This window comes from Leptolyngbya sp. FACHB-321 (assembly GCF_014695975.1).
Classification (GTDB): Bacteria; Cyanobacteriota; Cyanobacteriia; order Leptolyngbyales; family Leptolyngbyaceae; genus Stenomitos.
The window spans coordinates 57,672-115,342 of sequence record NZ_JACJPI010000045.1 but is presented as its reverse complement, the minus strand read 5'-3'; the positions used below and the strand labels follow the sequence as shown (position 1 = coordinate 115,342).

The following is a 57,671-nucleotide window of genomic DNA, read 5'->3' as shown; positions in this document are numbered from 1 at the left end:
CGAGCGGCGATCGCTTGCTCAGAGGCAACTTGATTGTTGAATGGTGGAGTTGCCTGGACGGATAGATCTTGAGGAGCGAAGTCTTGAAGAGCCTGGTCTTGAGCAGCCAGATCTTGGAGAGCCTGAGCCGGAACGCTGGATTGCTGCGATCGCGAGCGACGATGAGCCGCACGATCCAAACGGACAAGCGGGGGCACGTTAGGGGCAGAAGGGGCTGCGCGTAATGTTTCTAGAATCGGAGCCAGTTGAGCGATCGTGGGTGTTTCAAACACGCTCTGCAACGGTAGCTCTAGCCCAAAAGCATCGCGTACACGGGAGGTCATTTGCGTAGCCAGAAGGGAATGCCCACCGAGTTCAAAAAAGTTGTCGTGAACCGTCACTTGCTTGAGCCGCAAGAGTTCTTGCCAGATGTCAATTAAAGTTGATTCTGTTTGGGTTGAGGGTGCAATGGTAGTGCTGGCGGAAAGTGCAGTGCTGGCGGAGGGGAGGGCATTACTCAGCGTTGGGAGGGCACGACGGTCTACTTTGCCATTGACAGTAAGCGGCAGCGTTTCCAACGGCACAAAGGCAGACGGCACCATGTAATCTGGCAAGGTTTGCTTGAGATGGTGCCGGAGTTCAGGAATGAGCTGACGGGCAAAGTTCGACTGAAGCGGATCATTCGTGTAAGGCTGACCGGCTTGGCTGAATGGCTGAGAGAGGGGTACGGCAAACGTCGCATCAACACCCTGCCGAGTCAGCAGCACATCATAAGCACCTGTATGGGTTTGCGTTGACCAGGTGATTTCTACGGTGTAGGGCAGCACTGTTTCTAAAGCCCACCAATCTTCAGGATCGATCGCCAAGGCAACAGCATCCTGTAACGTTTCTCGCATCCGCCCAACCGTTTTTGGCGTGTCGTTGTTGCGTAACCAGTTTGCCGCTTGAACAGCAGCCTGCACACGGCTGTTTGCAACATTCGCGATCGTGACTAGCGCTGGTTCAGTCTCACGTAGTTGTGTTTGCATCGCTTCCACTGTAATAGGCTGACGTTGCCAATCATGTTGTTGGATGGAGCGCGATTGCTCGTGAGCCGACGATCCCTGCAATGCTTGAGCGGTTGGGGATCGTAGCGGTTCTAGGTGCAGCAAAACGTTATAGCGAAACTGCGTCATTTCATTTTGGCTGCGACCACGCGAGAGACGAATTTGCACCTGTTGAATTTGGGGGAAGCGATCGCGCAAGGCATGAAAAAACGCTGGATCGATCGCTAGTTCTGGTTCTTCAAACCGCGATCGTTCCACTTGTTGCTGTAATTGGGTGCGCTCCATACCTCCATCTGCCTGACAAAATTGCACCCAGGTATGAAACGCCGTCAATAACGGCAGGCTTCGCACATCGCCCAGAAACAAAACACCTCCGGGTGCCACTGCTTGCATGGCTTTCTCCAACACCTGCATTAGATAATCCTGGCTTGGAAAATATTGCACGATCGAATTCAAAAGCACCACATCAAACGAGGCTACATCAATACCCTCAAAATCAGTTGCCATGCGGTGCAGTAGTTCGACTTGAGGAAGATTGAGGGGGTTCAATTGAGTTTGAATTGACTCCAACGCATCCTTTGAAAAGTCCGTTCCCACATATTTTCGGCAATGCGGTGCAAGTTGAAAGAGTAACAAGCCAGTACCACAACCGATTTCCAAGATTCGCTTGGGTTTAAGGGCAAGCATTTGCTGGACGCGATCGCTCACCCACTCTTGCATTTGCTCAAGGGGAATGGGCTCTCCGGTGTAGCTGCTGTTCCAACCGGTGATGTTGAATGGGGGGGTAGAGTTTCGGCGTGAGCGCTCAACTGGATGTTGTGGGGTAATGGCTGTAGGCTGTGGAGCCTGGTAGGTTTGGTTGTAAAGGGTTTGCCAGTATTGAATATGTTGAGTTTGCAGCGATTGCAGAATGGTTTGCTGAAAATGTTGGCGATCGAGGCTGAAGTAAGTGATGAGGCGCATCTCGTTTGATGGTTCGCCGGAAGGGATGACGATTGCTTCCTGAATCGCGGGATGGCGTTGCAGTGTTGCTTCAATTTCGCCTAATTCAACCCGAAACCCTCGGATTTTAATTTGGTAATCGACCCGACCGAGAAACTCAATGGTGCCGTCAGTGCGAAAGAAAGCACGATCGCCCGTTTTATAAAGCAAGGAAGTTGGGGTTGCGTCTCCCTTCTCCTGAAATGGATTAGGCACAAACCGCTCTGCTGTTAGCTCTGGACGATTGAGATAGCCACGAGCGAGTCCGGCACCGCCGATGTATAGCTCGCCTGGAATGCCTGCGGGCACAGGATTTAAGTTGGCATCCAGAATATACACCTGGGTATTGAGAATGGGGCGACCGATCGTCGATGGGTTGTCGCCTGGATGGAGTTCAGCAACGGTTGCCCAGATGGTAACTTCTGTCGGTCCATACGCGTTGAAGAAGTGCCGCCCCACTGCCCAGCGATCGACCACCTGACTGGAGCAGGCTTCTCCACCTGTAATCAATACCTGAAGGGCAGGTAGTACCGCAGGCGGCAGCACAGCTAGCACTGCTGGAGTCAGTAGGGCATGGGTAATCGCGTTGTCGTTTAGAAATTGTACCAATGCCATGCCCGGCAGCTGGGCAGACTTGGGTGGAAGATATAAGGTGCCACCCGAACCAAATGCCAGGGCAAGCTCAAAAATGGAGGCATCAAAACTCAGCGAACTAAATTGCAGAATGCGACTGCTGCGGGAAAGATGAAAGACTTGCTGCTGTGCTTCAACGACATTGCACAACCCATGATGAGAGAGGAGAACGCCTTTTGGTGTGCCCGTCGAACCAGATGTATAGATTACATAGGCAAGCTGATCAGGCGTAACTGTGCAACCCTCTCTCCTAGCCTGTTTTCCCGGGGGCAAGGGTTGATCGAGACAAAGGACCGTTGCTTGCGATCGCGGTAGCTGTTCGAGCAACCAGGATTGCGTCAGCAAAAGCGGCACCTGCGTATCGGTCAACATAAAGTGAAGTCGATCGCTTGGGTAGTTGGGGTCGAGCGGCACATAGGCTCCTCCAGCTTTGAGAATGCCGAGAATGCCAATCACCATGTCGGCGGAGCGATCGACACATAAGCCCACCAGATCACCGGGTTGAGTGCCCATCTCGTGCAAGGTTTGCGCCAACTGATCCGCTTGCTGGTTAAGTTCTTGGTAAGTGAGCGATCCCTGTTCTGACACAAGGGCGATCGCCTCTGGAGCCAAAGCCACCTGCGCCTCAAAAAGGTGATGGAAGCAGCGTGCCCCCCCTAAATCTTCCTTAAAAACGGGGACTTCAGACTGATCCCTCCCTTTTTCAAGAAGGGCTAGGGGGGAGCGGTTCCATCCAACAAGCAGCTGCTGTTCTACGGGTGTGAGCAGCGGCAAGTCTGCTAGAGAAGCATCAGGGTTGGCAACAATGCCTTCCAGCAACGTTTGAAAATGACCAATGAGGCGACCAATTCTGTCGCGATCGAACAAATCAGTGCTGTAGGAGATAAAGCCGCTCAAACCTTCCTGCGATTGCCACAAGCTTCGCAGCCCGTGAGCAGGTTCCCATAGGTGAACTTCCAGATCAAACCGAGTGCTGCCTGACTCTAGAGGCGCAGGTGTCAGCGTTAAACCTGGCAATTCTAAGGGCTGCATGGGAGCATTTTGTAGCGCAAAGGCAACCTGGAATAAGGGATTGCGACTGAGATCGCGATCGGGATCTAACGCTTCGACCAGCTTCTCAAACGGCAAGTCCTGATATTTGTAAGCTTCTAGGGCAACATTGCGCACCCGCTCCAATAAAGTACGGAAGGTGGGCTGACCAGATAAATTCGATCGCAGCACCAAACTGTTTACAAAAAAGCCAATCAGCCCTTCCAACTCACTTCGATGGCGGTTAGCAATGGGACAGCCGATCGCAATATCAGTCTGCCCGGTATAGCGATATAGCAGCGTTTGAAAAGCTGCCAGCAGGGTCATAAAGAGCGATGCGCCCGACTGTTGGCTAAGTGTCTCTAAGGCTTGTGTCAGCGTAGCGGAAATTTGCAGCGGATAGGTTGCGCCCCGGTAGCTCTGAACGGCAGGACGGGGACGATCGCTGGGCAATTGTAGTACTGGCAACGCCTGTAATTGCTTTCGCCAGTAAGCCAGTTGTTTCTCTAAAACCTCTCCCTGCAACCAACGGTGCTGCCAGTCAGCAAAATCTGTGTATTGGATGGGTAAAGGTGGCAAGCTGGGCGATTGCCCTTCTACAAAGGCGGTGTAGCAACACGCCAATTCTTTGATCAACACGCCCAACGACCAGCCATCGGCAACGATATGATGCATCGTCAGCAACAGCACTGCTTCAGTAGAGTCAAATTGCAGCAACGTCACTCGCAACAGCGGATCGGTGGTGAGGTTAAACGGATGTTGGGCTTCAGCCGTGGCTAGCTGTTGGCTAATGCGTTCGCGATCGCTCACCGCCACTGCCTGCAGATTCACAACCGCCAACTCAACCGTGACATCGGGTTCAACGACTTGAACGGGCTGTCCCTCATGGGTTGTAAAAGTAGTGCGAAGGGCAGCATGACGACGCACCACCACCTGAAACGATCGCTCTAGCGCTGTTTGATCCAGCGTCCCTGTTAACCGGATAGCAGCAGGCACATTGTAGAAAGGGTTGCCTGGAGTGAGTTGATAGAGAAACCACAAGCGCTGTTGAGCAAAGGAAAGGGGGCTTTGCGTACGAGTCGGGAGTCGAGCAGCAGGAGTTGAGGTTGGAGAAAATAGTACGTCCTTGCCCTCTGCCCTCTGCCCTCTGCCCTCTACCTTCTGCCCTCCGCCCTCTGTCTTCTCCTGAGACAGGTACGAAACAAGTTCGGCTTTACGATCGGCTAATTCCTGGCGCAATGCAGTGGTTAGCGTTCCTTCAGGAGCAGTACAGCGCAAACGCATCACCTCTAAGGATGAATCGCGATCGCCCTCCACAAAAACCTCTACATCCAGGCTGTTTAGCTGGGAAACAAATTCAGCGATCGTTTTCTGCGTCATAGTTCTACTTCCTCACGTCGTTGTGCTGCTGGCTGACGAGGTGCCCTGCTGGAGACTGTTTGCGCTGCCTCCAGCGCTTCAATCTTCTCTGCCAGTGCTGCGATTGTGGACGCTTCAAACACACTGCGTAGCGGCAATTCCACTTGCAAGCGATCGCGCAGACGCGAGACAAGCTGAGTTGCCAGGAGGGAATGCCCACCCAACTCAAAGAAATTGTCGTGGATGCCCACTGTCCGTCCCAAAAGCTGCGTCCAGACTTCGACCAGGGATGCCTCTAGGGAGGTGGTGGGTGCAATGATTGGGCTGGCTTCCATCGCAACAGCCACGTAAGGTGGTGGCAATGCCTTTTGATTCACCTTGCCATTGGCAGTAAGTGGCAATGCGTCTAGCACTACAACGGCTGCAGGCAGCATATAAAGCGGTAGTTTTGTTTTGAGAAACGATCGCAGCTCCCGCTCTGTTGGTACAACCGCCGCGTCGGCTACAACATAGGCAACCAACTGTCGTTCGCGCAGCGTCTCTGTAGGCGCGTTGTCCATCTCTCGCAGCACCACTAGGGCGGTTCGCACGGCTGGATGTTGCACGATCGCCGTTTCAATCTCGCCCAGTTCCACCCGAAAACCGCGCAGTTTGATTTGATGGTCTGTGCGTCCTAAAAACTCAAGCGCGCCATCAGAACGATACAGGGCGCGATCGCCCGTTTTGTAAAGAGTTGGGAGTTGGGAGCCAGGAGTTGAGTGCTTTGCCCCATTCCCCATGCCCCACTCCTTAAAGGGATTGTCAATAAACCGTTCTGCTGTCAGCTCTGGACGCTTCAAGTAGCCTCGTGACAGCCCATCGCCACCTAAATAAAGTTCACCGCCTACGCCTGCTGGGACTGGATTTTGCCTAGCATCTAATAAATACACCTGGGTCTGAGCGATGGCTTGACCAATGGGAATGGTCGTGGCGTTCTCTGGCACGTTTTGCACCTCGTACCAGGTGGAAAAGGTCGTGTTTTCAGTGGGACCATAGACATGGATGAGATGCTGGGGTTTGCCCTGTTGCACCACTGATCGCGCGCAATCCACATTCACCATTTCACCGCCAAACAGCAGGTATTTGAGCGATCGAAAGGCAGTAGGAATCTGGCTTACCGTTTGATTAAATAACGCGGTTGTCAAAAACAGAATGCTGATGCGCTGGTGTTCCAGAGCAGCAACAAACGCAGTGGGTGTCAGTGTCGTTTCTCGCTCTATGCCAATCAGTTGGGCACCGTTCAATAAAGCACCCCAAACTTCAAAGGTGGCGGCATCAAAGGCAAGGTTTGCCACTTGTGCCACCCGAGCGCCCGGTTCGATCTGCACATAGTTGGTGTCACACACCAGCCGATTCACTGCCCGATGGGGCACCATCACACCTTTGGGCGTTCCAGTTGAGCCAGAGGTATAGATGACGTAGGCAAGTTGATCGGCAGTGCAGGGAGCCGACAGGTTTTCATCCGACTCCTTAGCGATCGTGCCCCAGGCTTGTTCCAAACAAACGATCGTTGTGTGGTCAGTTCGCAGTGCCTCTGCCCAGTCTGCCTGCGTCAACACCACTGTAATACCCGCATCCTCCAGCATGAAGTGCAGCCGCTCTGAGGGATAGGTGGGATCAAGCGGCACGTAAGCACCACCGACTTTGAGAATTGCCAACATTGCCGCGATCGCTTCCACCCCTTGTTCCAGACAGATGCCAACGGGCATAGCGCCAACCCCTAATCGTTGCAAATACCGCGCCAGTTGATTACTGCCTTGATTCAATGCCTGATAGGTGAACGATTGATCATTAAATTGGATAGCGATCGCGGTGGGTCGTTCCTTAACCTGTGCTTCAAACAGTTGGTGGATACAAACATGAGCGGGATAACTGGATTGCTTGCCTTGCCACTGCTGTAACAACGATCGCTGTTCTGCAACCGTTAGCAATGGCAATGCCGAGAGAGGAGTCTCTGGCTTTGCGACGATCCCCTCCAATAACGTCTGAAAGTGCTGTCGTAGTGCTGCGATCGTGGTCGAATCAAACAAAGCCGTGTTGTAAACGATGACACCGCGCAACCCATCCGCTTGCTGCCAACCCTTACCCCACAAATTTCTGAAGTTGTCCCCACTTTTCCAAACATAGAGTTCCAGGTCAAAGCGTGAAGTCTTCGTCTCCAACTCCACCGGGCTAAGGATTAAGCCCGGTAACGTCAGTTGCTCCATCGGTGTATTTTGCAGCGCAAAGACCACTTGAAAGAGCGGATTTTGACCCAGGCTACGTACGGGTTGCAGTTCTTCTACCAGCTTTTCAAACGGTAAATCCTGATGAGCGTACGCTGCCAAAGTGACATCCCGCACCCGGTCTAGTAACTCGCGAAAGGTGGGATCACCTGCCAGATTGGTTCGCAACACCAGGCTATTGACCAAGAACCCAATCAACCCTTCCAACTCGCTGCGATGACGATTAGCAATGGGAGAGCCGATCGCCAGATCAGTCTGCCCAGTATAGCGATGTAGCAACGTCTGAAAGGCTGCCAGCAGAGTCATAAACAACGTTACGCCTGCCTGCTGGCTTAGTGCCTCTAACTCATCCAATAACGGCTGCGGTAATTCCAACAGTTGGCTGGCACCCTGATGCCCCTGCACCACTGAATGCAGGAGCGGACGAGCTGCCGCACCAGGTAAACTAAGCACTGGGACATCTGCTAACTGCTGCTTCCAGTAGCGTAATTGGGCGTTTAGCACCTCTCCTTGCAACCACTCCCGCTGCCAGTGGGCAAAATCAGCATATTGAATGGGTAAGTCTGGCAACGCGATCGGTTTGTTTTCCACCAACGCGGCGTAGAGTGCGCCCAACTCGCGGATCAACACACCGCTTGACCACTCATCAAAAACAATGTGATGCAGTGCCAGCAGCAACAGATGTTCCGTATCCTGCAATTGCCACAACTGGACGCGAAACAGTGGTCCCTGGTTTAAATGAAACGGCTGTTGAATTGCCTGCCAGATTTGAGCTAGCGCACTATCTTCGCGGGTGCTAGCGGGCAAGGCTCGTAAATCTGTGAAGTTGAGCGGCACTGACAACTCAGGCGCGATCGCCTGCATCAGTTGTCCATCCACGACATCAAAGGTAGTGCGGAGGCTTTCATGACGCTGCACGATCGCCTGCAAACTCTGATGGAGGAGCGATCGCTGGAGCGAACCTGTAAGCCGGAAAACCAGCGGAATAACGTAAAGAGCATCTCCAGGAAGCAGTTGTTCGATAAACCACAAGCGCTGTTGAGCAAACGAGGCCGGAAAAATAAAGACATCCTCTTCAACCAGCTCTCGATCGGGTTTATCTGAAAACATTCACACCTGCATCTCCTTAACCTCACTCTGTTGTACGGGAAAAGGTGATGCAAAGATTATGCATAAAGATAGATTTTGAATCTGACAGTATCTGTGACTCTATTAGGCTCCAAAGATTTGGGCTTAGGCTTGATCGAACCTGTCGTTACACCCACTTACTAATTTACCGTGATGACGAGCGGCACTAACGCCCTCCAACCGTAACGCTGTAACTAAGCTGAAACGGTCTAAAACTTGCCGGTGCCTTAGGTGTACCACTGAGTCGTAGCTCGTACCGCCCCGCCTTAGGAAACACAATGTTGGCACCCGGAACACCTTTGTACTTCGCTGCATTGATCGGCTTGAGGGCAGGTTGTAGCAGTGGCGCTGCCTTACTGTTATGGGGCACTGCGTAAACTGCCAACCGACAGTTGCATTGCGACAACGGAATCGTGCTGCCACCTTTGCGCGTCAGACCAAACCACGCTTGAGATGGTGTGCCTGCTCTGGGGTTATGGTTCGGTTCAATATGAAAGGTTGCCGCCACATCACCCGAAACTTTCACAGTATGCGCCAGGACAGGCGTGGTCAAAAGCACAGGAACGACGAGCCAACTGATCGCCCGACGAAAATTACCCATACGAACCATAGAACCAGCACATAACAACTCGTTTACTGTGGCGTGAACCATACTTACTGTCAAAAGACAGCCTGTCGAAGGGGGAAGCAGAGGAGGCAGAGGGCAGAGGGCAGGGGGAGCAGGGGAGGCAGGGGGAAACTCAAAACTTAAAATTCTCTGCCTCCCTATCTTCCTTAACTTCCCTAGCCGCCCCATCCGTCGACTCTCTCCTCACTTAAAGTAAATCAACAGATTCAGCCCCGGAATTGTGCGGGAGAGTGTCCATAGCAGCAAAGCAATATAGAGAATGCCTAGCCCCCACTGATACCAGACAAGCGCACTAATGAGCCCAGGAAGATGTTCGTCACGCAGACGAATGTCGTTAAAGCCGAACTTGAGTAAATTGTTGAGGCTGAAATCGAAGTAGTTGAGCCAACTCCAGCGACGATCCCATAGGAGGGGAATGTAGCGTTCGCGGAATAGCTCATATCGAGGAATGACAGGCAACCGCCCAATCAGGATACGTAGCTGGCGCAACGTCCCTTCTTCGGTGAAGTAGCTGACATCCATTAAGGGGTGATAGCGACCCACTTTATACAATCGGATGGTGAGTAAGGCTGGTATGGGGATAATGAGTGCCGCAATGCTAGCAAGGGTGAGCCAGGGGCGATCAGCAGCCCGAAAGATAGAAACAACTCCCCACAAAGACAAAACGCTAAAGAGCGAGAGTACCCAAAAGGTCTCAGGAAGCTTTGGCAAAACGGGTGCAGGCGTGATGCGTCGCCAACGATCGACCAGCCAAAACAGGACTCCAAAGTACGCGCTTGCCACTAACCCGACACCAAAAATGAGCCAGAAATCAGTGCCGTAGCGCGTCAGCAGTAGCAACTGGCTTAGCCCCAACCAACTCAACCCCGTAGAAAGGCGATTGAGGGCTTCTAGACTTGGTGAAACCGCTTCTTTGGCAATAACGCGATCGCGCACATTGATATACGTTGCCAGATCAACACTGCCCACAATCAATAGATCGGCAGTGCTGCGAAACGGTTGCTGCGTACGTCGTTCGGCGATCGCATCTGCCTGTCGTTGCGAAAACCCTACGGCTACCAACTGTGTTGCGGGTGCTGTGTTGATATTGATCCCAACCAGTTGCTGACGTAGTTCTCGTAAGCGCAACCGCTCCCGCATATACTCCAATTGATTCGCATCGGGAATTTGCTCCAAGCGGCGAAAATTTCGCACCAGTTCCCGCAGCAGGTTTTCGTTGCCTTGCAGCGTTGGCACGGAGATCACGCGACTAATTTGCCCTGGATTACCGATAATTTTGGCGCGATCAGAGTCAAAGCGGAGTCCCGGCACATTCAGGTAGGCACCCTTAGCAAACCCGGTATAGCCAAACTCTGCTCGATCCAAGATGGAAGCACCGCGCAAGTTTACCGGACGATTAAACTGCGCTTCTCGAAACAACGCCGTTTTCTCAAACACCGCATCTGTCAGAAACAGCGATTGGTTGAACGTACCCTTCGTAAAAATTGCTTGGTTTTGCCAATGCGCCTGGGCAAAGTCGGCGTTGCCTACCCACTGCACCCGCATGAAGTTGGTCGGCTGCTGAAACAACGCCTGATTGAAGTTTGCTGTCGCCTGAAATTCGCTGTTCTGAAAATTGACGGCACCCTGCCACTGCGTCTGCGTGAACTCTGTTTTGGCGAAGAAAATGCTGCTACGAAACCGAGCATCGCGCTCAAAGGTGGCTCCAGCGAAGCTAGCGTTCTGGCTTAAGCGTGCCTGCGACCAGTCTGCCAACTGAGCAAACTGCACGCCCTGCGCTTCGACGCGATTAAGAAAAAACGTATTGGTAAAGTCAGCTAACCCAGTAAAGCGCGTTTGAATTAGCTTGAGCGGTCCCCGAAAAACAGTGATTTGCAGCGGTGCTGGCGGAGTACCAACATCAGGTTTAGACAGCAACGACTGGGAAAGGGTGCTGAGTCGTGATAAAAGCCGTCGATCGCGCTGTAGCTGCTTTTGTTCAGTAGGTGTAAAAAGTGGCGAGAGCGATTGCCCATACAGCGGTGCTCGTAGCCCCAACTGGCTGATTTTAAACTCGCCCTGGATCTGTGAGTAGCTGAGATCAAGCCCGACAGGAGTACCAGGACGCTGTAGTTGCCCCCGCACCAACTCATAAAACTGATCGCGCAAGGCTGCATTTTCGGGACGCAAATCGATCGTCAGGCGACTCAAATCGAGAATACGCACCCCGTCACTCTGCATCGGATTCTTGAGCCGCGCTTGCAAAAGCTCCAGCGTCAGGGGAACGCGATCGGGTTGGGCGATCGTTGCCCACAGCGGTTGAGGCAAACTGGTTAACGTTACCACTGCCCAAACCACCAGCAAAAGCAAAGCATGGAGTTGTCGAGACACTGCGAACCTGGAACTAGCTGCTACCAGAATACCGATAACCGTGCAGTGCTTTCAGACAAGTTTCATCAAAAACGTTTGTCAACGAAACCTCCTTCTGGATCTCACGGTGCGTCCATCGTCATCAAACAATCTGCAATGCGTTTGGCAGCTCCGGATGCGCCCATCCGACGACGACCACTCTCGGCGATCGTTTGCAGGGCATCGGGATTTTGCAGCAGCGATTGAATGACAGTCGCCACACGATCGGGTTCCTTCACCAACACAGCAGAGGCACCCAGCAAACGGGTTTGCGCTTCGGCGAAAGCAGGTGTGAACTGTGGACCTTTACCGGGCAGCGTAATCGCAGGCTTGCCTAAGCCAACAAACTGCTCTGTTGCGGTGCCTGCCATCGCGATCGCGAGATCCGCACGATGCAGGCACTCAGCAAACCGATGTTGCGCTAACACCAGCGTTGATTTTCGTTCGCCCAAACCTACCGTGTAGGAATCCTCTGTCACTTGCTGCCAGCGATACGTCATGAGCGTCTGCCGCAGTTTCTCTGCTTCTAGTTCAGACGCGATCGCCGCTAAAAACGTCAACGGTCGAAGCGTTTGGGCAACCACTCCATTCACCGCTTGCAGCATCGTTTCCCAATTAGCATACGCTTCCGGTGGGCGCGAACCAGGCAGGAGGGCGATCGTTAAGGCAGAAGGACCAAGGCTAAAAGCTAAATTCTGCTCATCCTTTAGCCTTAATTCTTTATCCTTTTCCCCTTCCCACTCCAGCCCATCCATCATCGGGTTGCCCAGGTCAAAGGCTAGAATTCCGCGTTGCTTAAGGCTATTGGCAGTAATGGTGTCTCTGGGAAACACAGCTTTGCAGTTGGGATGGCTCATCAGCCAGCGCTCCCACGGATGATAAATGCAGCCCGTCCAACGCTCAAGGCGATCGTCCCACCAGGATTTTCGTGGCAACCAACCCGCCTCATCGCGCAGGTAGTATTCAGACTTGGCAGTGCCCACAAAGGCGTAGGGAAGCCCACTTAAACGGGCAAAGAGCAGTGGCACGATGTCGCCGACCGCAAGAATGAGGGAGTGGGGAGTGGGGAGTGGGGAGTGGGGAGTGGAAGGAGAGAGATGCCTCTCCGTCTCTGCGCGTCTCTGCGTCTCTGCGGAACTTGCCCATGTGCGAATCGCCCGGAGTTGTGTCAGGGTCAGTTGTAGTAAGCCGCCTCGGATATCTCGTGCAAGCTGCCGACCATCCTGGTAAATGAAGCCACCAGACGGCATGGTTTTGACGGAACCGATGAGAGGGATGCCACTGTTGGTATAGGCATGACCTTCGCCAACGATCGGTAGGGCTGCAAGTTCCGGTGGTGTGGGGTGCTGTTGCAGTTCGCGCAGAATGCGGATGGCGATCGCATCTTCACCATGACCATTGCTGAGACAGAGTACGCGCATGAGAAGCTAGAGACTGAGGACTGATGGCTAGAATAGGGCAGATAGACGACCAACAGATAGATTAGTGCCCATTCTGTTAGTGACTTGTTGGGTAGAGTCACCTGTAGAAACGTAGCGAGAGGCTATTTGTGAAACGCTACGCTCAGAGAGGCGGAAAGCTGTAACTGGTATGCTGTTGGAAGTTTTTTGCAGAGACCATGTATAGGCTCCGTTATTTCTTCGATTTTGGTTCAGGTATCTGCTTGTGGAGTGCAAACGATGCAGCCTACGAACATTTTGGTAATTACCCAATCGATAGCTTTAAACTGCCGATATCTCAAACGCTAGAGAAGCGTATTAATTTCGTCTTGAGTTGGCATAATACATTTCTGAACTGGGACAATGCCCCACAACCTTCTCGGTGGAGCGATAGGGAAGTAGTACAGTTCAGTGCTGCTGCACAAGAAGTATTACATTTGTTACGGGAAGAGTTAGGGTCTGATTTTGAAGTTGTAGATGAGTCAGGGACAGCTAACTCCTAGTTTGTCGAGACGAACCAACCATACCAACGGACACCGACCACCAAGCGTGGAATCCGCTACGATAGAAAGCTAGGTGCGACCAGTGAAAAGCAACTTTAGAAGGCAGGAGCCGTACTGCTGCCTCAACCCTTACCGCAATGAACTGGCAGTATGAAGATCTTACTTATGGGGCTAATTCGCGGCTACCGGGTGTTTCTTTCACCGCTGTTTCCGCCAATGTGTCGCTTTCAGCCAACCTGTTCACAGTATGCGCTAGAGGCAGTCGATCGCTTCGGTGTCTTACAAGGAAGCTGGCTCACGGCACAACGAATCTGTCGCTGTCATCCGTTTCATCCTGGCGGTTACGATCCAGTGCCACGACCCTCCTCACCTAAACCACTGGAACGGGACGAGGTTTAAGCTGCCATGAAACCGTACCAACACGTTGCGATCGTCGAGTGTGGTGAACCGTTACTACCCATCCCTGAGTCACTGTTTGCCTTAGTATCGCCCCACCCCTATGCCACTGTAGGGGCACCATATGGTGAAAAGTCGCCCTTCTACTTACGGGAAGGCGTACTAAAGCATCTGATTGAAGCGCAAGCGCTACTACAGAAAGAATTTCCTGGCTGGCGGATTCAGGTCTTTGATGCCTATCGCCCGATCGCGGTACAGCAATACATGGTGGACTATACGTTTCGGGATGTAGCGCAGTCAAAGGGCTTGTCGCCGGATCGTCTCACTGAGTCGGAGCGTGAGTCGCTTTTAGAACTGGTTTACGAGTTTTGGGCAGTGCCAAGCCTCAATCCCGCTACGCCGCCGCCACACAGCACAGGTGGCGCGATCGATGTCACGTTGGTGGATGAGTTTGGTCAAGCCGTGGCTATGGGTTCTCCCATTGATGAACTCTCGCCTCGATCGTATCCCGACCACTTTGCTGCCAGCACTGATTTTCGCGATCGTTCCTTTCATGAACAGCGCCAACGACTGCGATCGATCATGCTCACGGCTGGCTTTCAGCAACATCCCAACGAATGGTGGCACTTTTGCTTGGGCGACCAGATGTGGGCATGGCTAACGATGCAAGCGAATCCTGACGCGAAGGTAACGGCAAGGTATGGAGCGGTGGGGGAGGTATGAAGGATAAAGGATGAGGGATGAAGGATAAGAGATAAAGTTTTGAGTTGCTTTAGCAGTCAGCAGTCAGCTTTCTTCTAAAAGCCAAAAACCAACAACTCCTACTGCGCCATTCCCCTTGCTTCCCCTGCCGCCTCATTCTCCTTGCCACGCCTGCCGCCCCATTCTCTCTGCCGCCCTTACTTCCTCACACCTCTCCCCTCACAACCCTCACGAACCGCTTATTATAAGCATCTAGTTGCTGGTTGCTCTTTCGCTATGAGCTACTGCCTCAATCCCGATTGTCAAAAGCCTCAAAATCGAAACAGTGCAGAGCTTTGCCATTACTGTGGCGCAAGGCTACTGTTGAAGGATCGCTATCGACCTGCGAAGCCGATCGGTCAGGGTGGCTTTGGCAGAACGTTTCTGGCGATCGATGAAGACAAACCATCCAAACCGCGCTGTGTGATCAAGCAATTTCTGCCTGTAAATCAGGACGCGCAGCATTTGAAAAAAGCGGCTCAACTCTTTGAGCGGGAGGCAATGCGGCTGGAGGAGTTAGGCAATCATCCGCAAATTCCGACGCTGCTGGCGTACTTTAGGCAAGAGCGGCAGCAATACCTGGTGCAGGAGTTTGTGAATGGCAAAAATCTGGCAGAACTGCTGCACGATGAGGGTGCGTTTACAGAGGCACAGGTGCGATCGGTGTTGGTAGGGTTGCTGCCTGTGCTGGAGTTTATCCATGCTCACAGCGTTATTCATCGTGATCTTAAGCCTTCTAACGTGATTCAGATGTCAGGCGGGGGAGCAGGGCAATCGTCCGAACAAGCATCTAATCAACCTGACTGGGCTGCCTTACAGCATGCACTGGCGCTAGAGGCGGCACAAGGATGCCATGATTTTGTCAGCGATCGTCGGTTTAGCGATCGGCTGAGCGCCAGTTTTGCTCAACCGCCCAAAGCGTTGTCGATCGCCGTCTATAAACGCTGGCAGCAGCTTACCACCCAGTTTGCTAGCTATACCGAGTTGTCCCTTGCCCAACGGCAGGCTCTCATCGCTAACACCAGTCGCTTGCTGTACGAACTGCGGCGGCAGTGTGAGCCTCATGGGGAGGCGATCGAAAGACGGTTGGCACTGGTAGACTTTGGGGCGGCAAAAGCAGCGACAGGCACCACATGGAACAAAACCGGAACGACGATCGGCAGTCCTGAATATCTTGCGCCGGAGCAAAGTCGAGGCAAAGCCGTGTTTGCCAGCGATTTGTTTAGCCTAGGCGTGACGTGCATCCATTTACTGACCCAGCGATCGCCCTTCGATCTGTTTGATAGCAGCGACCATACCTGGATCTGGCGCAAATATCTGACCGTCCCCGTCAGTGAAGCGCTAGGGCACGTTCTTGATCGTCTTCTGGAGCCTGGCGTCAATCAGCGCTACCAGTCTGCAACAGAGGTACTGCGCGATCTGGATGGAGCACGACCTGAGGAACATTTGTCTCCAGTGGCTGCCCCATTGCTTGCTGTGTCGCTGGCGGCACCGATTGCTGGGCTTGCTCCCCCTGCCCCTATACCTATGACGTTTCGCTCTGCTGCCTCTGCTGCTGTGCAGGCAATAGCTCACGCGATCGCACCGTCGTTGCCCCAGCAAAAACCCCAGCAAAAACCCCAGCCATTGCTCCAGCCATTACCTCAACAAAAACCCCAGCCATTACCTCAACAAAATGCCCCACAGAATATTCAGCGGCCCAGTAGTGCCAACGGTGCAAAAAACTCAGTGTCACATCGCCAGCCAAAAGCAGCGTCCTGGCAGTGCGTGCACCAATGGCTCAATCCAGGTAAGGTCTACGCGATCGCGCTAAGTCCGACAGAGCCAATTTTGGCAAGCAGCAGCGGCACCACTATCAAGCTCTGGGATGTGCAAACGGGGCAACTGCTCCGCACTCTGACAGGGCATCTGGATGTTGTCTCCTGTCTGGACATTAGTCCCGACGGCAAGCTGCTGATCAGCGGGAGTGCCGACAAAAGCATTCGACTGTGGGATTTGCAGACAGGACAACGTATTAGTACGATCGCCCTCCACACCGATACAATTCTCAGCCTTGCCCTTAGCTCAGACGGACGGATGCTCGCTAGCGGTAGCCTCTACGATCCAATTAAACTATGGGACTTGGAAACGAACCAGGAACTTGTTAGCCTGTCTGGACAAGCCGGACGTATCGAAGCACTCGCCTTTAGTCCTGATGGGCTGTGGCTCGCCAGTGGTAGCAACGATGCCACGATCGCACTCTGGGAGCTAAACCTGGAGCAGCCAGCGACAGGGCGCGCCTTGCGTATGCTGAAAGGACATTCCCAAACCGTTGCAGCGCTGACCTTTGAGCCGGATGGTAAAACCCTCGCTAGCGGCAGTTGGGATGGCACCGTTAAACTGTGGAGCACCCGCACCCAGCGCGAAAAGCGCACCCTTCAGCCCGAATCTGGTCGCGTCACAGCACTTACTGTCAGCCCTGATGGCAAGCTTTTGTGTACTGGCAGCGATACCCTCAAACTCTGGCAACCCCGCACAGGCAAAGCACTCGCCACGCTGACGGGTCATACATCAGTGGTTTCTGCGATCGCCCTTTCTACTAACAACCGCACGATCGCCAGCAGCAGTTGGGACGGTACGATTCGGCTTTGGCAACAGTAGCAAGCCAAAAAATAGATTCAGTGCCCTATTGTCTTGAGCCATCCCCCTTACCAAATCAGTTCCCCATCACCTATCAGCCTACTGCGCAGCTTTGGCTTAAGTAGGAGATTTCTGAGAAAGAATGTACCGCTTGTAGGGGGCAGGTTTTACGAGAATCTTGGCTCATCCGATCACGTTAGTAGCAAACCTGCCCCTACGGGTATTTTGTTTACTAGAAACCTCATTTGACTTACAGCTTTTGCACGTTAATGCGATCGCCTTGCTTTAGTCTCAGTTCTGCTGCCCGTCCAGCCCGTAGCTCAATGACTTGATCCACCAGACCCTTTGGACCATAAGTAGGACAGGGGTCGGCTTTGCAGGGTGGCACATTACTGAAGATTGCCTGCACCTTATCGTTCAGCAAAAAAATCATATCCAGCGGAATCAGGGTGTTTTTCATCCAGAAACTAGCCCGGCGCGGCGAATCAAACAGGAAAAGCATGCCTCGATTGTCAGGTAAGTTTGTGCGAGACATTAACCCGATCGCTTGCTGCTCTTGGGTGCCCGCAACTTCAAGCTGGATCACCTGATTGGCAACTTCAATCTGCGCTGAGAGTGGCAACTGCTGACCAACCTCCGTTGTCGTTTGTATATTTGTCTGCCTGCTAGCTGGAGCGTCTGAAGTGGGGGGTGTGCCGCTGACATCCGGTGACGTTACCAGGTTCGATCGAGCGCAACCAAGCAACAGCAGCCCTAAAAGCAGAAACCCTGTCAAGCGTACCGGAGCATACCACCGCACTGCTTTGGTTAGGCGATGGCTACCGTCTTTCATAATCCAATGCATACTCTTTTTCTACAAACGTTCCAGGTTCAGACGGCAAGCGGCGGCTTTGCAAGGTCGTTGTCGCAACCAGCAACCAACTTAAACGTGCCCCAGACCTTCGCCTGAAGTCTTCTAGCTTTTTTGCTTAGTCGCTCACTGCGAAGGCTAAGTTCCCACCGTGCGGCTTACGCTTCACGCATGACGTAACCGACACCGCGCACAGTCTGGATCAGGCGCTTTTCACCTTCGTCCTCAATCTTCAGGCGCAGGTAGCGGATGTACACCTCGATGACGTTTGATTCGCCCACAAAGTCGTAACCCCACACGTTTTCCAAAATCTGTTCACGGGTCAGGACTTCGCGGGGATGCTCCATCAGGTACTTCAGGAGTTCAAATTCTTTCATAGTCAGGTCGATCGCCCGACCGTTTCGCAAGGCGCGTCGAGTGGCTAAATCCAACATTAAATCGCCAAAGCGCAACCGTTCGTTAGCGGGGTTATCGGGTTGCAGATAGAGACGCACAAGCCGCAGAAAATCTTCTGTCCGATAGGGTTTGAGGAAGTAATCATCTGCGCCAGCTTCCAGGCAGGCAACTCGATCGTCTACGCCATCGCGCGCCATCATCAGTAAGACAGGAGCACGATTGCCCAGCGATCGCAGGCGGTTGCAAAACCATAGCCCCGATTCGCCCGCTAACAAACGATCAACCACGATCAGAGCCGGCTGCTGCTCAGTCACCTGCCTTAACCCACCGATCGCATCCGGTGCGAGCATTGTGTCATAGCCAGATTCTTTAAGGTCAAGGCTGACGTGCTTTGCCAGTGCTTCATCAGTTTCAACCAACAGTACACAGGGATTTGTGTCAGAGAGGACGCTATTCATATGCAGTGGGGAGAAGGATGGCAATCAGGCGATAACCAAATTTATAAGAATATTAGTAGGAATGAATACCTAGTCAATATCCTTCCTGTTGTAGCACGTCTGCACCAGACTATTTTATTACGGTAGCTCTACGGAAGTGGGTTTAGCAACGTGAGGCAGCCCCCAGCCAAGCTTTTCGCGCAAGAGATGAAAAAATTCTGGTGGTCGCAGCCGTATGAAGCGAGCGTGATAGCGCGATCGCTCAATGCGAACACGATCGTCTGGAAACACAAAACACCCACCATTGCCATCTACCACCATCACCATTCGATTTGGGGTAGCGGGGAAAATAGTTACGCATTCCGTATCCGCAAAGACGAGTGCCCGCGATGCCAGCGAATGAGGGCAAATAGGCACCAACTGAAGCACAGGTACACCAGGCGTCACTACGGGACCACCAGCTGAAAGTGAGTATGCCGTCGAGCCAGTCGGCGTAGAGACAATCAACCCATCTGCCGCAATATCAACCGGCGCATGCTTGCCAATTTTGACTTCAAAATGACACATACTCGTCAACGGCTCACGGTGAATGACCATTTCATTCAGGCACAGTGCCTCCCAGAGCATCGTGTCACCGCGATGCACTTGCACCAGCAGCATGGCTCGTTCTTCTAGCTCGTACTCGTTAGCCAGGATGCCTTCCAACGCTTGCGGCAGTTGGTTCAGGTAGGTTTCTGTAAGAAAGCCCATGTGTCCTGTATTCACCGTTAGCAGCGGAATGCCGTAGGGAGCCACCTGGCGGAAGGCAGAAAGCACAGTGCCATCGCCTCCCAGCACGATCGCAAAGACCATATCGCGATCGAACCCTGGTGGATTGAGATACTCGATCGGCATATGGCAAACTGGACCCTGCGGGTCAGAGTAGCCCAGGATGCCACCAGCACCGGTTGCCAGACAGACCTCCCAGCCACACGCTACCAGCTTGTCTCTAATCTCTTCGGCAGTACGACAAGCCACAGGCTTAATGTCGTTGTAAATAATGCCAGCTTTGGGCACGGGAAAGGCTCGGCTGAAGGGCAATGATTGAGTACTAGGGACTATACCATTTTGGGTCGTCTCCTAGAGCAGTCTAGAATCTAGGGTAGGTTCGCTTCTTATCGTTTTTTTGTTTGCTTTTGCCTTTTGATTTCTCGTAATCAAGCTCTTTCAGCTTTTTAAGAATCCGGCTGAAGTAATCTTGCATATACGCTTCTAGCGTCGTCGTCTCGTTTGGATCTAGCCCAAACACCGTGTAAACGTCATCCATCGGCGCAGTCAGTGGCTTGCCTGTAGACACCACCTCTGCAAAAGCGAGCCGATCAGAGATGTTCCACGTCCACTGAAAAAAGCGGGTAATCCGGCGTACAGTTCGCATCAGACCGAGCGGCATGCGCGTAACCTTCGCATCGCGTCCTGACAAGCGCTCACACAGCCGAATAATTTCATACGCGCCCCATGCCCGTGAACCAACGATCGGAAACGTTTTGTTTTCTGTTTCTGGTACTTTTAGCGCCTGAATAGCAAACTTAGCGACATCCTGCGTATCCATATAAGCTGTGGGTGACGTATCGCCCATGACCCAAACCGATTGGTTTTCTAGCACTGGAATCGCATATTGCCCAATCAACCCCTGCAAAAAGCCGCAGGGACGAAGAATGGTGTAATTTAACCCCGATTCTGCCAGAAAAAGCTCTGTACAGTGTTTCACCTCCATCAGCGGCACATGGGGATACTTTTCGGCATCAAGAATTGAAAAGAAGATGAAACGCTTCACGTCTGCGGCTTTCGCTGCCTGAATCAAGTTGACGTTGCCCTCCCAATCCACCTGCTTGATGTTGAGTGAATCGGTTGCTCGCGTGGTCGCTGCATCAATCACAGCATCAATGCCTTCCAGAGCTGGCGTCAACGTTTCTGGCACGCACAAGTTGCCGACTACCAGCTCTGCTCCCCATTCCCTTAAAAACGCTGCTTTTTTGAAGCTACGCACTAGGCAGCGAACCTGATATCCCTCATCTAACGCGCGACGGGTAATCTGTCTGCCTAAAGTGCCTGTGGCACCCACAATTAATAGATTCATGAGGGAGTAGTAACTATTTCTTAACTTTTTGTAAGATTTTATCAGAAATTGCTCATTCTTCGTCTGAGTTGAGCAGAGACGATCGCGTCGGACAATTGCCTGACTTGGTTGACTTTAACTTACTTAACCATCGTCTTACAATGTCGATCGCACGGACGACCATTACTGAGAAGCCGAAATGAAAGTTGGGAAAGAGGGTCGATCTTTGTAAAACTTTGTCGCTGACTTGCGCTTACGGCTGACGATCGCGCCTGCATAAGCAGAGATAGTGCTGCCAAGGCTAGACTATGATCAGGGGCGATTATTATCGTTTGTGATTGCTCTGGCGCGATCGTAACAGGGGTGCTTTGCTATCTTCAACGCTTTAACGTTTTGACGCGCTAGCAAAAGACCATAACGTTACGCTTGCTGTGCCAATTACTTGAAATTGACGTTTAATAGGCGTTGAGTTGATTGTGCTAACGTGACAGCCGAAACTAGAGAACGATCGTTATTCTTTGTCCTTCAATGGTTTAGCCATGTCTTGCCTCAAACCCATTGCTGCTAGCGCCTCTCCGCCGGAGGCAGAGCTAAATTGCACCGTTCAGCACCCGGTCGACTTAACCAGCGTGCGACAGTTGCATCGAGACCTGCTCAACGTTGAGAAAGCGCAACGCATGGCAGAGTTTTTTAGCTTGCTGGGCGACGCAAACCGCCTTCGCCTTTTGTCGGCACTGGCAATACAAGAGCTATGCGTCTGCGATCTAGCCGCTGCTGTAAAGATGTCGGAATCAGCGGTATCACACCAGCTTCGGGCATTACGAGCCATGCGTTTAGTCAGCTATCGCAAGCAGGGTCGCAACGTCTTTTATTGCCTCAAAGATAGCCACGTCCTCAATCTTTATCGTGAGGTGGCAGAGCATCTTGATGAGGATGATTAGGTAGTAGCGGTGGCACATCCTATAGTGATCCTATTTGAATGATGAGAATTATGCTGGTATGAGCGGTCAGCGGTCAGCAGCCAGCAAAAAAGCCGATCGCTGATCACTAAATGATTCAGTCTTGCTCACAAAGGATTTAGGACTGCTATAGAAGGAATGGCGCGTGTTTCAATTTTTGACAAAGTTAGATTATCTCCTCCGCGAAACGCTGCTGGGTCTACGGCGAGGTGGGTGGATGAACTGGGCAGCGATTAGCACTGTAACGGTGTTGCTGTTCCTCTTTGGTGTGAGCCTCCAGGCATCCTGGCAGCTTGAAGGACTGCTCAATCAGTTTGGCAGCCAGTTGGAAGTCTCCGTTTACCTAGATACAGGTGTGCAGGCAGAGACGCTAAAGTCGATCGTTGCTGCAATGCCGGGAGTAGCAGACACCCAGACTGTTTCTAAAGAAGCCGCCTGGTCAGCGTTGGTGCAAGATTTGGGCGTGTCGGATATCAACGGTGCGACAAAGCAGCTAGATGGCAACCCACTGGTCGATCAGCTTAAGGTAAAAGCGCGATCGTCGCAGGATGTACCACTTGTTGCCCAAAGGCTTGCAAAGGTTGAAGGGGTGGATGAGGTGCAGTACGTCGATGAAGCCGTACAGCGCGTTGGGCAACTGAATCGCGGCTTAAGTTGGGTGAGCTTCACGGTGACGACCTTGTTGACCTTAACGGCGATCGCCGTCATTACTACAACGATTCGCCTCATCGTGATGGCACGCAAGCGAGAAATCGAAGTGATGCAACTGGTTGGTGCAACAGCGATCTGGATTTATTTGCCCTTCATCCTGCAGGGCATCACCTTCGGCGTTGTAGGCGCAGTACTGTCTTGGGGGCTAATTAGCAGCATTCAGCACTTTCTCAATAACCTACTCTCCCAACAGCCCGAATTTGTCCAATTTCTAGCGAATGGCGTACAAATCAGCCCGCTGCGCGTAATTCTTCTACCGTTGATTTTGCTGAGTTTTGGCAGTTCTGTGGGCATACTGGGCAGTCTGTTTGCCGTGCGCCGGATTGCGGTGAAGTAGGGGAGCCAGTAGTTGAAACCACCGGGATGAAAAGCTTTGTCACTCAATCAGACCTGAAAACTGCCCTCTGCTTTTACCTTCTGCCTTCTACCCATGCAATCCCAATGGCATTGTCTACTAAAAAATCTGGGCGTATGGCAAGGTTCGTTTGCTAGATTTTCGCCGACGGGAGAGTGGCGAGAAGAAACGCCCACGATCGTCTCTCTAGAGGGCTTGAACGATGACCAAACAGTGCGTCAGATAATTCAGCGCTATACGCCGATGGTAGAAGCAGGTTCTCGTCCTCCCTTGCAAGCTGATGTACCGATCGATGAAAAAGTTTTGGAGTACAGCTCTCTAGGTCGAGGTGTGCTGTTTTTTAAGGATGGTGCGTTTTCGCAAGGCTCGATGCAGTTTGCGCCCTTTTCAGAGTTTGGAGCGGAGTTGGGTTTGATTGCTGGCGATCGTCGGTTGCGGTTGGTGCAGTTGTTCGATCGCGAGAGCCAGCTTTCACAACTTACCCTCATTCGTGAACAACGCGCAGGTAGTGATGCTGCCGAACGCGCACCGTTAACACTAGAGGCACTAATGGGTGAATGGCACGGTGAAGCGATCACGCTGTATCCTGATTGGCGATCGCCGACTACGTACTCAACCCACTTACAAATCAGCCGTAGTGGTGACAATCAGGTAGTGCAGGCACTAACGTTTGGTAACGGTGCTGGCTCAACGATACGATCGACAGCGAATGTGGCTGGCTCACGCTTACAGTTCAATCAGGGCGCGTTGCCCGTGCAAGTGCTGCTCTTGCCAGATGGGGCTTCTGCAACCAGTCCTCTTCAGATCCAGACACAGCAACCGTTCTTTTTGGAGGTTGGTTGGCTCCTTCAGCCCCATCAACGCCAGCGGTTGATCCGCAGCTATGACAGTAAAGGAGCATGGGTGAGCCTGACTCTGGTGAATGAGCAGAAAGTAACAACTGGCAACCATAGCCATACCAATTGAAAGAAAAACGCTCTTACCACGGCAACGCGATCGGACCACCAAATTTCCGCATTTCAGCGAAGAACTTACCTTGTGCGCCATGTTCTGGCAAAGTTGCCAGGTAGACAGCCGTTTCAGCACCCTCATCAGCGGTAAAGGGTGCATCCGAGCCGCCCATATCAGTTTTCATCCAGCCTGGAGAGTAGGCATTGACCAGAATGTTGGTGCCCTGAAGCTCTTTTGCCAGCAGGACGGTTAAGCCGTTCAGCCCCAACTTCGACAGCCGATAAGAGGGCGAGAGAGGGTAGTAATCACTGCCGAGCGTCGTTAGTGAAGCCATTTCAGTGGAGACGTTTACAATGCGACCGTAGTTATGTGTCTGCATCAGTGGCAAGAGCGCCTGCGTGATCCGAGCCACAGCCAACACATTTGTTGCAAAGGTTGAAAGCATTGTTTCTAGCTGTACCGTGAGCAGGCTAGCTTCTTCAGGCTGACCAGGATTTACACCCGCGTTATTGACCAGAATATCGACTCTGCCATAGGTTTGCTGTGCCCAGGTGGCTAGCTGCTGCACGCTAGAGTCATCGTTCACGTCCAGAGTGTGATAAGCCACCTGAATACCTTCCGCTGCCAGACGTTGTTGTGCGGTCAGACCATCCTGCTCTTTACGGCTGGTTACAACAACCTGAATGTTATCTTGCTGAGCTAATTTACGAGCGATCGCATAACCAAGCCCTTTGTGACTGCCGGTTACCAGCGCAATTTTTTGTGGCACGCTCATTGCATTCCTTGTAGTTTGGATTGATTTTGCTTTAGCAGCACTGTAGCAACCGTTAAACTATTGAGCAAGTCAATTTTGGCGATAGATTGTATCAATGAAATCAATTGATTTAGCTGCGATCGACCTGAATCTGCTAGTTGCGTTTGAAGCAATGCTAGAGCAACAGAGCGTGACGCTTGCAGCCGAGCAGCTTCAGATCGGACAGCCTGCCATGAGTGCTGCACTCAACCGTTTGCGGCGCTTGTTTGAAGATGAACTGTTTGTGCGACTGGGACGACAGATGCAACCAACGCTCAAAGCACAGACGATCGCTCCGGGGCTTTTGACAGCCTTGCAGCAGATTCGTCAGACCATTGCCTCTAGCCAAACGTTTCATCCGGCAACGAGCGATCGTACCTTTGCGCTTGGTAGTTCCGACTACACCAGCTTTGTTCTAGCGCCACCGCTACTGGAATTTAGTCAGCAAACAGCACCATTGCTCAATTTTCGTCTGGTTGGTTTTGAGAAGGACAGCGTTGGCACATTACTAGAACAAGGCGCGATCGAGGTTGCGGTGGGTGTGTTCCCTCATTTACTGCGACAGACCCAATGCGAACCATTGTTTGAAGAGCGCTTTGTAGGCATTGCACGTCAAGGGCATCCGGCATTAAAGCAGGGCGCAATGAGCCTGGAAACCTATGTCAACCATTCTCATGCCCTGGCAACGCTGCGTCGGGATAGTGTTGGTGCCATTGATCGTGCCTTAGGCAAACAGAGTTTAGAGCGCCGCATTACCCTGACAACGCCGCATATGCTGGTATTGCCCTTTGTAATTGCGTCTAGTGATTTAGTAGCAGCAGTGCCGTATCGAGTCGCTCTACGTTTAGCAAGTAGCTGTCAGTTGACCATTTTTGAACTGCCTGTCGAAACCAGACCGTGGATGGTGTCGATGCTGTGGAGCACGCTCAGTGGTCATGACGAAGCAGCTTGTTGGCTACGCGATGCGATTAAAACAGTGTGTAGCTTGCTGGAGCCTGCGGCAAAAGCACAACTCAGTCGTCACCGCACGGTTGGGTTGCCTTAATGGAGCGATGGATCAGCCGACAGGGCCAAAGAAAGGCACCACAGAGACTAACGGCTGCGATCGCTGTAAAAATTTTCCATCGACTTTCAGGTGGCTCGGGTGCTTCTGATGTAGTGGTTTCAGAGCGATCCACACCATCCAATGACGAGTGCGATAGTTGACTGGCTGCATTCACGCCTTCGATCGCGGCTCCAATCATATAAGCCGCCAGGGCAATGCCTAACCAGTTATTCATAACAGTGTGCCCTTGAACTGTGAGCGATGAAGCGGATATCGAGGGCTTGGTTAATGTTCAGCGTTAGTGACTTCCCTGGTTAATTGCTTGTCTATCTTCAGCAATATCGCGAATGAGTGGCAGCTTCGACTGTATGTAGGTATCGAGATATCGAGCATCTTGAGGGTCGATCGACTGTTGAGCTTTAAATCGTTTAAGGAGAAATTGCACTAGGTCAGAATCTTCAAATTGCAGTAACGTACTAACTTGAGTAGACTCTACTAAAGCCCAAAGCTGTCGCATCATTTTTGGAGAGACCATAGAGTCGAACCTCTTAAGCTTTTCTTTATAATTACACGGTTTTCCGATTTGAGATGCTTTTAGACTCAAACTTTACGTTGTGGCAGCACCAGTTTTACGGTGTACTAGGCTTTATCTAGCTTTGTTATGAGATAGGGGATGGTTTAAGAGCTAGCGGCATTGCCTTGCCCTCTACTATGCCTGCAACTCCAGTTAGCTTTCAGTGCTATAGAACACTGGCAAAGAGAAACATCGTGTCTGAGAAAGTGTTAATTTCGTCTAGCTTTGCTTTGACGAACTTTTACCGTCCTCAGGCTTACAAGTTATCGTCCTGCCGCTGCTTTGTCAGCCTCTCTAAAGAGTGAGCTAATATCAATTCTCTTCTTATAGGCGGTAAATTAAGAGTCCTTGCCTACGGCTCTTGTTTGAGGAATGTTGAAGGGGATCAACCGGAAATTTGTCACTAGACCGTCGTGTCAGGACTGCTCAGGCGCAGCTAACGTTGCTAAGTAGTCGATCGACCGCTGAAGAGTAAGCCTTTTGCGTCTACGCTAACGCTGGGTTCGATCTTCGCTAGTCTTAAGATAGTGGCGATCGGATTAGAGCGATCGTGGTGAGATGACTGAGGATAAGTCGTGCAATTACAACGACTGGTGGTTAAGGCAGAACAACTGCAAAATGAGCACGTGCGTTTGGAGCCGTCTCAACTGCACTACCTCCAACGAGTGCTGCGGTTAAGTGTAGGCGATCGCTTTATTGCAATGGATGGAGAGGGACACGCATGGCTGGCGACACTAAAACTGCCGACTGATTCGCTTGCACAGGCAACCAGCATTCAGGCAACAATCTTAGAGCCAATTACTGCACCTACCGAGTTAGCGGTACGTGTAACGCTGGTGGCAGCATTGCCCAAAGGTAATGGGTTTGATGAAGTGGTGCGCCAGTCTACAGAATTGGGAGTTGACCAACTTTTGCCTGTCATAAGCGATCGTACGTTGCTCAACCCAAGCCCACAAAAGCTCGATCGCTGGCAACGCATTGCGAACGAAGCGGCTGAACAGTCCGAACGTCTTTGTGTGCCCCATATTACCGCTCCTATCTCTTTCACCGCCCATCTTCAACAGACCTGTTCGCAGACCGATTCGCGCCTCCAGAAATATCTCTGCGTCGCACGGGGATCGACACCTCACTTGCTAAACTGCTTGCAAGCCTCAATGTCAGATGCATCCTTACCTCAAGTGACGATCGCCATTGGTCCCGAAGGTGGTTGGACTGATGCTGAAGTTGCAGCCGCGATCGACGCAGGCTATCAACCCGTCTCTCTCGGCAGCCGCATTCTTCGCGCTGTCACCGCTCCGCTAGTAGCGTTGTCGTTAATTGCCGCTGTGTGGGAGAGCGAAAGGTAAAGGTAAAAGGCAAAAGGCAGAAGGCAAAAGATAGAAGGTAAAAGCTGACACTTAAAAGCTAATGGCTCCCCCTTTCACCCCTTCAATTTTTTACCCTTTCACCCCTTCAATTTTTCAATTTTTCACGCTTTACCCTTCACTCCTCATTCCTCACCTCTTACCCCTCACCCCTCTCCTCCCATGCTTGACGCCATTGCCGCTGCTTTCGATCGTCAGGATTACCAAACGGCTGCTCAATTGGTAGCACAACTGTTGGCGCAATCACCGCAAAACCCGTGGGCGCAGTTTTATGCTGGTCGCTTGCAGGAAGTGTCGGGGAAACTCGATACAGCGGCGGACACGTATCGGCAACTGCTGCGCGCTACAACCAATCAAAAACTGGCTGGTTACTTGCGTCAGGGTATCCAGCGGATTGAGGCAAAACAGCGCGATCGCCGACAGCAAGCGATCGCACAGGCAACGGCAGAACCCAACAACAATGCCCCTGGGTTTTTGGTGCTAGAAGCGGTGACGGGTGACGATCGCGCTACAGTTGTACAAAATTTTGCGCGGGTCATGAAGCTAGACGCTTACACCGTACGGATGCTGCTTCCCAATCGTGGTTGGCGGCTGTATCGGGCTGGGGTCACAGGTGAACTGCAAGTGTACGGTCAAGAACTTCGGCAGGCGGGCATTCCAACCTTTTGGGCATCACAGCCTGAAATTGAGGCAATTCAACTCTTTCGAGTTAACTCGTTTCAAGCTGCCTCGCCCAAAGCAACAGTGGTTTGCCAGAACGTGCAGGATCAGGTTGGTTTTCTCAGCTTCGATTGGTCAGAGGTAACGCAGCGAGTCGAGGGGATGCTGCCAATTTTTGAGCAAGTGTTGGATGTGGGCTACCGCAATCGGCTGGAACGCAAAGCAGAAACCCAGGATTATGCTCATTTCTGTGATCTACATTTGCCAGGGCGACGCTGCATTCTGCGTCTGCACGACAGTAGCTATCAGTTTGATGAAGGGGTTACTGCTAACGCTCAGGTGGCGATCGCCCCGACTGATCGCACGACCATCCGCACAAACTGGAATCAGTTGATGGCTCTGCTCAAGCGCCAAACACCAAACGCCGAAACCTGGTCACAGTTCACCCCGTTTGGCGAAACTGCCGCAGACTTTAGCAGACCGCTCCTCCGCTTGAAGCCTCACATTTATCTCTCACGACGGGAAGACAGTTATTGGGATTCCGCCTTTCATCTCTACAGCAGCCTCATTTTTCTGCGAGGAGCCAAGCGTTAACGTCTTAAGCTGGGTTTTACTGCTTTAAGTTATTGGCGAAGCAGGCGATCGCCGAGCCTCAAAATAACTAAAGTAGTCAAGCATCTGCCTTTGAGAGTTGGCAAGAGGTTGTGGATAAATGTTTGATAGACAAAACCATTACTCTAGAATGGGGCTTGTGGTTTTCTACCCACCTGATCAACCAACACCTTTCTAAAAGCTGATATTCCTGTGCTTGACCTAAAGCTAATTCGAGAAAATCCAGACCTTGTGCGCGAAAAGCTAGCAACTCGCAATGGTAGCTACGACATTCAGCCACTATTGCAGTTGGATGAGCAACGCCGATCACTAGAGCAGGAGCGATCGCAGCTTCAGGCAAGGGGCAACGAAATCGGGAAGCTGGTCGGGCAAAAGATGAAGTCTGGCAGCAAACCTGACGATGCTGAAATTCAAGCCCTGAAGGATGAAGGCAACCAGGTTAAAGCCAAATTGAGCGATCTGGAACCGCAGGAAAAAGAGTTGAAAGCGCAGATTGAAGAGCGCCTGTTGGAGTTGCCCAATTTGCCCAGCGACACCACGCCGATCGGCAAGAATGAAACCGAAAACGTTGAAGTACGACGCTGGGGCGATGAATACAAACCGCAACACCCTGGGCTTTTACCTCATTGGGAAATTGCTGAAAAACTTGGCATCCTCAATACAGAACGGGCGACGAAGCTTGCTCAGGCTCGCTTTATTGCCTTACTGGGTACAGGTGCCGCGTTAGAGCGGGCATTGATTAGTTTTATGCTCGATCGTCAAACTGCCGCAGGCTACCTCGAAGTGTTGCCGCCGCTCCTGGTCAACACCCAATCACTAACTGCAACAGGACAGTTGCCCAAATTTGCCGAAGAAAGCTTCCAGTGCAAAGATGATGATCTCTGGCTGATCCCTACTGCGGAAGTGCCTGTTACCAACCTCTACCGAGACGAAATTCTAGCAGCAGAGGAATTACCCATCCATCACTGTGCTTATACGCCTTGCTTCCGACGTGAGGCAGGCAGCTATGGGCGCGACACTCGTGGGCTGATCCGGCTGCACCAGTTTAACAAAGTCGAACTCGTCAAACTCGTCCGTCCCGAAACCTCCGAGCAAGAGCACCAAACGCTGGTTCAAAATGCTGAGGCAATTCTGCAAGCGCTCAAGCTGCCCTACCGCGTGATTGAACTCTGCACAGGTGACATCGGCTTTGGTGCTGCCAAATGCTACGACCTAGAAGTATGGCTACCATCTGCTGAAACTTATCGGGAAATCTCAAGCTGCTCCAACTTTGGCGATTTCCAAGCACGACGCGGCAATATTCGCTTTAAGGAAGCAGGCAAAAAAGGCACTGAGTTTGTCCACACGCTTAACGGTTCTGGTCTAGCGGTCGGTCGCACGATGGCGGCGGTGCTTGAGAACTATCAACAGCCGAATGGCACGGTTAGCATTCCCGAAGTGTTGCAACCGTTTCTGGGGCGATCGGTGTTGTAAAAAGCAAACAACCTTAGAAACCGGATTGCTGGCAAAGGTTAAGTGGAACCAGTAGCGTTCTAACAGCGAGAAACCCAGTTTCTGACAATTCATGGAGCACTAAAAAAACTTGCTGACTAAATAGCTATAGTCGGGCAAGGTCAGGCTGGTCAATTCATCTTGGCTATAAAGAGAGCACTCAAGTTAGCAAAAAAGTAGGGACGATCCACGGAACGCCCCTACAAAGGAAACCAACTTATTTGAAAGACGATCGACTAGACTTTCGTTTCTTCCCGCACTAACTTATCCCAACCGAGATCTTTGAGGTTGTTGTTGCGGCGGAGGGGACGTGTCACCAGTTCCAAAATGTCGCGGGCATTGGTGAAGCCATGAATTTGGGCGAAGGTAAATTCGACTGACCATTTGGTATTGATGCCACGCGCTTCCAGGGGGTTAGCGTGTGCCATGCCAGTAATCACCAGATCAGGCTTTAGTTCAGTAATGCGCTGAAGCTGGTTGTAGTTGTCGGGCTTCTCAACAATACGGGGAGTGGGAACGCCCATTTCGTGACAGGTTTTCTCCAACAGCGTCAGCTCTGCTGCCTGGTAGCGCTTGTCCATATAAGGAATGCCGATTTCAGGGCAGCTCATGCCGCAGCGGATAAGGAACCGGGCGAGGGAAATTTCCAGCAGGTTGTCACCCATGAAGAAGACAGATTTGCCACGAATGAGTTGCAGGTAATCTTCCATCCCTGCCCAGATTTGCGCTTCACGATCGTCCAATCCTTTCGGTTCAATACCAAACACAGAGCAGATTTTTTCAATCCAGGCACGGGTACCATCAGGGCCGATCGGGAACGGTGCGCCAATCAGCTTGCACTTACGGCGACGCATGAAGGTTGTAGCAGTCCGCGAGAGAAAGGGATTAACACCCGCCACGTAGTAGCCTTCTTCAATCACAGGTAGTTCTGTGTAGCGCTTGGCAGGTAGCCAACCAGAGACTTTGATGCCCTGTTTCTTAAGTTCCAACGTTAATTGGGTGACAACGGGATCGGGTAGAGAGCCAAACAGCACCAGCGGCGGATGATCCACATACTCAGAGTCTGAGGTGGCAATCTCTTCTTTTTTGCGACCGAAGTTAAGCAGTTTGGCGATCGCGTTACGCTCTTCTTTGTCGCCTTCCGCAGCGGGTGGTTTTTCGGGGCAGCGGTTAACCATTGCAGCCAGAACGGTATCTTCGCCTTGCGTGAAGGCATAATCTAGACCGTTCGCGCGCGCTACAACGATCGGAATCCCAATTTCAGCTTCTAAGCGAGGAGCCAGCCCTTCCAAATCCATTTTGATGATTTCGGTGGTGCAGGTGCCAATCCAAACGATGACGCTGGGGTTGCGATCGCGCTTAATCTGTACGCACAGCCGCTTCAGTTCTTCGTAGTCATTTAGTTGGGCAGAAATATCGCCTTCTTCCAGTTCTGCCATCGCGTAACGTGGCTCAGCAAAGATCATCACACCCATTGCGTTTTGCAGAAAATAGCCGCAGGTCTTGGTGCCAATAACTAGAAAGAAGCTGTCTTCTATCTTTTGGTAGAGCCATGCGACGCAGCTAATGGGGCAGAAAGTGTGATAGTTGCCTGTCTCGCATTCAAAGTTCAGGGCTTGCGGTTCAGTTTCGGCAAGAGTCATAAAGGGGTGTCCTCTCTAGAAGGAATTGCTAATGGTTGGTAGGGGCGGATTTAAGAATCAACTTGATTAGTAGCAGAGGGGATCGACAAACCCGCCCGTACAGAAGATGGTGGAGGCTTAATCGCGTCGATCGCGGGAGCCTCGGCAGTCTTCGTCGATTTGGGCAGGTGCTTTCTCAGGGAGCTTGCTTGCCTGGATGTTTATCTCATTCAAAGCAGCGGGGAGCATCCTGACAGCACCATTGGCAGTTTTATTAGCTTTGCCATTTTGGGCAGCGAGCGTGTTTACATGATCTTCGGGGTTGAAGTTCAGCCCTAATGCCATCACAATGCGATCGGGGTTATTGCTCAGATCGACCACCAGAGGCAACAGTTGGGCAAGTCGGGGTTCTAACACTGAGAGAGTTGCCAGGATGAAGCCAGAAGACGGACGGCGTTGACCATCGCAGTTGACCCATATACCTAAACGCGATAGCCATTGGCGATTTTCAGCGTAGTAGGTCAGCCATTTCTCTCGCACCGACTGGCGGATTTGCTCGGTATTCACGGGGTAAAGAAGTTTTGAGTTTTGAGTTTTGAGTTTTGAGTTTGGTCGCCACTCATCACTCAAAACTTATCACTCATAACTTTCCTTTAGACCACCATCAGATCTAATTCTTCTTCTGACCGCACAGGTGGCTTAGCGGGATTGAGGTAGAAGTCAGACAAGAGCGAGAATAGTTCGCGATCGGGTGTGTCGGTGGGCACTACACCTTCAGGGCGCGCCAGAATTTGATCTGCGATGTTGAGGTAGTAATCGCACACATAGTTGAGCGACGGATCGGTTTCTGCCATTTCAAACAGCGTCTTGCCTTTCACACGCGATACGCGAATATCTTCAATCAGCGGCAAAATTTCCAGAATGGGCATGGGCACCGTTTCAACGTATTTGTCAATCAGGTCACGCTTGGAGGTACGGTTGCCGATCAAGCCGCCGAGACGTAGGGGATGGGTGCGCGCTTTTTCACGGACGGAAGCTGCAATTCGATTGGCGGCGAACAGAGCATCAAAGCCGTTGTCGGTCACAATCATGCAGTAGTCGGCGTAGTTGAGGGGAGCCGCAAAGCCACCACACACTACGTCACCCAGCACATCAAACAAAATGACATCATATTCGTCGAAGGCGTTGAGTTCTTTCAACAGCTTGACGGTTTCACCTACAACGTAGCCACCGCAGCCTGCACCAGCTGGCGGTCCACCCGCTTCCACGCAGTCCACGCCACCGTAGCCTTTGTAAATGACATCTTCAGACCACACATCTTCGTAGTGATAGTCTTTTTCTTGCAGCGTGTCGATAATGGTGGGAATGAGAAAGCCAGTCAGCGTAAAGGTGCTGTCGTGTTTGGGGTCGCAACCAATTTGCAGTACTTTTTTGCCACGACGCGCCAGTGCTACTGAGATATTGCAGCTTGTCGTGGATTTGCCAATGCCGCCTTTGCCGTAAACTGCGAGTTTCACTCTAGTTAGTCTCCTAATCGTGTCGTGTCATCTGGGCGATCGCCGCTGGGTAATGAAGTCATTATTGGGCAACTCCATCGCAAAGGAAAGGGCTGCCAATAATGAACAGGTTTATAAAAGAGAGCCTTGGCTTCCCTGAAATCACCCATCTCTTACAGTGAAATCATAAACGCCTGTCAGTCTCGAAAACCGCACCGTAATCAGTTTTAACCTTTGCTTTTTAGATAAAGCGGAACAATAGACAACAAAGAGAAATCCGCTGAAATGTTTACTCTGGCGGAATTTTGCTGCGATCGACCCTTCATCACAAGTCGATTCACCGCTTAAACGCTACAGCTATCCCTCTCACAGCCTACGTGGCAGGGATTAGCAGCACTGTAATCCTTACTGAGAGGCGATTAGTACACTAAAACTCAGCCAAGTATCCATAGATTGCGGCTGACTCTCTGCTCTCTAACCGTCGCAAACCGCTTTTTTATTAAAAATAGTGACAACTTGCGAAACTGTATCCTTTTCGTAACAGATGCTTTACTGCTTCACATACCTACGCAGGAGTTGGGAGGGGTTTTGAGGGTCGTTATAAAGCAGTATGTTCCTCCTATCGACTGAGACATCCATAGCTGTTTCGTCAACTTTCGTTGAACTGCCTGTATCGTCAGTGGGCTTCTGGAGGAAAAAGAGTTTATTGCCATCAAGTCTGACTTTACCGTATCCCTTAAAATTGCCCTCCTGAAATTCACACCAACCGTCTGCATAGATTGTTATTTTGGATTTGCTGTAGGCGGAGCGAGTGAATTCTTCAAGTTCTTTTAGCTCCTTCTCATCCAAGCCCATTCTTCTTGCTGCTTCTAGCAATTCTGCCAGCCATTGTTCGTTGATAACTGCTTGCCATTGATATGTTCCTGCTAGTGATTTGAGCGTGAGTGGTGCGGGAACAGGGGAGGCGATCGCGGGTTCGGGAGAAGTAGGACGATCGTCAGCGGCGATCGCGGACGGTACGGTTTGAGTACACGCGCTCAATAACACCAAAACTGGCAGCAGAAGTAAGACCGACGGCATTCGCATGATGACTGTACAGAGAGCTGTTTGCTGAAAAATAGTACGCGGAAAGGTTTAGATCCCTGCATACCGATACGTTACTGCTTCACATACCCACGCAGAAGTTCTGAGGGATTTGAAGGCTTATCCAACGATAGAGTTTTTCTATCGGCTGAGATATGAAGCGCAAACGTGCAGCACTCACTACATTTGGGAGTATTGGTTGAACCGTCCGCACCGTCAATCGGTTTGGATGAATCAGCAGTGAAAATGAGCTTGTTCCCGTCAAGTTTGACTTTGCCACGCTGCTCAAAATTTATGCGAGCTTCAAACGTGCTATCAGAGTTGATAGTTATTCTTACTTGCTCGTAAGACTGACGGATATCCCTCTCAAGCTGTTCTACAACTTCTACAGGTACATTTTCGCCCTGCTTTGTCAGCCTGCTTGACATCTGCTTCTCCAAATCGCTTGACAGATTTTTCAGTGCTTTTTCATCAACGACTCCTTTGTATGTTCCTGCTAATGACTTGATCATGAGTGGTGTGGCAACCGGTGAGGCGATCGTAGGCTGAGACGGAGCGGGACGATCGCCGGTGGCGATCGCGGACGGTACAGTTTGAGTACACGCGCCCAATGACACCACAACTGGCAGCAGCAAAACCGACGGAATTCGCATGATGACTGGACAAAGAGCTTTTGGCTTAAAAATAGTGCGTATCCTTTTCATCGCCAGTGCTTTACTGCTTCACATACACACGTAGCAGTTGCGAGGGATTGCGGGGATTGTAAAACAGTAATTTTTTCTTGTCGGCTGAGACATTGAGAGCCACAACTGTAGAAACGTTGATGGCGGCATCTGTTTTGATGCTGATCGGTTTGCCTACACTATCAACGAGAAGGAGTTGGTTGCCAGCAACCTTGGCTTTGCCCTGCACCTTCTTAGCGTCAAGATCCTGGAAGTCAAAGCCGCTATCGGCATTGAGAGTGATCTCACAATCGTCAAACATATGTCGGGCAAACTCTGCAAGTCTTTTTAATTCCTTGTCACTCAAGCCAATTTTTCTTTCTTCCTTCAAGAACTTTGCTAGCCACTGCTCATCAACAGCACCTTTATACGTTCCTGCCAGTGACTTGATCGTGGGCGGTGCAGTAACAGGCGAGGCGATCGCAGGCTTGAGAGACGCAGGGCGATCGTCAACGGCTTTTGCAGAGAGCACTGCTTGAGTACAAGATGTTGACACCAGCAAAACTGGAAGCAGCAGTGGAATTAGTAAAGCTCTCATGATGGTTGGTCGTGGCTGCGTGAGAAAGAATAAACCAAACGTTAACAAAACTCAGTCGCAGGAGACATCCGCATCATTACTTGATTAAATGCTCAAAGGCTTGAGCGATCGTCTTGAGTCATCAGCAGACCAATTAAAGCTGATTATTGAGTTGACTGGCTAAAAGTCTAGAACCCTCATCCATCTACTGTTGGGGCTAGTCAAGATAACATGGGTTTATCAAGACAAAGTGTGCCTCCACAGCCTCAGTCATATATTTAGAGTTTTGACTATCCACCAACACAGCTTTTGCCCTTGTAGCTACGGTTTTAAGCGCCCAGCAAAAAGTTTTGTGAGTTAATGAAGCTGATTGTTGAACTGACCAAATTGTTGTTGCGATTGCAAAACTGACTAAAATTTTGCTTCAACCTAGAGCCAGAGGCAGTATAACGGCAGTAAGTGTAAAAGTTGTCTTAGATTGACGCATAAAATTATTTCGCTATCGTGCAGTTTTGACGGACTGAGGCTTCATTTAGTGACTAGAGAATCTACTTGAGTCGGCTAAAAGCCATTAGTAAAGGGGCACTAGCCCCTGTAGCAACATTTTTGAATTGTGTCGTTTTGCATCCTCACACGACGCTGGCAAGAAGCATTTTTTCAACCATCCTCTCAACGTATAAGGAGAACCGCGTGCCTCAAGATCTCACAGCTTTCAGAAAAATTTCCTTTCAAACTGTTGATGTGGAAGTAGCTCTAGCAGAAATTGAGTATCAATATCTCAAATTTGTCTGCGAAGCAACGCTGCGTAATTCCGATGATGTTTTGCGAGAGCAAATTCGCCATTTGCGCATTGCAGGGTTGCCATCGTTTGATGATTGGCGCAAGCAAGGCGTTGCGCAAGGTCTGCTGCTGCCTCCAATTGAAACAAATACGATTCCAACGATCGCGGTTGAAAGCAGTGACAGTGCTGTTGACACAGTGGTAGAGCCACAAAGTGATGAAACGAGCGCTCCGCCAATTGAAACTTCCGCACCCAAAGCACAGCAAACGAAGACAAAGTCCTCAGCAAAAGCACCCGCACTAACGTCGCCCAGCAAAGCAACGGATACTCTGTTGAAGAGCCTCTCTGACCCATCGACTGCAAAACTAACATCGCGAGAAGTGATTGAGCAGCAGCACGAACAACTCACCGTACTGCTCAAAGAAGGCAAAACGATGGATGATCTTGCCGCGTTGTTGACCAGCAACGGTGCCAAGATCAGCGCTTCCACGCTCAGAAATTATCTGTCGGCTGCCAGACGGAAAGCAAAAGTAGGCAGAGGTTCAGCGAAAAAGTCGGTCAGCGTAGACGCGACACCAACCGCCACTGAAACGCGATCGTCCGACACCGCAGACACTGTAGCAGAACCCACCGACTCCAGCACCTCAGAGCCATCGCTAACAGCGGAGACCCCAGTAGAGCCAACGCTTGCACCGCCCAAGCCTACCAGAGGTCGCCCTAAAGCCGCTGCGAAATCAACACTTGAGCATGAAACTAGCGTGACACCATCACGCTCACGTAAGCAGCCATCGCCGCTAGACGTATCCCCTGTGCCAAGACGACGCAAGAGCAGAATTTAGCCTCTCTATTGCAACCAGTTATAGACAGTAGCAACTGAATAGTTGCACGCTATAACGTCTGGTACTGGTAGTTGAGCGGTGCCAAAGAGAGGAAGCGGCAAGCGATCGATGTGGGTAAACCAACACCGATCGCTTTTTCATTACTGACTAAAACGTGATCACAGTACGAATGCCTTCACCACTATGCATCAGGTCGAAGGCTTCGTTGATGCGATCGAGCGGCATCACATTGGTAATCAGATCATCAATATTGATTTTGCCTTCCATATACCAATCCACAATTTTGGGTACGTCTGTGCGTCCTCTAGCTCCACCAAAAGCACTACCCTTCCACACTCGCCCTGTCACCAGTTGAAACGGTCGCGTGCTGATTTCTTGCCCTGCACCTGCCACGCCAATGATGACGCTCACGCCCCAGCCTTTATGACAGCATTCCAGCGCTTGCCGCATCACGTTGACATTGCCAATACATTCAAAGCTGTAGTCGGCTCCACCCTTGGTCAACTCGACTAAATGTGCCACCAGATCACCTTCAACTTCACTGGGATTCACAAAGTGAGTCATGCCCAGCTTTTCTGCCAGCACTTTCTTTTTAGGGTTCAGGTCTACGCCGACGATCGTCTTTGCGCCAACCATGCGGGCACCTTGAATCACGTTTAGCCCAATGCCACCCAAACCAAACACAACGACAGTAGAGCCGTATTCTACTTTGGCGGTGTTAACGACTGCGCCAATACCTGTCGTAACACCGCAACCGATGTAGCAAACTTTTTCAAAGGGGGCATCTTCCCGAATCTTAGCGAGTGCAATTTCAGGCAACACCGTGTAGTTTGCAAAAGTGGACGTGCCCATATAGTGATAGAGCGGCTGACCATCGATCGAAAACCGACTGCTACCATCAGGCATTACACCACGTCCTTGGGTTGATCGAATTGCCTGACAGAGATTAGTCTTTTGGCTCAAACAATACTCACAGTTGCGACATTCCGGTGTGTACAGAGGAATGACATGATCTCCCGGTTTCAGTGATGTCACGCCTGCACCCACTTCGACCACAATGCCTGCACCCTCATGCCCCAGGATGGCAGGAAACAGCCCTTCAGGATCTTTACCAGACAAGGTATAAGCATCAGTATGGCAAACGCCTGTAGCTTTGATTTCGACCAGCACTTCGCCAGCTTTAGGTCCTTCAAGCTGCACCATTTCAATGCTTAGTGGCTTGCCTGCTTCTAGCGCAACAGCGGCTTTGACATCCATAACTCTGCTCCAGCGTCCAATTTAAATTGCAGCTTTGCAAGTGCAGCTTTGAGTTTAGGCTTCAAAAACCCACACCCCACCAGCCTACAACCCACAGTCTAAAGTAGTTTGCCTCACCTACAACCATCCCTTCACCCTTCCACCCCCTTACTCTTCCACTCTTCCACTCTTCCACTCCCTTACTCTTCCCTCTCTCCCTACACTTGCAACCATTGCATCGATCGCGCCCAGAGCCAGCCAAGCCAACTGCCAATTATGTAGGAAGGAAAATCAATCCAGCTAAAGGTATTGCCTAAAACGAGCCGTCCTGCTACAGTGGCGCGAGCCGCCTCTAAAAATGGTGGATGCCAGAGCTGAAGCCCCTCTAAGCCGCAAGTGGTGAGACAAACGCCAATGGCGATTGCTCGCAAAGAAATGCGCGGCAAGAGAAAAGCAACAAGCAAAATCCAGAAAACTTCGTAAGCAATGCTGCCAAGTGCATCATTCAACCATACGAATGTTGGTGTTGGAGCGAAGCGAATGATGTAACCCATCGGCGCAATAAAGCTCATGCTAACTAACAGCACAAGACGTTTTTTAAAAAACCAGGAATGTCTAAAGTGCAAAAGCAGCATGAGATTTTTGAGTCGTTTTGATGGTGGCAGAATTTTTCCTCAAGGCAGAGAGGAATCCGAGGCGAACTAACGAATGAAATAGCGGCAATCAGCCTCCAGCAGCTAACGCTGTGGAGACAACTTGCACAGAGCAAAACCGATCAACACGGTTCTGCTCACTCTTGAACGCAACTGCATTGTTGATCAGCCAGCTACTAAACCACACGTTAGGTACGTAAAAAAACTGATCGCAAGCTAGTTTCACTGGGTAGTAGGGAACAAAAGATTGTACAACGTCAAAAATAAAATGGACAAAAATTTAAGGAGTTGCTATCGTCCATTATTGATTGCTTCAATCTCAACACAAAAGTTTAGAAAGTTTTTTCAAAAAAAGTGAGCATTTTCGAGATTCTTTGTTAAAGTTGGAGGCAATTTTACATCCTTTCCGAGAGTTTTATTTGAGCGTGTATGACTGCTAAATTGTCTTCTGATCTCCCTGAAACTGATTCTGCTGAATCAGAAGTTGCTGAACTTGATTTTGCGATCGATCTAACCGAAATTGAAGAGCTAGATCCCGACGATCCAGTTCCAGACAAGGTTCCCTATAAACCAACCAAAGCTGAACGTCTGGGTCTGACCGATGATTCAGTCGGGTTATTCTTACGTGAAATGGCACGCTATCCTCTGCTGACTCAAGCACAGGAAATCGAGCTAGCACGAGAAATTGTGAAGGGCGGCGATCGAGGCGAACAAGCAAAGCGGAAATTGGTGCGAGCGAATTTACGCCTCGTTGTTTCGATCGCCAAAAAATACCTCAATCGTGGCGTACCGTTTTTGGATCTGATCCAGGAAGGTGCAATGGGATTGATGCGAGCAGCCGAAAAATTTGACTACGAGCGTGGCTACAAGTTTTCAACCTATGCGTACTGGTGGATTCGTCAAGGTATTACCCGTGCGATCGCCTCTCAGTCGCGCACCGTGCGGCTGCCCGTCCACATGGTCGAGAAGCTGAACCAGGTTCGCAAAGCCCGTCAAACACTCTCACAAGCACTCGGACGCAAGCCTACCAAAGCTGAACTAGCAGCAGCGTTGGAAATTGATGAAGACAAGCTAGAGCAAGTGTTGGACGTGAGCCAGGGCACACTCTCACTGCACGCCTGGGTCGGGCGCGAAGAAGATACAGAACTCATGCAATTAATTGAAGACGCAGATAATATTGCGCCGAACGATTGCCTGGATCATAAATTGCTGTGCGATCGTCTCAATTCTGTTCTGGATCATCTTAGCGATCGCGAACGTGACATCATCAAACTGCGCTTTGGGCTTGAAGATGGACAGCACTACACCCTCACCGAAATCGGTGAACTCTATCAACTTTCGAGAGAACGGGTACGTCAAATTCAAGCAAAAGCCATGCGTAAGCTACGGCACCCACGTCGTCAAGCGTTGCTTAAAGACTGGATTCGCTAACGCGGTTCATCACTGGGCGATCGCCACACGCTAGTTATGATAGCCACCCAGATGCGGGAGGGACGATACGTGTGGCTGCTGCAAGTGGTAGAACCGTCGGGTTAAAGATGGCTACGCTCATTGCCTCAACAGGGTTTACAGGTTCTTCAAACAATTTAATTTTGCCCGTTAACCAATCATTTATAGAAGCAAACCGTCGATCGCCACTATAAAAGCGATATTTGCTCAATTTAAATTGGTATGAGCTTAAATTGAGTCAGAATTACGCTTAGAGACCGCTTTGAGGCACCACCTGATTAAAAAGCGTTGACCTGAAACTTGATATGCTGTTGATCCCAACCCTTCTTTTATGCAAACGTCAGCTGATCAGCGGGGTTCGCTCGGATGACAGAGGCGATTAAGACGATCGCAGATTAAACTCTAAACTAAATCCCCTTGATGTTTAGTAATTTAGCAGGGCTAGAATGACGACCTGTGACCTTTCCGCTATCCGTGTTCTGATTGTTGATGACCATGAACTAACCCGACTCAGCTTGAGTTTGGCATTTCAGAATCAGCAAGATATGGAGCTAGTAGGGGTAGCAAGTAATGGGCAAGAAGCGATCGACCTGGTGAGACAACATCATCCTGATGTCATTGTTTTAGATCTCCAGATGCCCGTAATGGATGGCTTGAGTGCTTCTACTCATATCAAAAGCGCCAACCCAACTGTGCAGATTCTTGCCTACTCCTCTCTGGATGACCCTCAAACTGAGGTCATGTTGCAGACTGCGAAGATTGATGCCTTTCGGAAGAAAGACACTACCACAGAAGAACTGATTGCAACAGTCAGACAACTTAGCCAACGGGCTGCAAAGATGTAGCGATCGCCGCAGTGAATGAGGTGGGGCGATCGCGTCCTGCCAACTAAACGCTTTCATGCAATTAGTTAGCAGTGGAGTCAACGCTAACCTAATCGCGCTTCGGGAAACGTTTGCTTAAATTCATCCAACAAATCATCAATTTCTTCAATTGCCTGATTAACGTCAATTCTGAGGGTGCCAAGATCTGGTTGCTCCAGCAAGCGCACTAAGGCTTCGCGCTTACCTTGAATCAGATCAATGCGTTCTCGGAGAGTTTCAGAATTAATCATTGGCACGTCCTTTCTTGATGGTGGCTTATGAGGCAGCTAATACGTCCCTATTGTAAAGCCTCTATTCACAATCGACTGTAAAGACAGTAAGCGGTTAGTAAGCTGCCTCCAAGGAGATTTCTAGCGAACAAAATACCTGTAGGGGCAGGTTTGCTACCAACGTGGTTGGCTAGGAGCAAAGCTTCTGGTAAAACCTGCCTCTTACAAGCAGTACATTCTTTCTCAGAAGTCTTTTAAGAGACCGATTGCCTTTTCCAAAGGTATCTTTTCCTAATGTAGATAAGGTGGACGTTTGACATCCGCTGGCTTGCTTTTCACCACTTCCTCAATAAATCGCTTGAGTGCTCGATCGCGATTTTTCATAAACGCCGCCCAAAAGCCTGGCTGAAATTCATCCATTGTCTTAGCAAGTGCCCAGATATCCACCGCAAGGATGTTGTAAAGCTTTTCATCTTCGCGCTTGAGGGCATTGATCTGTTCTAGCAGCGAATCTTTTTCAGCGGCACGTTTTTCATTCTTAAACATAGAAGCGCCCAAAGTGAGGAAATTAAAGCCAACGATCGCGGGTCGCATCTGTCTATGTACCCTTATGACACGAGTCTAAGGCTGCCATCGTCATCCGTCTAGCATTCGCGTTAACCCACTATCCCGGCTTTAGCAAAACGCTGCCGCTATCTTTGTGACAGCCCCACGATCGCAAGAGACGTGCAGAGCAGGGACTCACTCATTCGCACGATCGCGCGGTTGTTTTGCCCTAAGAGACGGATAATAAACTTAGAATAAATATTGACTCACCTGCTAGATCTTTAACTCTATGCTACGTCGAACTTCTTTGGGTACGCTGGGTCTAAGCATTGGTGGCATTTTAACCGTCGTTGGTTTTTGGGCATATTTTGTTGTCGATAACGCAACGCTAAACCTGGTTGGCTTTTTCTATGGCATTCCGCTCCTACTGGGAGGGCTAGCGCTAAAAGCGTCTGAATTGCACCCAGTACCGCTTAGAGAACCGACCCCTGCCAGCGTGCTGACCTTACGAGAGCAACAGGCAACCGCAACCCAAAATCAGATTCGTAAAGACGTAACCCGCTATCGCTACGGTCAACGGGCACACCTCGACAGTTCCCTGACTCACCTTGGGTTAAGCCCTACCGATGAAGAATGCCCTGTTTTAGTAGGGGTGCAAGAGGTTGAAACAGAGGGGGCTTATACACTGGTGTTGGAGTTTGAGTCGCCCTTAATTCCCCTTGAGGTTTGGCAAGAAAAGCAGGACAAAATTGCAGGCTTTTTTGGACCCGGCGTGAAAGCAACCGTTAGCCAGGCGGGTGATCAGAAGGTGGACGTAGCCCTCATTGCAACAGCAGCCGAGAAAGAGTCAGTTGCGTCATTAAACTGAGAATATTTTAGAGATAGACAGGCTTCGACGTCAGTACTCAGCTAAACATAAAACTTATTGTCTGAGCACGAAGCCCCAAAGCCCCCCGTACAAAGACTTAAAGCTACCTGTTGAGGGAGCTAATCTGTTGATATGGCAAGCTGCTTGAGTCATCACCATACTGCAATTGCCTTTACCGTAAGAAAAGCAGGACGTTAGAGCGCTAGCCCGAATGTGAGGTTATGAAAAAGACTTGTTGAAGATATGACCTATATAACCCATCACTAGACTACGATCGAAAGCCTATAGGGTTGCTAGCACTACAGTCAGCTTCATCAGTCAACTCAAAGTTAATGCCTTCTTAGCGGGTTGGAACTCATGGTTAAAAGATCTATGTTTAGCCATTTTGCGCCATGCATAGCCCTTAGCATTTGGGGTGCAGCAGTGTTGCTGCCATCCGTGGCACACGCCGAAGTGCCGCTTAATCGCGCAGTCATTGCTTCATTGCGCAATAAGGTAGAGCTACTGTTAAAAAATCAAGCACGGCGATCGGCAAAGGTTCGCGATACGCTGGTTCCTGGTGATGCGCTTTCGACCGCTCGTGCTGCACTTGCAGAACTTCGCTTCAATGATGGCTCTTTAGCAAGGATCGGTGGGCAAGCGCTGTTTCGTTTTCTGCCAAAGACTCGCACCTTTAACCTCTCGAACGGGACGTTGCTACTCTTAGTGCCGCCGGGTCGTGGGCAAACTCGTATTCAGACACCCAATGCCGCCGCTGGCATTCGTGGGTCGGCGCTGTTTGTGCGCTACCTTCCCGATACAGACGTAACCCTGATTGGGGCACTCACCGACAGTGGCATTGAAATTACCAACCGCGATCGCACTCAAACGCAACCGCTAGAAGCAGGGCAGATTGCAGTTGTCGTTAAGGATCGAATTGAGCAGGTTTATCGCTTTGACCTCAAGACGTTCTATGACAGTAGCGACTTGGTAAAAGGGCTGGATTTGCAGCGCTCTGCACCTAGCAATGGTACTGGCACACCAGTTGATCAGGCGATCGCGGCAGTCCGTACAGAAACCTCTGAGGCTGTAAAAACACAAGCCAGTCTTGGAATTTTTAACGGAGCAACAGCAGCAGATGGGCAACCGCTAACTCCCAACGTCAACGCCTCCCAGGGAAACCAAACAACGTCTATCAGACCCCTGGATCAGCTAACTGCACCTGCCAGCCCGAGCGCCTTGCCAAACAATTACTTATTCGTATCCCCAACACTTGCCTTACCAACTGCCTTTCCCCCAACAGTAGCGATTCCAACACCACCTAACTCAGCAGCAGGGGCAGCTCCAATTCCAGGGTCAGTTGGTACTGGCACAGTGCCAACCGGCAACATACCAGGACAAGGCGGCCTACCACCGGAGCAGGTCGGCAATACACCGGGGCAAGGCGGCGACCCACCAGGGCAGGTCGGCAATACACCGGGGCAAGGCGGCAGTCCACCACCAGGGCAGGTCGGTAACACACCAGGACAAGCAGGCGACACACCAGGACGCGGTTTACCTCCAGGCCAGGCAGGTACAACGCCAGGGCAGTCAGGCAATACACCAGGACAAGGTGGTGGTTTACCTCCAGGCCAGGCAGGTACGACGCCAGGGCAGTCAGGCAATACACCAGGACAAGCACGGTAGGCTTAAGCACCCTGAGCAGAAGGTTTCTTTAGCAAAAATATATTGAAAAGCACTCAAGGTGCCAGTCGTTCCAGGTGCCAATTGCCTTCCTCTAAACGGTAGCGGAGACGATCGTGCAAACGGCTAGTGCGTCCCTGCCAAAACTCAATTTGATGAGGAATGACTCGATAGCCACCCCAATGCGGCGGACGGGGAACTGTTTCATCGGCATAAGTTGCCTTCAACTCAGCAAACCGTTGTTCCAGCACCTCGCGATTGCGAATCACACGGCTCTGCTCAGAAGCCCAGGCACCCAATCGGCTGGCTAAAGGTCGGCTTTGAAAATAGGCATCTGTTTCTGCTGCTGCCACCTTTTCTACCTGTCCCTCAATCCGTACCTGGCGCTCCAGCACTGTCCATAAGAAAACTAGCGCTGCCTGTGGATTGTCCGCCAGTTCCCGCCCTTTGCGGCTTTCGTAGTTGGTGTAAAAGGCAAAGCCACGCGCATCTAAGCCTTTGAGTAGCACAATACGAGCAGAAGGAATGCCATCACGAGTAGCGGTCGCAAGGGTCATGGCGTTTGGCTCTGGTAACTCGGCGGCGATCGCCTGATCCATCCAGCGTTGAAATTGCTGGATGGGATCAGGGTCAACATCTGCCTCGTTCAGCGCTTGCAATGTGTAATTTTGACGAAGGTCAGCAATAGATTGAGTCATTGGCTTGAACAGCGATGCAACAAAGCGTTGAGGACGGCACTGGCGATTCTAGCAAGATCAGAGCAGTCAGCGATAAGTAGGGTTGGCTATCCGTCCCATCGTACCTGCATTGCCTGGCTTAGAGCCGTCGTGAACTGCTGTAAATGCTTACACTCATGGGTAGCCATGAGCGTGAGACGCAGACGGCTGGTCGGCACAGTCGGTGGGCGGATAGCAGGTGCAAAGATGCCTGCTTGCCGCAGCAAGGTTCCGAGGTGCAGCACGATCGCTGGACTGCCAACTTGCAAACATAAAATGGGTGATTCAGACGGTAGAAGTGTGATTGCTGTATCAGTCGTGGCTGTAAGTTGTTGACTCAATGGCTGGAGCGCCTGCTTGAGCTGCGTTACGTTTTGCCAGAGCTGGGCACGGCGATCGGGGTCTTGCTGGACAATCGTTACGGCTGCCAGTGCGGCGGCGGTATCGGCTGGAGACAGCCCTGTAGTGTAAATGAAGCCAGCCGCACGGTTCCGCAAGTAGTCGATCAACGTGGCTGAACCAGCGACATAACCGCCCAAACTACCCAGCGCTTTGCTAAGGGTGCCGACCTGCACGATCGCCCGACCCGTACATCCAAAATGCTCGACACAGCCCGCGCCCGTTGCGCCTAATACACCTGTAGCGTGGGCTTCATCCACCAACAGCATGGCATCAAACGTTTCTGCTAATGCCAAAAGCTCTGGTAACGGGCACAGGTCACCATCCATACTAAACACGCTGTCAGTTAGCAATAGACAACGACGGTGACGATCGCGGTGCTGCTCCAACAACTGCTGTAGTTGAACAACATCACAGTGGGCATAGTTCAGCACAGTGGCACCGCTGAGAACAGCACCCTGCTTGAGGCTGGAATGATTGTACTGGTCTGACAGGATCAGATCACGTTTGCCTACTAGTGCGCTCACGGTTCCCAGATTCGTCAGGTAGCCAGAGCTAAAAACCAGGGCGGCTTCGGTTTGCTTGAGCTCGGCGATCGCCTGTTCCAACTGCTCATGCAGTGCTCGATGCCCACTCACTAGACGAGAACCAGTGCTGCCTGTGCCGTACGCTTGTGTGGCAGCGAGCGCGGCTTGTATCAGACGATCGTCCCCTGCCAAGCCCAGATAGTCATTACTGCCAAAGTTAAGTACAGGTTGCCCTGCCATCTGCACAACCGATCCAGAACGTCCCTCGATCGCATGTACAGAGCGATACCAGTCCGCTCGATGAATCGTCGTGAGAGCAGACTCAAGCCAGGCATACGGATTGGCAGTCATGACCACGTAAGGTTAAGCATCAATACCCGTTTGGTGCATATAGCTGAGAAGCCAGTTGGCGATCGTCGCCCGTCTCGTCTTTCGTGGCACCAACTCATTCACCTTGTAGCCCTGAAACCCCAGCTTGTCCTTCAGCAGTTGCTTGTTTTCAGCAGGAATCGATCGCGTTAGCTTCACCGTTGGCGGACGGTTCTCAATAAAGTCTGGCGGTTCAGGATACGTTTCTTTCCAATCAGGCGCAACAGCAGTAGCGTCCCAGCGATCGCCTGCATCATCCCGACGATAGCCCAAATAATGCCACACCAATTGATTCACCGTCGCGTCATCCAGCGTATCGTGAAGGATCGCCCAAAGGGTTTCGGTAGTTAGGGGTGGAAGGTTAGACATTTGTATAGTTGGTAGTCAGCGATCAATTTGGAAGCGAAGGCGATCGCCCAGACCTTCGAAAGCTCCACTGGTAACGCCATGATTTTGACATAATTGTTTGCTGCAATCTATCGGCTAAACCTGAGATGCATAAACTTCATCACGATAGGCAAAACCATCCTTATTTAGCAAGACTGTCAAAGTGCTATCAACTTACGCCTTGCTACAACTTAGCATCCTCCCATTTAGGCTTAAGGAGTAAATCGCTGCCAAGGCTGCGCTGGGTTATGCAGTGTTCCACTTAATTAGACAAGAACAACCATTGCTCTCTGGTACATAATAATTACTTAAAACTTTAAAGAATCTTTTGACGACCAAATTGTTTTATTAAAACAACAAGCATCACAATACAGGAGAAAAATGTTAACAAACTGCCTACCCCAATAATCCCTTCATTACCATTAGCGGTCAGAAGTGTATGTAAGAAAAAACCAGAATGCAAAAAACCATATGCTGCTAGCCCAATAGGAATGATTACAGGAACATCCCATAGGTCCAATTCTTTTAGCCAGCATACTGTTGCAGCTCCTATCGCTGATAGAGGAACTAGCCAGTTTGGTAACTCCAGTTTCCAAAAAGAAAGCCTGCCGTTCCAACCTGTAATAGCTGTAACCACTTGAAAATCCAACATTCCAGAACTTGCACCAATTCCATTGTTTCGCGATAAATCTGTAAAAATTTGCAGAAGCGAACCTGAAACTTTCCCCCACAGCATATAACTAGCAAAGAAGATAAACGTAGCTGCAACTGACACAATAATTACATATCGCGATTTAGCAAGTTTAGGACGGGATGTCATATATTTCCTAATATCTTTCTCATACAAATTTTATCTCAATTAGACAGTTTTCCATTTGCTTTACCGATGGCTCGCCGGACAAAGAAAGTGCTGGAAAGTTTCGAGGCGTCAAACTGAACACCAAGTGCCTCCCCCTTGTACGGGTCGTCATTAGGCCGATTGACGTTATTGCTGCCCTGGAAACTTGCCTATCTCTAACTAAGCGCTGGCAGCTCAGTCACGTAGCATCAGACTAAATAGATAATCTTGAAGCTTGAGGTGCTATGTGTCATTTAAGCGCGATCGATCACCCCTAAACAAGCTGCCCGTAGTAGAGCAGCAAAGTTTTGGGACAGTTTCCAGCCCAGCATTTAACTGCCCCTTCCACGCCTTCACGCCTTCACCTTCACCCTTCCACTCAACGCCCTACTACGTTCCTCCAACGTCTTAAGAATATCCAACGTTACCGGCTCAAGATCCCGTAGCCATAGGGGTTTAATGAACTTGTCTAGAGGATTGAAATCCACAATCCATTGACCAATTCGCACCCCGATCGGCTCTAGATGTTTTCCAGCCAGTTCAGCCTGTATCAAGTGCTGACGTTCTAAGTGTTTGACCAACCACAGCACATCACTGGTTGCCTCGTCTTGACCGTTAATACTGCCCGCGATAGTGTCATGATCAAACGAAATGAGACTAGTCAGGTTAAAGAGGCGGCTGCGATCGATCAGGCATAAGGTCTGCTGACGATCGGGCAATACTCCTAAGCCCAGACGATCCAATAGCTTTGCCAAAGGCTTGATTGGAATGGCGCTTTCAGTGTCGCTGATATCAGGAGCCAGTAGCAGCGATCGCTGATCGCGAATGGCACTCCGGCTACCAAGGCGATCGCTGATTTGCTGTCTTTGTACCTGCGTTTGCCGAGACGGGGTGCAGACTTGCAGGTTTGCTTGCCACTGATCGTCACTTAACAGTTCCAGCAAGGCAATATATTTACACCCGAGGCTGTGTCCAATCCAGGTGTAGTTTTCGGGATGCTGATATATGTCAGTCTCATAGCCCGATCGCGCTGCCAGAGCAATAATTTCTGGTTGAAGACGCTGCTGTTCGTCCAGCAGTGATAGCGCTACTGACCAGTGCCGAAAGGTAAACCGGAACGGCAAGGCAACGATCGTGTAACCTGCCTCAAATAATTGGCTCAGGAAATAGCGATAAAACAGCGTGGGAAAAGAGCCAAAAAAAGCGCCGCCGACAAACTGAATGACACCTTTGGGCTTGGGATGTAAGGCAACCCAGCTAAACAAAAGTGGTTGAAAGCGAAAAGAGGGCTGCATAAGTTTTCTTCTAGAGAATGGGGTCACAGAGATTGAAAGGCAATGTCTATGACCCCGTTGACCGTAGCGCGATCGGTTTGAAGCTACTTCCGGCTGACTTGAATAGGAATTTCTAGCTTGGACAGCAGATCGCTGAAACTCTGGAGGTTTTCAGGGCTGAAATCTAATTGAGCCATCAAGCCAACCAATGACTGTGCTTGCTCTAGCGGTGTGCCTTCAATCAATTGAGGGGGTACCTCGGTCGTCATTTCTGCCAGCACATCCGTCAGAATGGGACCGATGAGGATCGGGCGACTTGGCTCTGGTGCAACTTCATTAAGTGCTTTGCCAGACGCGATCGCCAACGCATAGTTGATCTGGTCAAAGTCCCCAGTCAGGGTAGCGGGATAGTTGTTAGGCAAGAATGTGCCACGAATCTCTGGGTTGAGCAGCACTTTGGCAGGCGTAGCACTCTGAGACACAAAGCCTTCCCTAATATTCTTGAACAGAGCAGGTAGGGTCAGTTTGACATAACCACGAATTTCCAAATCGGGGTTTGGGTCAGATAACAGACCCAAAGACAACTTGGGCAAGAGCTGCACCGAGGCAGTTTGTCCTGCTGGTAAGCGGAAGAAACCGCTAAAGCTAGTAGCCGTCACGCCACCAGAAAGGGCGATCGATGTGTTAGCTCCAGCAATATCAACCAGCAAATCAGCATTATTGAACAACGTGCGATCGGGGTCAGCCGGATTAGGTTTGCTGATGACAAATTCCAATCGAAACGTGAGATCTTTGGTTTCTAAATTACTGATAGTGAGGAAGTAACCTTGCACAGCACGTCGAGCGACAGCCGTAATAGCACCACTACCAGGAACGGCAGCAGGAAAACGTGGCGCGATTGGTTTTACTAACAGTTCAAACGTTGAAAGTTCCATACTTTGCAATCTCCAGGTGTGGGGGTTAACTCCAGGCTCAATGCCTTTACAAATCAATTCTGGCTGAAATAATTTGAAAGTCTGCTACCCGCTGGGGTGATTTCTATGAGCAAAAATAAACTTAGAAGATACTTTAACACCGCTTTTCATTGGCTTCCCACACAAAGCTGAAAGTCAAGTAGAGAAACGTTTTCGCTCTGTTTGACATAATCGTTCATCTTAATTAAGGCTGTTAAAGCCCTAATTCTTCGTCATAGTAACTGTCTTAATCTTTTTCAGATATTTCCAATTCAACTATTGCTTGATTTCATCTTTTATGGCAAGAGGAGAAGCAAGCTTTTCCTTGATTTTTCAATGGATTAATCTGCAGTTACTCTGGATTCTATTGAGAAGTATCAGCCAGCTAAAAGTCTTTTACATTTAATTCAACTTGCTTACTTTTCCAAGCCCATTTAATCAGACTGATATGCTTTTTGATTGGTGAATGGGGAGCAAAGTCTGGTGATCAAACTGCTGCAAATGCTAGTTCTAGCTGTTGCACGATCGAACTAAATTCTTTCTCTAAAAGCAGCTTCAGTAATTACACTCAGTTGCTTAACCAGTTCTACACTGCACAGAGATAAAATTCCGGGATGCTCTTGAAGAGTTGGTTAGCCAAAGCAGGCTGATAGCTTGAGGGTTAGATCTTTCACTCCTGACAGTCTGGCTTAGGATTAGGCGTTATACCTTTTTTACGAGCAAGTCCTTCCAGATGAAGCCGACGTGCTGTCTGACGACGCTCTCGTTCTCGTACCCGGCAGGGTCGGCACCGAATGGCTGTTGTCCATACGCCGCCTTTAGCGACTTCGTACCACCATTTTTGTTGGCTTGCTGTCCAAATCGCCCTCACGCCACAGTCTTGGCACACGAATGGGCGATCGAGGTAATAGCCACGTTGAACAAAGTCTGGTGCACCATAGCTGTTATCTGGAGCAAGGGCAGCTCCATCAACCAAGACTCCACCCAGTGCTACTTCCAATTTTGCTTGTTCAGCCACTTGTTGAGCAATTGTTTGGGCTGCTGCTTTCTTTCGCCTGGCTTTAATTTCTTGACGACGCTGCTTACCGCTTTTCATAAACGGTCTTCCATCACACTCGACGTTTAGTAGCACCAATTCTAAGCGAAGTGAGCAACTGTCTCCTCAATGAATCATCTAGCTTACGAGTGTTTCCTACTGCTGAGGATAGCGTTACAAACGCATACTTACGATCGAATGCTAAAGCGCCCTAGCGATCCAGCAATCTCAATGCATTGAGTAGATTACTGTCTTTTTCAGTAGGGTTCGATTGAGCTGAATCAGTAAGATGACAGTATGTCGAGTACTCTGACGCCCCAACTATCATTTAGACGTCGCCTCATCCGCACGATCGCGCTGCCAGTCTCGCTCATGCTGTTCTTGGCAGGCGTATCTATTTGGCAGATCAGTCGTCTTCTATTCGTGATGCGGTGGGTTGAGCATACCGATCAGGTCATTGCTCAAGCAAACCGCGTGGAAAGACTATTTTCGGAGGTGGAGTCTGGGCTGCGAGGCTATTTACTCACGGGGGAAGCCGAACTGCTTGAGCCGTATAAACAAGCAGAGGTACTGGTAGAACCTTCATTCAAGAACCTAGTCGATCTGGTTTCAGACAACCCGTCCCAGGGTCAACGTTTAATTCAGGTTGAAACACAATATCAGCAGTGGAGCAGCTATATTCCTTCGTTGATCGCTGGCAAACAAAATAACGTAGCCTTACCAAGCGCAGTCTTAAAGAAGCGCAATCAGGTCATGGTCGCGATCCGGCAAGAGATGAGCCAGTTTATTCAAACAGAGGAGCAACTGCGAACGACCCGCTCTGCAATGGTGCAACGTACGACCCAAACGGTAGTTGGCAGTAGTCTTGTGCTGGCTGGTGTACTCGGAGCCATACTTGCCTATTTTATCTGGCGTCAAATTTACTCAGTTTCTCGTCTTTACGAAGACGCCTTAAAGGTAGCTCATGAACAAACTCAATCGGTACAACGATCGGCTGAGCGCCTCAAAATTCTGCATGAGATTGACCAGGCAATTTTAGCCGCGCAATCGGTTGAGTTGTTAGCCCATGAAACGCTATCCAAGCTGAAAGGCATTTCTGCTTACAAAGAAGGGGCAGTAATTCTGCTCAAGCCTAGTTCTGACCTCAACGAAACCCAGGTTTTAGCGGAGGATGTTGACCAAGAATTAGCTGGCATGATCGTACTCATGACCGAGCAAGAGGCACTAAACTCGCTTGAATGCAGTGACTCTCTCTGCTACGTCCAAGACATCTCTACCCTGCCTCATCGTTCATCGGCTCTAGAAGCATTATTAGCCAAGGGCTATCACAGTCTCCTGACGGTGCCTCTGCGCGTAGAAGGGAACTCGATCGGTGATCTTCATTGGTTTGCTAGCCCAGTGGATGCTTTCGATGCTCAGAAGCAGGAAGTTTTTCGTGAAGTGGCGGCTCAGTTAGCGATCGCAATTCAACAGTCGAGGCTGCGATCGCAACTGCAACAATATGCGGCTGAACTGGAGCAGCGAGTGGCAGAACGTACTATGCGTTTGCAGGCAGCCAATGACGAGTTAGAAGCGTTCTCTTACACAGTGGCTCATGATCTGAGAGCACCGCTGAGAGGCGTTGAAGGCTATGCGTCAGCGCTGATTGAAGATTATGGAGCGCAATTAGATGAAGTCGCGCAAGATTACATTCATCAGGTCATTGCAAGCATTCACCGCATGAATAACCTCGTCCAAGACTTGCTGGCGTATAGTCACCTGAGTCGGGAAGAGATTGAGCTTGTACCCGTTTCTTTAACACACGTGCTAGCAGAAGCTCAAACGCAACTAGAATCAGCCTTAAAAGAACGACAAGCTGAAATCACCGTAGCTGAACCCTTACCTAAAGTGATGGGACATCACTCTACCCTCGTGCAAGTCGTTGTTAACTTGCTGTCTAACGCCGCTAAATTTACAACCATGGCAAGTAAGCCACAAATTTACATCTGGGCTGAAGCAAAGCAGCATCAGGTGCGTCTTTGGGTCGAAGACAACGGCATTGGCATTGAACCACAGTATCAACAGCAGATCTTTGGAGTTTTCGAGCGGTTACATGCTAGAGATGCTTACCCTGGTACTGGCATTGGTCTAGCCATTGTCCGTAAAGGGGTAGAACGTCTAAGTGGGCGATCGGGCGTAGAATCTACGTTTGGTAAAGGAAGCCGCTTCTGGGTGGAGTTACAAGGAGTGAAGCCGTGAATAGCCTGCACAGTTCTACAATTTTGCTTGTAGAAGACGATCCAGCAGATGTCTTTAGAATTCAGCGAGCCTTCCGCAAAGCGGACATCACCAGCCCGATGCAGGTGGTAGATGATGGTGAAAAAGCCATTTATTACTTAAGCGGGCAAGCAGACTATCACAATCGGGATTGCTATCCATTACCAGTGCTTGTCCTACTTGACCTTAAACTCCCCCGACGCTCTGGCTTCGATGTCCTTAACTGGCTGAGGAATGAGTCTGATACAAAACTCCTGCCTGTAGTGGTTTTGACCTCGTCTGAGCAACAAAGTGATATTGATCAAGCCTACGCCGCAGGAGCCAATTCTTACTTAGCCAAGCCGCCGAGTCCGACTGAATTACTAGAAATGGCGCGGACTATTGGTCTTTATTGGCTTCTTTTTAACCGTTTACCAAAAGCCAGGTTTAGCTAAGACAGTTTGAATTTCCAGAGAAAAATCAAGATGACGCAACTACAAGCACGACAGCAGCAGACAGTTTTGGTCATAGAAGATGAGGCATCCGATCGTTTCCCCCTAGAAAGAGCCTTCCACCAATTGGGTCCAGAATTTTCGCTTCAAGTGGTTGAAACAGGGCAAGCGGCGGTTGCCTACCTTGAGGGAAAGGCACCTTATAGCGATCGCTCTCAATTTCCTTTACCCGCCTTGATTGTGCTTGACCTGCGGTTGCCAGGTATGTCAGGTTTAGACCTGCTCAAATGGATACGCGAGCAATCCCAGTTCAAAGACTTGCCGATTATTACCTTAACCGCTTACGGCAACCGCGACCTACCCCGCGCCTATGAGCTAGGCATTAATTTTTACCTGCTTAAACCCGCCGAAGCTGATTCGTTAGCGGAAATCTTGCAAGCAATTGGCTTATATCAGAGATAAACCCTCTATGTTTTTGAGCTATGCGGATGAAAGGACTTGAACCTTCACTTCTTACGAAACTAGAACCTAAATCTAGCGCGTCTACCAATTCCGCCACATCCGCTTATCTAGCCAGACTATCATACCAAAGCCTTGTCACACGATCGCTCACTTATTTGTGAGTTCTTAGAATGAAGCGAGTCATAAGGAGTCGATCGCGCTTGCTCAGGCATCATTGCTCACGAATTGATGAAATTCGGATCATCGCTTAAGGTTAGAGTGGTACTTCTCTAAAAATTTCTGCAACGTCTTTCGATCGCCGCCGCAAGTTGCTGTACTGTGCGATCGCTTCAGAAAAAACGTGACGAAACGACTCAGTTCAGCCGTATTCAATCTCAAGGAAATTCATTTATGACCGCTACCCCCGTTCGCCCAACAGAGCAAAATCATGAAGTTAAAGATTTGTCCCTTGCCCCTTTAGGACGGCAGCGGATTGAATGGGCAGGACGCGAAATGCCAGTGCTGCGGCAAATTCAAGAACGGTTTGAAAAGGAAAAGCCTTTGGCGGGTATTCGGCTGGTCGCTTGCTGCCACATCACTACTGAAACAGCACACCTAGCGATCGCCCTCAAAAGCGGTGGTGCTGATGCCGTCTTAATTGCTAGCAACCCGCTCTCAACTCAAGATGATGTCGCAGCAAGTTTGGTAGCAGACTACGGTATTCCTGTGTTTGCCCAACGTGGCGAAGATAGCGAGACTTACCTGCGCCACGTGCAAATTGCCCTGGATCACCGACCCAATATCATCGTGGATGATGGTTGTGATGTCGTGGCAACAATGGTGCAAGAACGTCAGCAGCAGTTGTCTGAATTGATCGGCACAACCGAAGAAACGACTACTGGGATTGTGCGTCTCCGTGCCATGTTTAACGCTGGCGTGCTGACCTTTCCAGCTGTCAATGTTAACGATGCCGACACCAAGCATTTCTTCGATAACCGCTACGGCACCGGACAATCTACCCTGGATGGCATCATCCGGGCGACGAATATTCTTCTAGCAGGAAAGACGATCGTCGTCGCAGGTTACGGCTGGTGCGGTAAGGGCACAGCCCTACGTGCACGCGGCATGGGTGGCAACGTCATTGTGACTGAGATTGACCCAGTACGGGCGATCGAAGCAGTCATGGATGGCTTCCGCGTGGTGCCGATGGCAGAAGCTGCAAAATATGGCGACATCTTCATCACCGTGACGGGCAACAAGCACGTCATTCGGGGTGAGCACTTTGAGTCCATGAAAGATGGCGCGATCGTCTGCAACTCTGGGCACTTCGACATTGAAATTGACCTCAAGGCATTAGGCGCTCAGGCAACGGATGTCAAAGACGTGCGCAACTTTACGCAAGAATATCGCCTCAAGAGCGGCAAATCAGTTGTTGTGTTGGGTGAAGGTCGCCTGATCAATTTGGCTGCTGCCGAAGGGCACCCCAGCGCTGTAATGGATATGAGCTTTGCCAATCAGGCGCTGGCTTGCGAGTATCTCGTAACCAACAAAGGCAAACTGGAACCAGGCATTCACTCAATTCCGGTAGAAGCAGATAAGGAAATCGCTCGCTTAAAGCTACAAGCCATGGGCGTGGCGATCGACTCCCTCACCCCAGAGCAAGTGGAATACGCCAACTCCTGGACATCGGGTACCTGATCGCAACAAAAGCGAACGCGGAAGAAGTCTTATAGCCTGACAAAGGCAAACATTAGTATCCTGCTTCAGCCTTCTGAGGCAGGATTTTTTTAAGGCGGCAGTGGACGCCAGGGAGACAGAGGCGCAAAGACAGTGGATCTCTGAGCTTAAAGTTTAAGTTTAGAGGTGTTAGCGCAGTGTAAATTCAGTTCTGACTGCTGACCGCTGATTGCTCAATCGCTATTGCCGCGTCTTAAACAACACTTCAGGATCCTCAAGTTCAGCATAGTCAACAAACGAGCCTGCGTGGGGTTCAGCCGTATTAAAGCGAGCGAGTACTTCGGGATGAATTGCAGTAAGGGCACGCGATCGATGGCTAACGTAGAAGGTGAAGTTAATACTGCCAACGCGAATGCGATCGCCATCCTTCAATATATGACGCTGCTGAAGCCGCTCACCATTTACAAAAGAGCCGTTCATGCTATTCAGGTCAATCAACTGAAAGCCCACATCCTGAATATATAAAATTACTGCATGACGACGAGACATTGCACGATCTCTCAGCGGAATTGCAGCTTCGCGGTTACGCCCGATCGTCCAAACCATCTGTGGTTGAGCCAACGTTTGAGATTCATCAGGCAAATTGGTAATAATAAACGCCTGCTTTCCCTGCACCACACCCTGGATGTATTTCTGCGGTTCAGAAAGTGTCTCAGTTGGAACTGCCTCTGGCTGGCTGACTGGCAAATCCATCATCAGAGTGGCAGCTTTAGCAAACGAAGCCTCATCACCCTCGGCAAACACATCAGCATATTCCGCCTGAGTCACTGAAGGAGAAACCTGAGCTGCTATAGAGTGCGAGTCAGCTTGCTGCTTTTGGGGTTCAAATGAGCTAAGTTTCGGGTTCATGCGTGCTTTCTAAACGGTGAGTGACGACGGTTAAGTTTCGCTAGTGTTCCCTAGAGACCAGATTACCCTAACGAAATCTTGCTTTACAGTGGACAGAAGTTGAACTGTCACGAGTGAACCCAGCCTCGATCGCTCTAGCTTGATTGCGTTCGCATTAACAAAACAGCACTCCCACAATTATGGATTTCGTGCCACCAAACTAGAAGCTTTGTCTGCTATAGACTTGCACCTTTCAATTAAATCAACCATCCCCGTTCACTCCTTCACCTCTTCACTCTTCACCCCTTTATCCTTACCCACCACCAATAGCTTCCCCTCTAAACTTTCTGCAACTCCCCGTACAACTGTTCTTATCAGCGATTCATGCGTATGCTTAGTAAAAGGCTCTAAGTTGTTGCTAAAGAACCGCTCACTATGCGTCTAGGCAAAGTTGTTAAATCAAACTCGCACTGCGACTACATTGTG

Annotated in this window: 51 protein-coding genes and 1 tRNA gene (2 of these 52 cut by a window edge); 21 read left to right on the top strand and 31 right to left on the bottom strand. The window is 50.5% G+C overall.

The window, feature by feature from the left end; all coding sequences use genetic code 11:
* The 5 genes from H6F76_RS08070 to H6F76_RS08050 form a co-directional block, all read right to left on the bottom strand.
* Positions 1–5,048: the 5' portion of a non-ribosomal peptide synthetase gene (locus H6F76_RS08070; RefSeq protein WP_190507305.1), read on the bottom strand. The gene continues 808 nt to the left of window position 1, outside the view; only the first 5,048 of its 5,856 coding nucleotides appear in the window; it begins with the start codon at positions 5,046–5,048; the stop codon falls past the left edge of the window.
* Positions 5,045–8,401 carry a non-ribosomal peptide synthetase gene (locus tag H6F76_RS08065; protein ID WP_190507303.1) on the bottom strand — a complete coding sequence of 1,119 codons (3,357 nt, stop codon included), beginning with the start codon at positions 8,399–8,401 and terminating at the stop codon, positions 5,045–5,047. Before H6F76_RS08065 ends, H6F76_RS08070 begins: the two co-directional genes overlap by 4 nt.
* 184 nt (positions 8,402–8,585) lie before the next feature.
* Positions 8,586–9,071 (bottom strand): hypothetical protein, encoded by a 486-nt coding sequence (locus H6F76_RS08060; protein ID WP_242036569.1) that lies wholly within the window; start codon positions 9,069–9,071, stop codon positions 8,586–8,588.
* Positions 9,072–9,230: 159 nt separating this feature from the next.
* Positions 9,231–11,417: a helix-hairpin-helix domain-containing protein gene (locus H6F76_RS08055; protein WP_347275991.1), complete on the bottom strand. Its 2,187-nt coding sequence runs from the start codon at positions 11,415–11,417 to the stop codon at positions 9,231–9,233.
* 101 nt (positions 11,418–11,518) lie between these two features.
* The gene (locus H6F76_RS08050) at positions 11,519–12,856 is read right to left on the bottom strand and encodes a lipid-A-disaccharide synthase-related protein (RefSeq protein WP_190507301.1); all 1,338 of its coding nucleotides are present in this window, start codon (positions 12,854–12,856) and stop codon (positions 11,519–11,521) included.
* Positions 12,857–13,527: 671 nt separating this feature from the next.
* Between H6F76_RS08050 and yidD the strand changes: the two genes are divergently transcribed.
* From yidD to H6F76_RS30950, 3 genes are all read left to right on the top strand, one after another.
* Positions 13,528–13,776, top strand: coding sequence for a membrane protein insertion efficiency factor YidD (gene yidD, locus H6F76_RS08045; protein ID WP_190507299.1), 249 nt, complete (start codon positions 13,528–13,530; stop codon positions 13,774–13,776).
* Positions 13,777–13,782: 6 nt separating this feature from the next.
* Complete coding sequence (locus H6F76_RS08040) at positions 13,783–14,496, top strand: M15 family metallopeptidase (RefSeq protein ID WP_190507297.1); 714 nt, start codon at positions 13,783–13,785, stop codon at positions 14,494–14,496.
* A gap of 255 nt (positions 14,497–14,751) precedes the next feature.
* Complete coding sequence (locus tag H6F76_RS30950; protein ID WP_199321989.1) at positions 14,752–17,154, top strand: serine/threonine-protein kinase; 2,403 nt, start codon at positions 14,752–14,754, stop codon at positions 17,152–17,154.
* A gap of 229 nt (positions 17,155–17,383) precedes the next feature.
* Here H6F76_RS30950 and H6F76_RS08010 read toward each other — a convergent pair whose 3' ends face one another.
* The 4 genes from H6F76_RS08010 to H6F76_RS07995 all read right to left on the bottom strand — a co-directional run bounded on the left by H6F76_RS08010 (position 17,384) and on the right by H6F76_RS07995 (position 20,932).
* Positions 17,384–17,977, bottom strand: coding sequence for a DUF192 domain-containing protein (locus H6F76_RS08010; protein WP_242036568.1), 594 nt, complete (start codon positions 17,975–17,977; stop codon positions 17,384–17,386).
* A gap of 164 nt (positions 17,978–18,141) precedes the next feature.
* On the bottom strand, positions 18,142–18,837 hold the full coding sequence (gene nblR / locus H6F76_RS08005; RefSeq protein WP_190507295.1) for a response regulator transcription factor NblR: 696 nt from the start codon (positions 18,835–18,837) through the stop codon (positions 18,142–18,144).
* A 117-nt stretch (positions 18,838–18,954) separates the two neighbouring features.
* Positions 18,955–19,872, bottom strand: coding sequence for an NAD(+) kinase (locus H6F76_RS08000; RefSeq protein WP_190447062.1), 918 nt, complete (start codon positions 19,870–19,872; stop codon positions 18,955–18,957).
* A 73-nt stretch (positions 19,873–19,945) separates the two neighbouring features.
* Positions 19,946–20,932, bottom strand: a complete 987-nt coding sequence (locus H6F76_RS07995; RefSeq protein ID WP_190507294.1) for an SDR family oxidoreductase — start codon at positions 20,930–20,932, stop codon at positions 19,946–19,948.
* 518 nt (positions 20,933–21,450) lie between these two features.
* On the opposite strand from H6F76_RS07995, the gene H6F76_RS07990 reads away from it, so the two are divergent.
* The 3 genes from H6F76_RS07990 (at position 21,451) to H6F76_RS07980 (ending at position 23,902) form a co-directional block, all read left to right on the top strand.
* Positions 21,451–21,852, top strand: a complete 402-nt coding sequence (locus H6F76_RS07990) for a metalloregulator ArsR/SmtB family transcription factor (protein ID WP_190507292.1) — start codon at positions 21,451–21,453, stop codon at positions 21,850–21,852.
* 163 nt (positions 21,853–22,015) lie between these two features.
* Positions 22,016–22,918 (top strand): permease-like cell division protein FtsX, encoded by a 903-nt coding sequence (locus H6F76_RS07985; protein WP_190507290.1) that lies wholly within the window; start codon positions 22,016–22,018, stop codon positions 22,916–22,918.
* A 93-nt stretch (positions 22,919–23,011) separates the two neighbouring features.
* Entirely contained in the window at positions 23,012–23,902 is an 891-nt protein-coding gene (locus tag H6F76_RS07980; protein ID WP_190507288.1) for a DUF3598 family protein, read from the top strand.
* Positions 23,903–23,915: 13 nt separating this feature from the next.
* On the opposite strand, the gene H6F76_RS07975 is transcribed toward H6F76_RS07980, so the two are convergent.
* Positions 23,916–24,662 (bottom strand): SDR family oxidoreductase, encoded by a 747-nt coding sequence (locus tag H6F76_RS07975; protein WP_190507286.1) that lies wholly within the window; start codon positions 24,660–24,662, stop codon positions 23,916–23,918.
* Between the two features lie 94 nt (positions 24,663–24,756).
* Between H6F76_RS07975 and H6F76_RS07970 the strand changes: the two genes are divergently transcribed.
* On the top strand, positions 24,757–25,725 hold the full coding sequence (locus H6F76_RS07970; RefSeq protein ID WP_190507284.1) for a LysR family transcriptional regulator: 969 nt from the start codon (positions 24,757–24,759) through the stop codon (positions 25,723–25,725).
* Here H6F76_RS07970 and H6F76_RS07965 read toward each other — a convergent pair.
* Together H6F76_RS07965 and H6F76_RS07960 are read right to left on the bottom strand one after the other, a co-directional pair.
* Positions 25,694–25,960, bottom strand: a complete 267-nt coding sequence (locus H6F76_RS07965; RefSeq protein ID WP_190507282.1) for a hypothetical protein — start codon at positions 25,958–25,960, stop codon at positions 25,694–25,696. The two genes, H6F76_RS07970 and H6F76_RS07965, sit on opposite strands and share 32 nt — an antisense overlap.
* Before the next feature lie 63 nt (positions 25,961–26,023).
* Positions 26,024–26,260 (bottom strand): hypothetical protein, encoded by a 237-nt coding sequence (locus H6F76_RS07960; protein WP_190507280.1) that lies wholly within the window; start codon positions 26,258–26,260, stop codon positions 26,024–26,026.
* A 614-nt stretch (positions 26,261–26,874) separates the two neighbouring features.
* On the opposite strand from H6F76_RS07960, the gene H6F76_RS07955 reads away from it, so the two are divergent.
* The 3 genes from H6F76_RS07955 (at position 26,875) to serS (ending at position 30,408) form a co-directional block, all read left to right on the top strand.
* The gene (locus H6F76_RS07955) at positions 26,875–27,645 is read left to right on the top strand and encodes a 16S rRNA (uracil(1498)-N(3))-methyltransferase (protein WP_190507278.1); all 771 of its coding nucleotides are present in this window, start codon (positions 26,875–26,877) and stop codon (positions 27,643–27,645) included.
* A 180-nt stretch (positions 27,646–27,825) separates the two neighbouring features.
* Positions 27,826–28,917: a tetratricopeptide repeat protein gene (locus tag H6F76_RS07950; RefSeq protein ID WP_190507276.1), complete on the top strand. Its 1,092-nt coding sequence runs from the start codon at positions 27,826–27,828 to the stop codon at positions 28,915–28,917.
* A gap of 210 nt (positions 28,918–29,127) precedes the next feature.
* The gene (gene serS, locus H6F76_RS07945) at positions 29,128–30,408 is read left to right on the top strand and encodes a serine--tRNA ligase (RefSeq protein ID WP_190507275.1); all 1,281 of its coding nucleotides are present in this window, start codon (positions 29,128–29,130) and stop codon (positions 30,406–30,408) included.
* A gap of 254 nt (positions 30,409–30,662) precedes the next feature.
* Here the strand turns inward: serS and H6F76_RS07940 are convergent, their stop codons facing one another.
* The 6 genes from H6F76_RS07940 to H6F76_RS07915 form a co-directional block, all read right to left on the bottom strand.
* A complete protein-coding gene (locus tag H6F76_RS07940; RefSeq protein WP_190446959.1) occupies positions 30,663–32,069 on the bottom strand; it encodes a ferredoxin:protochlorophyllide reductase (ATP-dependent) subunit N in 1,407 nt (468 codons plus the stop codon).
* Positions 32,070–32,186: 117 nt separating this feature from the next.
* The gene (locus tag H6F76_RS07935) at positions 32,187–32,615 is read right to left on the bottom strand and encodes a DUF5331 domain-containing protein (protein WP_190507273.1); all 429 of its coding nucleotides are present in this window, start codon (positions 32,613–32,615) and stop codon (positions 32,187–32,189) included.
* An 86-nt stretch (positions 32,616–32,701) separates the two neighbouring features.
* On the bottom strand, positions 32,702–33,565 hold the full coding sequence (gene bchL / locus H6F76_RS07930; RefSeq protein WP_190507271.1) for a ferredoxin:protochlorophyllide reductase (ATP-dependent) iron-sulfur ATP-binding protein: 864 nt from the start codon (positions 33,563–33,565) through the stop codon (positions 32,702–32,704).
* Positions 33,566–34,093: 528 nt separating this feature from the next.
* Positions 34,094–34,630: a hypothetical protein gene (locus H6F76_RS07925; RefSeq protein WP_190507269.1), complete on the bottom strand. Its 537-nt coding sequence runs from the start codon at positions 34,628–34,630 to the stop codon at positions 34,094–34,096.
* Between the two features lie 71 nt (positions 34,631–34,701).
* A complete protein-coding gene (locus H6F76_RS07920; RefSeq protein WP_190507267.1) occupies positions 34,702–35,280 on the bottom strand; it encodes a hypothetical protein in 579 nt (192 codons plus the stop codon).
* A gap of 61 nt (positions 35,281–35,341) precedes the next feature.
* Positions 35,342–35,887, bottom strand: coding sequence for a hypothetical protein (locus H6F76_RS07915; RefSeq protein WP_190507265.1), 546 nt, complete (start codon positions 35,885–35,887; stop codon positions 35,342–35,344).
* Between the two features lie 669 nt (positions 35,888–36,556).
* Between H6F76_RS07915 and H6F76_RS07910 the strand changes: the two genes are divergently transcribed.
* Entirely contained in the window at positions 36,557–37,486 is a 930-nt protein-coding gene (locus H6F76_RS07910; RefSeq protein ID WP_190507263.1) for a hypothetical protein, read from the top strand.
* 147 nt (positions 37,487–37,633) lie between these two features.
* Here H6F76_RS07910 and H6F76_RS07905 read toward each other — a convergent pair whose 3' ends face one another.
* Together H6F76_RS07905 and H6F76_RS07900 are read right to left on the bottom strand one after the other, a co-directional pair.
* Complete coding sequence (locus tag H6F76_RS07905; protein ID WP_190507261.1) at positions 37,634–38,743, bottom strand: S-(hydroxymethyl)glutathione dehydrogenase/class III alcohol dehydrogenase; 1,110 nt, start codon at positions 38,741–38,743, stop codon at positions 37,634–37,636.
* Between the two features lie 197 nt (positions 38,744–38,940).
* Positions 38,941–39,309 carry a DUF2809 domain-containing protein gene (locus tag H6F76_RS07900; protein ID WP_347240085.1) on the bottom strand — a complete coding sequence of 123 codons (369 nt, stop codon included), beginning with the start codon at positions 39,307–39,309 and terminating at the stop codon, positions 38,941–38,943.
* A gap of 495 nt (positions 39,310–39,804) precedes the next feature.
* Here H6F76_RS07900 and H6F76_RS07895 point away from each other — a divergent pair, with 495 nt between their 5' ends.
* The 3 genes from H6F76_RS07895 to H6F76_RS07885 all read left to right on the top strand — a co-directional run bounded on the left by H6F76_RS07895 (position 39,805) and on the right by H6F76_RS07885 (position 41,669).
* On the top strand, positions 39,805–40,806 hold the full coding sequence (locus H6F76_RS07895; protein ID WP_190446967.1) for a sigma-70 family RNA polymerase sigma factor: 1,002 nt from the start codon (positions 39,805–39,807) through the stop codon (positions 40,804–40,806).
* 71 nt (positions 40,807–40,877) lie between these two features.
* Positions 40,878–41,018: a hypothetical protein gene (locus tag H6F76_RS07890; protein ID WP_190507259.1), complete on the top strand. Its 141-nt coding sequence runs from the start codon at positions 40,878–40,880 to the stop codon at positions 41,016–41,018.
* 252 nt (positions 41,019–41,270) lie between these two features.
* The gene (locus H6F76_RS07885) at positions 41,271–41,669 is read left to right on the top strand and encodes a response regulator transcription factor (protein ID WP_190446968.1); all 399 of its coding nucleotides are present in this window, start codon (positions 41,271–41,273) and stop codon (positions 41,667–41,669) included.
* Between the two features lie 83 nt (positions 41,670–41,752).
* Here H6F76_RS07885 and H6F76_RS07880 read toward each other — a convergent pair whose 3' ends face one another.
* Complete coding sequence (locus H6F76_RS07880; RefSeq protein WP_199321987.1) at positions 41,753–41,938, bottom strand: hypothetical protein; 186 nt, start codon at positions 41,936–41,938, stop codon at positions 41,753–41,755.
* 270 nt (positions 41,939–42,208) lie between these two features.
* Positions 42,209–42,463 (bottom strand): hypothetical protein, encoded by a 255-nt coding sequence (locus H6F76_RS07875; RefSeq protein WP_190446969.1) that lies wholly within the window; start codon positions 42,461–42,463, stop codon positions 42,209–42,211.
* A 289-nt stretch (positions 42,464–42,752) separates the two neighbouring features.
* On the opposite strand from H6F76_RS07875, the gene H6F76_RS07870 reads away from it, so the two are divergent.
* Together H6F76_RS07870 and H6F76_RS07865 are read left to right on the top strand one after the other, a co-directional pair.
* Positions 42,753–43,331, top strand: a complete 579-nt coding sequence (locus tag H6F76_RS07870; RefSeq protein WP_190507257.1) for a DUF2854 domain-containing protein — start codon at positions 42,753–42,755, stop codon at positions 43,329–43,331.
* Positions 43,332–43,688: 357 nt separating this feature from the next.
* Complete coding sequence (locus H6F76_RS07865) at positions 43,689–44,996, top strand: FecR family protein (protein WP_199321986.1); 1,308 nt, start codon at positions 43,689–43,691, stop codon at positions 44,994–44,996.
* Between the two features lie 53 nt (positions 44,997–45,049).
* On the opposite strand, the gene pdxH is transcribed toward H6F76_RS07865, so the two are convergent.
* From pdxH to H6F76_RS07830, 7 genes are all read right to left on the bottom strand, one after another.
* Positions 45,050–45,691 (bottom strand): pyridoxamine 5'-phosphate oxidase, encoded by a 642-nt coding sequence (gene pdxH / locus H6F76_RS07860; RefSeq protein WP_190507255.1) that lies wholly within the window; start codon positions 45,689–45,691, stop codon positions 45,050–45,052.
* Between the two features lie 86 nt (positions 45,692–45,777).
* Complete coding sequence (gene bioF, locus H6F76_RS07855; RefSeq protein ID WP_190507254.1) at positions 45,778–46,986, bottom strand: 8-amino-7-oxononanoate synthase; 1,209 nt, start codon at positions 46,984–46,986, stop codon at positions 45,778–45,780.
* Positions 46,987–46,998: 12 nt separating this feature from the next.
* Positions 46,999–47,373 carry a DUF1823 family protein gene (locus H6F76_RS07850; protein WP_190507253.1) on the bottom strand — a complete coding sequence of 125 codons (375 nt, stop codon included), beginning with the start codon at positions 47,371–47,373 and terminating at the stop codon, positions 46,999–47,001.
* Between the two features lie 334 nt (positions 47,374–47,707).
* Positions 47,708–48,211, bottom strand: a complete 504-nt coding sequence (locus H6F76_RS07845; protein ID WP_190507252.1) for a hypothetical protein — start codon at positions 48,209–48,211, stop codon at positions 47,708–47,710.
* Between the two features lie 371 nt (positions 48,212–48,582).
* The gene (locus tag H6F76_RS07840; protein WP_190507251.1) at positions 48,583–49,524 is read right to left on the bottom strand and encodes a DUF1350 family protein; all 942 of its coding nucleotides are present in this window, start codon (positions 49,522–49,524) and stop codon (positions 48,583–48,585) included.
* Positions 49,525–49,607: 83 nt separating this feature from the next.
* Positions 49,608–50,438, bottom strand: coding sequence for a hypothetical protein (locus tag H6F76_RS07835; RefSeq protein ID WP_190507250.1), 831 nt, complete (start codon positions 50,436–50,438; stop codon positions 49,608–49,610).
* A 688-nt stretch (positions 50,439–51,126) separates the two neighbouring features.
* Positions 51,127–51,552: a zinc-ribbon domain containing protein gene (locus H6F76_RS07830; protein ID WP_190507249.1), complete on the bottom strand. Its 426-nt coding sequence runs from the start codon at positions 51,550–51,552 to the stop codon at positions 51,127–51,129.
* 237 nt (positions 51,553–51,789) lie between these two features.
* Between H6F76_RS07830 and H6F76_RS07825 the strand changes: the two genes are divergently transcribed.
* From H6F76_RS07825 to H6F76_RS07815, 3 genes are read left to right on the top strand one after another with little or no spacing between them, the layout of a single operon-like run.
* Positions 51,790–53,730 (top strand): CHASE3 domain-containing protein, encoded by a 1,941-nt coding sequence (locus H6F76_RS07825; protein ID WP_199321985.1) that lies wholly within the window; start codon positions 51,790–51,792, stop codon positions 53,728–53,730.
* Complete coding sequence (locus H6F76_RS07820; RefSeq protein WP_190507247.1) at positions 53,727–54,182, top strand: response regulator; 456 nt, start codon at positions 53,727–53,729, stop codon at positions 54,180–54,182. The genes H6F76_RS07825 and H6F76_RS07820 overlap by 4 nt, the downstream gene beginning before the upstream one ends.
* Positions 54,183–54,212: 30 nt before the next feature.
* The gene (locus H6F76_RS07815; protein WP_190446979.1) at positions 54,213–54,641 is read left to right on the top strand and encodes a response regulator; all 429 of its coding nucleotides are present in this window, start codon (positions 54,213–54,215) and stop codon (positions 54,639–54,641) included.
* Between the two features lie 21 nt (positions 54,642–54,662).
* Here H6F76_RS07815 and H6F76_RS07810 read toward each other — a convergent pair.
* Positions 54,663–54,744, bottom strand: a tRNA-Leu gene (locus tag H6F76_RS07810).
* A 287-nt stretch (positions 54,745–55,031) separates the two neighbouring features.
* Between H6F76_RS07810 and ahcY the strand changes: the two genes are divergently transcribed.
* Positions 55,032–56,318, top strand: a complete 1,287-nt coding sequence (gene ahcY, locus H6F76_RS07805) for an adenosylhomocysteinase (RefSeq protein ID WP_190507245.1) — start codon at positions 55,032–55,034, stop codon at positions 56,316–56,318.
* 219 nt (positions 56,319–56,537) lie between these two features.
* On the opposite strand, the gene H6F76_RS07800 is transcribed toward ahcY, so the two are convergent.
* Positions 56,538–57,206 carry an FHA domain-containing protein gene (locus tag H6F76_RS07800; RefSeq protein ID WP_190507243.1) on the bottom strand — a complete coding sequence of 223 codons (669 nt, stop codon included), beginning with the start codon at positions 57,204–57,206 and terminating at the stop codon, positions 56,538–56,540.
* A 414-nt stretch (positions 57,207–57,620) separates the two neighbouring features.
* On the opposite strand from H6F76_RS07800, the gene H6F76_RS07795 reads away from it, so the two are divergent.
* Positions 57,621–57,671, top strand: the start of a protein-coding gene (locus tag H6F76_RS07795) for a hypothetical protein (RefSeq protein WP_190446982.1). Its footprint extends 552 nt past the window's final position; the window shows 51 of its 603 coding nt (coding positions 1–51); it begins with the start codon at positions 57,621–57,623; its stop codon lies off the right edge, out of view.

What these genes read in the sequence shown, in the direction of transcription:
- H6F76_RS07925 (WP_190507269.1), bottom strand. Translation starts at nt 34,630, where the DNA reads ATGCGAATGCCGTCGGTCTTACTTCTGCTGCCAGTTTTGGTGTTATTG.
- H6F76_RS07840 (WP_190507251.1), bottom strand. Translation starts at nt 49,524, where the DNA reads ATGCAGCCCTCTTTTCGCTTTCAACCACTTTTGTTTAGCTGGGTTGCC.
- H6F76_RS07830 (WP_190507249.1), bottom strand. Translation starts at nt 51,552, where the DNA reads ATGAAAAGCGGTAAGCAGCGTCGTCAAGAAATTAAAGCCAGGCGAAAG.
- H6F76_RS07825 (WP_199321985.1), top strand. Translation starts at nt 51,790, where the DNA reads ATGTCGAGTACTCTGACGCCCCAACTATCATTTAGACGTCGCCTCATC.
- H6F76_RS07970 (WP_190507284.1), top strand. Translation starts at nt 24,757, where the DNA reads ATGAAATCAATTGATTTAGCTGCGATCGACCTGAATCTGCTAGTTGCG.
- H6F76_RS07815 (WP_190446979.1), top strand. Translation starts at nt 54,213, where the DNA reads ATGACGCAACTACAAGCACGACAGCAGCAGACAGTTTTGGTCATAGAA.
- H6F76_RS07880 (WP_199321987.1), bottom strand. Translation starts at nt 41,938, where the DNA reads ATGATTAATTCTGAAACTCTCCGAGAACGCATTGATCTGATTCAAGGT.
- H6F76_RS07845 (WP_190507252.1), bottom strand. Translation starts at nt 48,211, where the DNA reads ATGACATCCCGTCCTAAACTTGCTAAATCGCGATATGTAATTATTGTG.
- H6F76_RS07940 (WP_190446959.1), bottom strand. Translation starts at nt 32,069, where the DNA reads ATGACTCTTGCCGAAACTGAACCGCAAGCCCTGAACTTTGAATGCGAG.
- bioF (WP_190507254.1), bottom strand. Translation starts at nt 46,986, where the DNA reads ATGACTGCCAATCCGTATGCCTGGCTTGAGTCTGCTCTCACGACGATT.
- H6F76_RS07905 (WP_190507261.1), bottom strand. Translation starts at nt 38,743, where the DNA reads ATGGATGTCAAAGCCGCTGTTGCGCTAGAAGCAGGCAAGCCACTAAGC.
- H6F76_RS08040 (WP_190507297.1), top strand. Translation starts at nt 13,783, where the DNA reads ATGAAACCGTACCAACACGTTGCGATCGTCGAGTGTGGTGAACCGTTA.
- H6F76_RS07920 (WP_190507267.1), bottom strand. Translation starts at nt 35,280, where the DNA reads ATGCGAATTCCGTCGGTTTTGCTGCTGCCAGTTGTGGTGTCATTGGGC.
- ahcY (WP_190507245.1), top strand. Translation starts at nt 55,032, where the DNA reads ATGACCGCTACCCCCGTTCGCCCAACAGAGCAAAATCATGAAGTTAAA.
- yidD (WP_190507299.1), top strand. Translation starts at nt 13,528, where the DNA reads ATGAAGATCTTACTTATGGGGCTAATTCGCGGCTACCGGGTGTTTCTT.
- H6F76_RS08050 (WP_190507301.1), bottom strand. Translation starts at nt 12,856, where the DNA reads ATGCGCGTACTCTGTCTCAGCAATGGTCATGGTGAAGATGCGATCGCC.
- H6F76_RS07980 (WP_190507288.1), top strand. Translation starts at nt 23,012, where the DNA reads ATGCAATCCCAATGGCATTGTCTACTAAAAAATCTGGGCGTATGGCAA.
- H6F76_RS07965 (WP_190507282.1), bottom strand. Translation starts at nt 25,960, where the DNA reads ATGAATAACTGGTTAGGCATTGCCCTGGCGGCTTATATGATTGGAGCC.
- H6F76_RS07865 (WP_199321986.1), top strand. Translation starts at nt 43,689, where the DNA reads ATGGTTAAAAGATCTATGTTTAGCCATTTTGCGCCATGCATAGCCCTT.
- H6F76_RS07870 (WP_190507257.1), top strand. Translation starts at nt 42,753, where the DNA reads ATGCTACGTCGAACTTCTTTGGGTACGCTGGGTCTAAGCATTGGTGGC.
- H6F76_RS07950 (WP_190507276.1), top strand. Translation starts at nt 27,826, where the DNA reads ATGCTTGACGCCATTGCCGCTGCTTTCGATCGTCAGGATTACCAAACG.
- H6F76_RS08060 (WP_242036569.1), bottom strand. Translation starts at nt 9,071, where the DNA reads ATGGTTCACGCCACAGTAAACGAGTTGTTATGTGCTGGTTCTATGGTT.
- H6F76_RS07850 (WP_190507253.1), bottom strand. Translation starts at nt 47,373, where the DNA reads ATGTCTAACCTTCCACCCCTAACTACCGAAACCCTTTGGGCGATCCTT.
- H6F76_RS07835 (WP_190507250.1), bottom strand. Translation starts at nt 50,438, where the DNA reads ATGGAACTTTCAACGTTTGAACTGTTAGTAAAACCAATCGCGCCACGT.
- H6F76_RS07875 (WP_190446969.1), bottom strand. Translation starts at nt 42,463, where the DNA reads ATGTTTAAGAATGAAAAACGTGCCGCTGAAAAAGATTCGCTGCTAGAA.
- H6F76_RS30950 (WP_199321989.1), top strand. Translation starts at nt 14,752, where the DNA reads ATGAGCTACTGCCTCAATCCCGATTGTCAAAAGCCTCAAAATCGAAAC.
- H6F76_RS08010 (WP_242036568.1), bottom strand. Translation starts at nt 17,977, where the DNA reads ATGCATTGGATTATGAAAGACGGTAGCCATCGCCTAACCAAAGCAGTG.
- H6F76_RS07885 (WP_190446968.1), top strand. Translation starts at nt 41,271, where the DNA reads ATGACGACCTGTGACCTTTCCGCTATCCGTGTTCTGATTGTTGATGAC.
- H6F76_RS07800 (WP_190507243.1), bottom strand. Translation starts at nt 57,206, where the DNA reads ATGAACCCGAAACTTAGCTCATTTGAACCCCAAAAGCAGCAAGCTGAC.
- H6F76_RS07975 (WP_190507286.1), bottom strand. Translation starts at nt 24,662, where the DNA reads ATGAGCGTGCCACAAAAAATTGCGCTGGTAACCGGCAGTCACAAAGGG.
- H6F76_RS07895 (WP_190446967.1), top strand. Translation starts at nt 39,805, where the DNA reads ATGACTGCTAAATTGTCTTCTGATCTCCCTGAAACTGATTCTGCTGAA.
- pdxH (WP_190507255.1), bottom strand. Translation starts at nt 45,691, where the DNA reads ATGACTCAATCTATTGCTGACCTTCGTCAAAATTACACATTGCAAGCG.
- H6F76_RS07995 (WP_190507294.1), bottom strand. Translation starts at nt 20,932, where the DNA reads ATGAATCTATTAATTGTGGGTGCCACAGGCACTTTAGGCAGACAGATT.
- nblR (WP_190507295.1), bottom strand. Translation starts at nt 18,837, where the DNA reads ATGAATAGCGTCCTCTCTGACACAAATCCCTGTGTACTGTTGGTTGAA.
- H6F76_RS07960 (WP_190507280.1), bottom strand. Translation starts at nt 26,260, where the DNA reads ATGGTCTCTCCAAAAATGATGCGACAGCTTTGGGCTTTAGTAGAGTCT.
- H6F76_RS08065 (WP_190507303.1), bottom strand. Translation starts at nt 8,401, where the DNA reads ATGTTTTCAGATAAACCCGATCGAGAGCTGGTTGAAGAGGATGTCTTT.
- H6F76_RS07915 (WP_190507265.1), bottom strand. Translation starts at nt 35,887, where the DNA reads ATGAGAGCTTTACTAATTCCACTGCTGCTTCCAGTTTTGCTGGTGTCA.
- H6F76_RS07990 (WP_190507292.1), top strand. Translation starts at nt 21,451, where the DNA reads ATGTCTTGCCTCAAACCCATTGCTGCTAGCGCCTCTCCGCCGGAGGCA.